The following is a 42,720-nucleotide window of genomic DNA, read 5'->3' as shown; positions in this document are numbered from 1 at the left end:
CGCCGGGGTCGGGGCCGCCGAGGCAGCGGCCTGGCAGTGGCTTCCGCCGGCCGTCGCGGAGCCGTTCCGCTCCGTGCTCGCGGACGGCCGGCCCGCCTGGCTGGACGACGGTCTGCCCGGCGGCGAGCTGCTCCCCGGCCCCTCCCCGGAGGCGACCCGGGCGCTGGTGCCGTTGCGCCGGCACCGTACGACGGTCGGCCTGGCCCTGGTCGGCTGGCCGGACCGCACCGCGCTCGACGCCCCCGTGCGGCGCGCCGTCGGCGGCCTCCTGGAGGTCGCCGCCACGGTCCTGGACGGGGCGGACTCCCCGCAGCCCGCCGTCCCGGTCCTCGCGGACGTCCTCGACGCGCTCGTCCATCCCGCGATGCTGCTGCGCACGCCGGGCCGGTCGGGCGCGCCGACCGTGGAGCACCTCAACGAGGCGGCGGTCGCGGCCCTCGACGGGGCCGAACTGCCCGACGCCCGTTCCCTCCCGCTCGTGTTCCCGCTGGTGCACAAGGACCTCACCCGGCTCGCCCGGCGGGCCGGGCGGAGCGCGCGCACGCAGCGGGCCGCCCGGCTCCCCGCCGCCGCCCGCCCCGACGAGCCCGCTCCGCTGCTCGACGTCCGGGTGCTGCCGGGCGGCGAGGACCGGTCGGTCGTCCTGTGGCACACGGTCGGCGACCCCCGGCTCGCCACGGACCGCGCCGTGGCTCAACTGCAGGGCGTGGCCACCTTCCAGGACAGCCTGACGGGTGGGGCGACGGTCTGGTCGGAGCAGGCGTACGCGCTGATCGGCGTGGACCGCGACGAGCCGCCCGTCCCGCTGCTCGGGATGCGCGGACGGCTCCACCAGGGCGACGGGGAGGCGCTGACCGAGCTGTTGCGGACTCTGACCGAGCGGAAGACGGGCGGGCACGCGGTGCTGAGGATCGTGCTGCCTGGCGGGGCCGTGCGGCATGTGCGGGTGGCGGCGCAGCCGCTGCTCGACGGGGCCGCCGTCACCGGGTTCGCCGGGGCCTACCAGGACGTCTCGGACACCCTGCGCACCGAGGCCGCGCTGACGGCGACCTTCGACCACCTCACCCTCGTGCGCAACCAGGCGGAGATGCGCCGGCAGCTGGCCCTCCAGCTCCAGCAGGCGATCGTGCCCGAGGTGCCGAGCGTCCAGGAGCTCCCGGGCGACCTGGAGGTCGCCGCCCGCTACCGGCCGGCCGCGGAGGAGTACCAGGTGGGCGGCGACTGGTACGACGTGCTGCCGCTGCCGAGCGGCAAGATCCTGGTCGCGGTCGGGGACATCGCGGGGCACGGCATCGACTCGGTCACCGGCATGGTGGCGCTGCGCAACGCCGGGCGGGCGCTCGCGTTCACCGGCCACTCGCCACGGCGGCTGATGGGCTGGCTCAACGAGGTGACGCTGCGCACCGGCGCCGGCACCACGGCGACGGCGGTGTGCGCGCTGTACGACCCCGCCGACCGGACGCTGGTCTGGTCGAGCGCCGGCCATCTGCCGCTGCTGCTGATCCGGGACGGCCGGGCCCGGCTGCTCGACCCGCCGCGGGACGTCCTGCTGGGCGCGGTGCCCTCGTTCGCGTACCAGGAGCGCCAGACCGTGCTGCGGCCGGGCGACACGCTGCTGCTGTACACCGACGGGCTGGTCGAGCGCCGCCACGACGGCCTGAGCGCGGGCCTGGTCCAGCTCACCGCGGCGGCGGAGCGCCTGACGGACCTCCCACCGGACCGGCTGGTCGACAAGCTGCTCGGCCTGGCGACGGGGGACACGGACGACGACACCAGCATCGTCGCGGTACGGGTGTGCGCCGAGGAGACGGCGGACGACGAGGCGCTCGCCTGACTGGACATCAGCTGGAGTCCCCGCCTGAGTGGACATCAGCTGATGGTTCATCAATCCGGCATCCAGGTACGGACCTTGTCCATCAGCTCGGCCTCGTCGACCGGTTTGGCGAGGTAGTCGTCGGCCCCCGCATCCAGCGCTCGGGCGCGGTCGCCCGGCATGACCTTCGCGGTGACCGCGATGACGGGCACGTCGGCGCGCCCGGGCAGCCGCCGGATGGCCTCGATGGCGGTGTAGCCGTCCATCCCGGACATCATCACGTCCATCAGGACCAGCCGGATCTCCGTGTGCTCGGCGAGCAGGTCGAGGCCGGCCCGGCCGCCGCCGGCGGTGAGGACGCGCAGGCCGTGCCCTTCCAGGACCTGGGTGAGAGCGAAGACGTTGCGCGGGTCGTCGTCGACGACCAGCACCGTCCCGCCGGTGTCGGGCTCGGCCGCGGGGGCCCTCTCCGAGACGTCGGGCGCATGGGCGGCGCCGACCGCCTCGGGGCCGCCCGCCGCGTACCCGGCCATGGTGCTCGGCCCGCCGGGGTCGGGGAGGTAGAAGGTGAACCGGCTGCCGCGCCCCGGCGTGCTCTCGGCCCTGATGGTGCCGCCGAGCAGCCCTGCCACCTCCCGGCTGATGGACAGGCCGAGGCCCGTTCCGCCGTAGCGGCGCGCGGTGGTGCCGTCGCCCTGCTGGAACGCCTCGAAGATGTGCGCCAGTCGCTCGGCGGGGATGCCGACCCCGGTGTCGGTGACGCGGAACGCGAGGACGGGCCGGTCGCCGCGCAGGTCGACCGGCGGTTCGTCGGGGGCGGCGTACTCCACGGTCAGCGCGACCCGGCCCTCGTCGGTGAACTTCAGGGCGTTGGACAGCAGATTGCGCAGGATCTGACGCACCCGCGCCTCGTCGGTGGTGAGTTCCTCCGGCAGGTCCGGCGCGACGCTGAGGGCGAACTCCAGCGCACGTTCGTCGGCGACCGGGCCGAAGGTCGCCTCCAGGTACTCCAGGAGCAGGCGCAGCGAGAACGGCTCGTGCCGGATGTCCATCTTGCCGGCCTCGACCTTGGACAGGTCGAGGATGTCGTTGATGAGCTGGAGCAGGTCGGAGCCGGCGGAGTGGATGACCTCGGCGTAGTCGACCTGTTTCTCCGTCAGATTTCCCTCGGGGTTCTGCCCGAGCAGCCGGGCGAGGATCAGCAGGCTGTTGAGCGGGGTCCGCAGTTCGTGGCTCATGTTGGCGAGGAACTCGGACTTGTACATCGAGGTGCGGGACAGCTCCTGGGCGCGCGCCTCCAGTTCCTGGCGGGCCTGCTCGATGACCCGGTTCTTCGACTCGATGTCCTTGTTGCGCTGGGCGAGCAGCGCGGCCTTCTCCTTCAGCTCCGCATTGGAGCGCTGGAGTTCCTGCTGACGCGCCTGCAACTCCTGTGAGCGGGAACGCAGTTCGTCGGCGAGCCGGCGGGACTGGCCGAGCAGTTCGTCGGTGCGGAGATTGGCGACCAGGGAGCTGAGGACGGCGCCCGCGCTGTCCACGAACCGGTCGAGGAAGTCGCGGTGCAGGACGGTGAACGGGTGCAGGGAGGCGAGTTCGACCGCGCCGAGGACCTGGTCCTCGACCACGATCGGCAGCACGATCAGCGTGTTCGGCTCGCCCGAGCCGATGCCGGAGACGACGGTCGCATACCCGGCGGGCACCTGGCGGACGAGGAGGGCCCGGCGGTCGCGGGCGGCCTGCCCCACGAGGGACTGACCGAGGCGGAAGCGGCGGGGCTCGGCGTCGGGGGGATCGGGCGACCCGTACGCGGCGGTCATGACCAGCTCGGCGCCCCGCTCGCCCTCCTCGGCCAGGAAGAACGCCCCGTACTGTGCGGAGACCAGCGGCGGCACCTCGGCCATGATGAGCTCGGCGATGTCGGGCAGGCTCCGGGTGCCCTGCAGCAGTCCGGTGATGCGGGCGAGGTTGGTCTGCAGCCAGTCCTGCTCCTGGTTGGCGCGGGTCGTGGCGCGCAGCGACTCGACCATGGAGTTGATGTTGTCCCTGAGGTCCCCCACCTCGCCGGGCGCGTCGACGGTGATCGACCGGGTGAGGTCGCCCTCGGCGACGGCGCTGGTGACCTCGGCGATGGCGCGGACCTGCCGGGTCAGGTTGCCGGCCAGCTCGTTGACGTTCTCCGTGAGCCGCTTCCAGGTGCCGGAGACGCCCTCCACCTCGGCCTGGCCGCCCAGCTTGCCCTCGGTGCCGACCTCGCGGGCCACCCGGGTCACCTCGGCGGCGAACGAGGACAGTTGGTCGACCATCGTGTTGATGGTGGTCTTGAGCTCCAGGATCTCGCCGCGGGCCGAGACGTCGATGCGGCTGGTCAGATCGCCCTGAGCGACGGCGGTGGTGACCTGGGCGATGTTGCGGACCTGGTTGGTCAGGTTGTCGGCCATCGAGTTGACGTTGTCGGTCAGGTCCTTCCAGGTGCCGGAGACGCCGTGCACGGTCGCCTGGCCGCCCAGATTGCCCTCGGTGCCCACCTCGCGGGCCACCCGGGTGACCTCCTCGGCGAACGAGGAGAGCCGGTCGACCATCGTGTTGATGGTCTCCTTCAGCTCCAGGATCTCGCCGCGGGCGTCCACCCGGATCTTCTGCGTGAGGTCGCCGCGGGCGACCGCGGTGGCCACCTGGGCGATGGAGCGGACCTGGGAGGTGAGGTTGTCCGCCATCGCGTTGACGCCGGAGGTGAGCTCCTGCCACGCGCCGCGCGCCCGGGGCTCGCGGACCCGGCCGCCGAGCAGCCCCTGCCCGCCGACCTCGCCGGCGACCCGGGTGACCTCGGAGGTGAGCAGGGAGAGCCGGTCGACCATCTCGTTGTAGACCCCGACGATCTCGCCGGAGACGGCATCGGAGGGATCTGCCGGGTCGGGGAGCCGGACGGACAGATCCCCGTCCCGTACGGCGGTGAGCCCGGCGAGCAGTTGCCGGAGCCCGTCCTGTCCGGGCTCCGGACGCGCCGGGCGGGCGTCGTCGGGGCGTGGTCCGTGCTCTGCCATGAGTGCCTCGCGCCGGGCGAAGCGCGGTACGGGCCCCGGGTTCGCGGGGAGTCCGCGGCGGTCCGCCCTGCCTCCACTCTAGGACCGGCGCGGCGATCGGGCTCGGGACGCAGGGGCGGGCCCTCCGGCCCGCTCGTCGTCCGGCTCGGGGCTCAGCGCGGCGGCCACGTCCTCGTACACCCGGAAGACCGATCGCGCGCCGGTGATCTCGAACATGCGGTCCACCGGCGGGCGCAGGCCCGCGAGGTCGAGACGGCCGCCCCGCTCACGCATCCGCATCCGGGTGCGCAGCAGCACGTTCAGGCCGCTGGAGTCGCAGAACCGGAGGCCGGAGCAGTCGACGACGATCCGCCGGGCGTCGGGGCGGGCGGACAGCGCGTCCCGCAGCGCGTCCACGGTGTCCTGGTCGAGCTCTCCGTGCAGCGTGAGCACGACGTCGTGGGGTCCCTCCCGGGTCTCGATCTCCACCGCGAATCGCGCGTCCGTGTCCCCCACGCGCGCCGCCGCACGCGCTCCCGTCCGGCCTGCGGCCTCCATGGGCTCGTACGCCTCCTCGCACCTGCCGCCGGGTCCCTCCCCTTGGCCCCTGCCCACGTTCGCCCGCGGAACTCACCCGGACGGCCCGGCCGGGGACGCCCTTTCGCGGCGGGAGTGCGCAGGCTGAGGCGACGGCGGTCCGGAGGCATGACCCGCGCGGGCCCGGGGAGGCGGTGGGGAGGCAAGGTGGAGAGAGCGACGACATGGGGAGGGCGAGGAGAATGACGGATTCGGGCGGAGGTGCGGGCGCGCGGATGATGGCGCGCTGCGCCCTGCTCGCGGCGCTGGGCGCGGTGGTCGTGCTGGTGCTCGCGCAGGGGCGGGGCGGGCTGCTGGTCGTCCTCTACGGGGTCCTCGGGCTGATCGCCTGCGGCGCGGGCGTCTGGTGGTTCGTGGCGCGCCGTGGTTCCGTCCGGCTCTTCGGGGCGCTGGTGGCCGTGGGCGCGCCCGTCCTCGTCCTCGTGCTGTTCGTGCGCGAGGGGCTGTGGGACACGGCGCTCGGCGCGATCGCGCTCTGGGCGGTCGCCCTGGCCTGCGCGCGGGCCGCGCTGCGCGCGACGCGGCCGACGACCCGGGGACGGGCCGCGCCGCGGCCCCGACGGCCGGTCCTCCTGATGAACCCGAAGTCCGGGGGCGGGAAGGTCGGCCGGTTCGAGCTCGTCGAGCGGGCGCAGGAGCTCGGCGCGCGGGTGATCGTGCTCGACACCTCCACCCAGCAGGACGTCGGCGCGCTGGCCCGGCGGGCCGTGGCCGAGGGCGCCGACCTGCTGGGGGTCGCGGGCGGCGACGGCACCCAGGCGCTGGTCGCCGGGGTCGCCGCCGAGCACCGGCTGCCCTTCCTCGTGATCCCCGCCGGGACCCGCAACCACTTCGCCCTGGACCTCGGCCTCGACCGGTCCGACCCGTCCCGCTCCCTCGACGCGCTGACCGGCGGCGAGGAGCTCCGGATCGACCTGGGCGACGTCGCCGGCCGGGCATTCGTGAACACGGTCTCCTTCGGCGTGTACGCGGACATCGTCCAGCGCCCCGAGTACCGCGACGCCAAGGCGGGCACGGCCCTGAACGCCATGCCCGACCTGCTGGTCGGCGACGCCGGCCGGCGGCTCGACGCGGTCGCCGACGGCGCCGTGCTCGTCGCCCAGCAGGCGGTGCTGGTCAGCAACAATCCGTACGTCTCCCCGGACGCGCTCGGCGAAGCCCGCAGGCCGCGGCTCGACAGCGGCGAGCTGGGCGTGCTGGGGATCCGGGTGGAGAGCGCGGGGCAGGCGGCGGACCTGGCGCTGCGGGGCGAGCTGTCCCCCGGGCTGACCGTCATGACCGCGCGGCGGATCGAGGTCACCGCCGACGCGGGCGAGATTCCCGTGGCGGTGGACGGCGAGGCCCTGATGCTGCCCACCCCGGTGACCTGCACACTGCGCCCGGGCGCGCTGCGCGTCCTGGTGCCCCGGAACCGTCCGGGGGTCCCCGCCCTCGCACCGCGGCTGAGATGGCGGCGGATCATCGTCCTCGCCTTCGGGCGCACCGCGCGAACCTCCGGAGGAGAGACCCGTGCCTGAACCGACACCCGGGCCGACGCCCCTTCCCGACGGAAACGCCGAACGGAACACCGACCCGCCCGCCGCGGCGGCCCAGCGCACCCGGCTCGCCGCCGCGTCCGACGTCGCGTCCACCGTGGCCGCCGTGCTGTCCGACATGCGGGCGATCGACGGCGCCCTGTACGCGGCCGTGGCCGCCACCCCCACGCCGACGCTGGACCGCGCGCTGCGGCGGCTGTCGCACGCGGCCGACCACTCCAAGATCTCGATGACCGTGGCCGCCGCCCTCGCCCTCGTGCCCGGCCGTCCCCGTCGGGCGGCGCTGGCCGGCGTCGGGGCGGTGGCGCTGGCCTCCACGGCGGCGAACGTGTTCGGCAAGCGGATGGTCCGCCGCCGGCGGCCCGACCGGGAGGAGGCCCGGGTGATCGTGGACAGGCACGTACCCATGCCGAAGTCGGCGTCCTTCCCGTCCGGCCACACGGCCTCGGCGGTCGCCTTCGCCACCTCCGTGGGCGTCGTGCTGCCCCCGGCGGCGGTCCCGCTCGGGGCGCTGGCCGTCGCCGTCGGCTACTCCCGCGTCCACACGGGCGTGCACTACCCCGGCGACGTCGCGGCCGGCGCGGTACTCGGCCTGGCGGCCGCGGTGACGTCCCTGGCGATCGTGCACGCACCACTGGCCCCGCTGCACCGCGCCGAGATGTGAGCAAGGCGCGCGCGGCGCACGCTGAGTACCTGAAGCGGGACGAACGACATGACGGACGCGGTGGACGGATGACGGACGCGTTGATCGACTACGCGGGGGTGTTCAAGGCGCTGCCCGGGATGGTCGCACTGCTCACACCCGAGCTGGTGTACGTGGACGCCAACGAGGAGTTCCAGCGCGTGTCGGGCCGGACCCGGGAGCAGCTGGTCGGCCGGTACCTGTTCGACGTGTTCCCGGACAACCCGAACGACCCTGCGGCCACCGGCGCCCGGAACCTGGCCGCTTCGCTGCGGCGGGTGGTGGAGACCGGTGAGCGGGACGCGATGGCGCTGCAGCGCTACGACGTCCAGTCGAAGCAGCGGCCCGGGGAGTGGGAGGAGCGGTACTGGAGCCCGGTCAACGCGCCGGTGCTCGGGCCGGACGGGCGCGTGGTGCTGCTGGTGCACCGGGTGGAGGAGGTCACCGAGCTGATCCGGGCCCGGGGCGGGCCCACCGGCGATCGCGCCCGGGTCCTGGAGGCGGAGCTGTACACCCGCGCCCGCGAGCTCCAGGAGCTGAACGAACGGCTGCGCGAGGCGCATGCACGGGAACGCGAGGTGGCGCTGGCGCTCCAGGAGGCGATGCTGCCCGCGCCCGGCCCGATCGGGCCGCACCGGGCCGCGGTGCGCTACCGGCCGGCCGTCGGCGCGCTGAACGTGTGCGGGGACTGGTACGACCTGGTCGCGCTGCCCGGCGGCGACCGGATCGGCGTGGCGGTCGGCGACGTGGTCGGGCACGGGCTTGTCGCGGCCGGGGTGATGGGCCAGCTGCGCAGCGCCCTCAGCGCCGCGTCCCGGGTCGCGGCGGGGCCCGCGCAGGCCCTTGACGTGCTGGACCTGTACGCGCGGTCCGTCGAGGGCGCGGAGAACTGCACCGCCGTCGAGACCTGGATCGACTGGGACCGCAGCGTCATCGCGTACAGCAGCGCCGGTCACCCGCCGCCCGCCCTCCTGCGGACGAACGGGACGGTGCACTTCCTGGACCGCGCCACCGATCCGCCGCTTGGGGCGCACCTCGCGCACGCCGCACGGCCGCAGGCCGAGGCGCCCTTCGCCGCCGGCGACACGCTGGTGCTGTACACCGACGGACTGATCGAGCGCCGCAGCGAGGACATCGACGCCGGGCTCGCCCGCCTCGCCGAGGCGCTGGAGCGGCATCGCGCGGCGGCGCCCGAGGCGCTGGCGGACGCGCTGCTCCTTGAGATGCTCCCGGTGGGCGGGGCGACGGACGACACGGCGCTGATCGTGGTCGGTCTGTGAGTGTGAGGGGCCTGCCCCACATGGGGCCGCCTGGCACGTTTTGCGGAGTGTTCGGATGATTTACCCCGCTCATCCGGCCATAGTGCGGGCATGACACGCACCCCGTTCCTCACACGTCCGCGCAAGCGGGCGCGTTCCCGCCGGGCCCTGCTCTGCGCCGCCCTCCTCACCGTCACGGTCCAGACCGCCACCGCCGCCGCACCCGCGCTCGCGGACGGGCCCGGCGGCCCGGGCGGCCACGGCGGGCGCGACTGCGTGAAGACCGAGGGCCGGCTCGGCGATCGGGGCCGCCAGGTCCAGGAGATCACGCGCCGGGCCAAGGACGAGCTCAAACTGAACGCCGTGCAGGTGAAGGTCATGCTCGACGGCCGCGAGGTCCTCACCGATGCGCTCGGCGAGTCCATGACCGGCGTCCCGGCCGAGCCGAACATGCACTTCCGGGCCGGCTCGGTGGCCTTCGCCCATATCGGCATGACCCTCCTCAAGCTGGTGGAGGAGGGGACGGTCGGGCTCGACGACACCGTGGAGCGCTGGCTGCCCGACCTGCCGAACAACGACAAGATCACCCTGCGGATGCTGGCCACCAACACCACCGGCCTCCACGACTACGTGACCGACCCGGAGTTCCTGAAGGTCCTTGAGCAGTACCCGTTCCGTCAGTGGACCCCGAAGGAGCTCGTCGGGTACCCCCTCGGCCACTCGTTCTGGTACGAGCCGGGCACCAGCTGGAGCTACTCGCACGCCAACTACGTGCTCCTGGAAGCCGCGCTGGAGAAGATCACCGGCACCCGGATCGACGAGCTCGTGAGGGAGAAGGTCACGGGTCCGCTGGGGCTGCGCAACACCAGGAACAGCTTCACCCCCGAGATCCCGCAGCCCGTTCTGCACGCCTTCACCTCCGAGCGCGGCCTCTACGAGGAGTCCACGTTCTGGAACCCGTCGTGGACCACCGGGCCGGGCGCGGTCGTCACCACCCACATCTGCGACCTGGCCCGCTCGGCGCAGGCCGTCGGCAGCGGCGAGCTCCTTTCGCCGAGCTCGTACCGCACCCTGCTCGACCCCGGCACGGTCGGCCTCGGCGGCGGCACCGCGACGTGCCCCGCCGAGATCTGCCTGAAGCAGACCGAGGCCGCGCACTTCGGTCTCGGCGTGATCGTGGTCAACGGCTGGGTGGTCCAGAACCCGTCGTTCTCCGGCTACGCCGCGATCCAGGCGTACCTCCCGTCCAAGCGCCTGGCCATCGCCGTCTCCGCGACGAAGACCGCCGAGACGGCCGAGGGCAACATGGCCGAGGTGGTCGCCGAGCGCATCGCGACCGCGCTCGCCCCGGACACCCCGCTGGCGCTCGGCGGCTGAGGTCGTCAGCGGGACTTGAGGTCGTCGGCCGCGCGGCCGGCGGACCGGGCCTCGCGTCGGTGGCCGTGCTTCTTGAGGTACCAGGAGAGCCAGGTCAGGGACTCGATCAGGGCGGGGACGTCGTCGCGCGGGTGGAGCTCCGTGAGCTCGCGCAGCAGGTCCGCGGCCTCGACGGTCGGGGCGGCGACCTCGTCGTGCCGTTCGACGCGGGCAAGGCGCAGGGCGAGGTTGGCCAGGACGTGCACGAGGCCGGCCCGGTGTTCGTCGGGGTCGGCGCGGTAGAGCACGCGGTGCAGATCGAGCGCCTCGCGGGTCGCGTGGAGCGCGTCCTGGTGCCGGTCGGCGTCGCAGAGCCGGATGCTCAGGTTGTTGAGCACGCGGGCGAGTTCGCCCCGGTACGCGGTCGGGTCGGCGGCGGCCAGTTGCCGGTGCAGGGCGACCGACTCGGTGGCCGGGGCGATCGCGTCGGCATGCCGGCCGAGGGCGGCGAGCCGGTTGCCGAGGCTGTCGAGCGACGCCGCGAGCAACGGGCGAAGGGCGTCGGGCTGTTCGCGCAGGTGGCGTCGGCAGAGGTGCACGGCCTCGTCGACCGCCTCCAGGGCCTCCGCCCGCCGCCCGGCCCACGCGGTCGCCAGGGACAGGTTGTTGAGGCTGTTCGCCAGGACGCTCACCAGCCCCGGGTCCGCGGCGAGCCCCGCGCGGCAGCCCCGCACGGCGTCGCCCAGCATCTCGACCCCGAGCCCGGCGCTGCCGGACCTGGCCAGGGCGAGACCGTTGTCATTGAGCCGCTTGACGCGCTCGAACACATCAGCGTCGGGCGCGGGCCGCGGCGGCTGTGGGGCGGTGCGCGGCTCGGCGCGGCCGGTGTCGTTGCGCCGCTCGGCGTTGCCCGTGGCGGTGAGGGTGTAGCCGTACCGGTCAAGGACGTTGTCCAGGAACGCGATGCGGGCGGGGCTGACCCTGGCCAGCTCGCGGTGCAGGGCGAGCGCCTCCGTGAGGTACGGGGCGGCCTCCCGGGTCCGGCCCGCTCGCGTCAGGGCGTCCGCGGCGGCGACGGCTGTCGCCCAGTGCTCGCCCGTCTCGCGGACGGTTCGGGCGGCGGACAGCCCGCGGTAGACGTCCAGTGCCTCGTCGAGTACGTCGACGGCCTCGTCCGCCCGGGCCATCTCGCCCAGCTTGATGCCCAAGTCACTCAGAGCGGATGCCAGTTCGGCACGGCCGGTACCCGTATGAGGGTCGACGAGGGCGCGGCGGATCGCGACGGCCTCCCGGATGCGCTCCAGGGCTTCGTGGTGCTGGCCGGTCTCGGCGAGCCGGCCGCCGAGGCAGCCCAGGGCGGCGGCCAGTTCGGGGAGGCGGTCGGGCTCCTGCTCGGCGAGCCCGCGGTACAGATCGACCGCTTCCCGGGCGAGCTCGCGGGCCTCCTCGCGGCGGCCCAGGAGGCCCGTGCTCACGGCCTGGCCGTGCAGCGCGTTCGCGACGCCGGGCACGTACAGCCGCGGCTCGCTCGCGGCGAGCCGCCGGTACACGGAGACCGCCTCCGCGTACACCCCGATCGACTCCTCGTGCCGGTCCGGATGACCGGACAACAGCCGACCGAGCCCGGCCAAGGAGTGGCCCAGACTGGGGAGATAGCGGAAGGGATCGGCGTCGGCCAACCCCCGGTACTCGGCGACCGCCCGTTCCGTCTCCCCCAACTCCCGCTCGTACTCCGGCTCCGACATGTCCCCGTGCGACACAGCCAGCCCCTCCCCGGTTCGCAACGCCCCGCATTTCTCACGCGCGAGGCGCCGCGGTGGTTCCCGGTTCCGGTCCGCACGCCGGCGGGACGCCGTTACTCTGGCGTCCCGCCAGTTACGCGGTCAGGCGGTCAGGCGGTCAGGCCAGCCTCTTCAGTAGCTCCGCGGCGAGCGGGACGGAGGAGGACGGGTTCTGGCCGGTGATCAGGTTGCGGTCGGCGATCACGTGCGGCGCCCACGGCGCGGCCGCCTGGACGTCGACGCCCGCCTCGACGAGCCGGGTCTCCAGGAGCCACTTCGCCCGGTCGGCGAGTCCGGCCAGGGTCTCCTCCTGGTTGGTGAACGCAGCGACCTTGTACCCGGCGAAGGCGTTGGAGCCGTCCGCCTGCTCGGCGGCGAGCAGCGACGCCGGGCCGTGGCAGACCACGCCGAGCGGCTTGCCCGAGTGCAGGGCGTCGGTCAGGAGCCGGCCGGAGACCGGGTCGACGGCGAGGTCCTCCATGGGGCCGTGGCCGCCGGGGACGTAGACGGCGTCGTACTCGTCGAGGCGGACGTCGTCCAGCGCGATCGGGTGCTGGAGCTCCGTGAACGCGGCGAGGGTCGCGGCGATCCGGTCCGCGGCCTCCTGGCCGCCGTTGGCCTCGGGGGCGAGGCTGCCCCGGTCCACTGGCGGGACGACGCCGCCGGGCGAGGCGACGACGATCTCGTGGCCGGCGGCCTTGAACGCCGCGTACGGGGCGGCCGCCTCCTCCGCCCAGAAGCCGGTCGGGTGCTTGGTGCCGTCGGCCAGGGTCCACTGGTCGGCGCCGGTCATCACGAAAAGGATCTTCGACATGGGGTGCTGCTCTCCCGATGGGTCACGTGGTGGCACGAGCTGTCCGCCCGGCGATGCATCCGACCGTAGGCCGAGACACCCATCGGAATCCAATAGGCTCACGCATATGAGGAATAAGGATTCCAATGGAAGCGAGGGGCGACCGCAGGGTTCCGGCGCTTCCGGTCCGCTGGACCTGAACCTGCTGCGCACCTTCCTGGCCGTGTACCGCACGGGGTCCTTCACCGCCGCCGCCCGCCTGCTCGGCCTCTCCCAGCCGACGGTGACCACGCAGGTCAGGGCCCTGGAGCGGCAGCTGGACCGGGAGCTGTTCCAGCGGCTCGCGCGCGGCGTGGCCCCGGGGCCGTTCGCGGACGAGCTCGCCGCGCGGGTCGTCGACCCGCTGGACGCACTCGCCGCGGTCGCGGGGCCGGGCGGCTCCGCCGAGGACGCCTCGCCGGAGCCGGTGCAGCTCGCCGGTCCGGTCGAGCTGCTGACCCACAGCGTGCTGCCCGGGCTCGCGCCGCTGGTGGACAAGGGGGTACGGCTGCGCATCACGCCCGGACTCACCGAGCCGCTCCTCGAGGAGCTGCGGGCGGGCCGGTACGACCTCGTGATCGCGACCTTCCGGCCGCGCGGCCGGGCGCTGGCCGCGGTCCCGCTGTCGGACGAGGAGTTCGTGCTGGTCGCGGCGCCGGTGTGGGCGGAGCGGATCGGCGGGCCGGCGCGGATCGCGACGGACGGGCCGGCGGCGCTCAACGGGGCGCCGCTGATCGCATACGCCGAGGACGTGCCGATCGTGCGCCGCTACTGGCGGCATGTCTTCGGCAAGCGGCTGGTGCGCCACCCGGCGGTGACGATGCCCGACCTGAACGCGGTGAAGGCCGCGGTGGCCGGTGGCGCGGGGTTCAGCGTGCTGCCCCGATACCTGTGCGCCGCGGAGCTGGCATCGGGCGCCCTGGTCGCCCTGCACGAGCCGGACGACCCGCCCATCAACACCGGCTTCCTGGTCCAGCGCCCCGGCTCCTCGGGCAACCCGCACGTGGCACTCGTCCGCGACCACCTACTGGAGGCGGCACGCGACTGGTGACCGCCCCGCAACGGCCTACCCGACGTCCGGCCGAAGCGCGTGCGTGCGGAGCCGACCTGACACGCCGCGGCCCCCGAGTGACGGCACGACACTCAGCAGCCGCTAAGGTAAGCCTTGCCTCAACTGCCTGTCTCAACTGCCCGTGCCCGGCGCTGCCGTGCCGCACCCCCTGGAGAGCCGATGTCGCTGGCCCTCGCCCCGGAGGCAGCCCCGCTCGCCGGGCTGTACCGCCGGCTCGTGGAGTGCTGCGAGGCGTTGGCCGTACGGGTCGTCCTGCCGGGCGGCGCGGGGGCCGCGTACCCCGACGGGGAGCAACTCGCCGCGGATCCAGCGGTCTTGGAGGCGTTCGTCGGGGCCGAGGCGGCGCGCATCCGGGCCGGGCACGGTCACGAGCCGCGTCCGGACGTGGCGGCCTCCCGCGCGCTGCACGACTACCTCTGGTCCGTCGGCCTGCTGATGAGCGGCCCCTGGTACCTGGAGCGGCGCGTGCCGCGCATCGTCCCGCGCGCCATCCGGGCCGACCTGGCCGGCGGCGCGTTCGAGCTCGTCGCCGGCGCGGAGTTCGCCTGCCTGCCCGGCGATCCGGCGGCCGGGACGCCCGGCGCGCGCGTGGTGGCCGACGAGGAGGCGCTGCGCGCCGAGCTGCGCGCCGCGTTCGTCGCGCACATGACGCCGCTCCTCGCGGCGTTCGGTCCGCTCACCCGCCGTCGGGCGCGGGCGCTTTGGGGCATGGCGGGAGACGACCTCGTCTCCGGGATCTGGTACCTGGGGCGGATGCGCGACGAGGAGGACCGGTCGATCCATGCCGCGACCGAGCTGCTGCCGACCGCCCTGGCGCCCTTCCCCGGCGGCGCGGACTTCCGCCGTCTCGCGAGCCGCGACGGCCGGCGGCACCCGACCCGTACCCGGCTCGGCTGCTGCATGTACTACACGCTCGACTCCGCCCGCGCCTGCCTGACGTGCCCGCGCACCTGCGACGCGGAGCGGCTGCGCCGCCTGGAGGACGAAGGCTGAGGCCGACAAAGCCGCGAAGGGCCGGTGTACGGGGCGCGCCCCCCGCACACCGGCCCTTCTGCCGCTCTGCGTCGCTTACTTGGCGGGGTCGACCTTGAAGATCTTCGCCATGTCGTCGAGAACCAGGTCGGCGCCCTGGAGCGAGACGGAGGTCATCCAGATCGCGTCCTCGACCTCGTGGACCTGACCCTTCTGCACCGCGTTCAGGCGCTTCCACAGCGGGTTGGCGAGGAACTTCTTCTTGCGCTCCTCACCGCCGGAGAAGGTCGTCATGAAGATGTGGTCGGCGTCCGCCTGGCCGATCTGCTCCTCGCTGATCTCGATGTTGAACTCCTTCTGGTCCTGCTGCTTGGCAGGCCGCGCGAGTCCCATGTCGGTCAGGATGATGCCGCTGAAGGTCTTCGGCAGGTAGATGCGCGTCGGGCCGTCGAGGAAGCGGACCAGCGAGTACGTCTGCTTCGGGTTCTTGGCGTTGATCGCGTCGCCGATCTTCTTGGCGCGCGTCTGGTACGCCGTCAGCTTCGCCTTCGCCTTCTCCTCCTCGCCGAGGACCTGACCGAGGAGCGTGACGTTCTCCTTCCAGATCGGGCCGGTGGTGGCGACGAAGACGGTCGGGGCGATCTTGTTCAGCTGGTCGTACAGGTCCTCGTGACGGACCGTCGCCGAGACGATCAGGTCCGGCTTCAGCGCCGCGATGGCCTCCAGGTTGGGGCTGTCGAGCGGGCCGACGTCCTTCGTGTTCTTCACCGCGTCGCCGAGGTAGGGCGGGAAGCCCTTCTGGTCGCGGTACGAGCCGACGCCGCCGACCAGCGGGGCGTCGAGCGCGACGACTGCCTCGACGAGGCTGTTGTCCAGCGCGACCACGCGCTTCGGCTTGGCCTTGAGCTCGGTCTTGCCCTTGTCGTGGGTGACGGTGCGCGGGAAGCCGGCCTCGGCCGCCGCGGGCTTCTTCGCGTCGGACTTGTCGTCGGCGGCGCCGCCGCACGCGGCCAGGGCGAAGGTCATGGCGGCCGTGAGGACGGCCGCGGCGAACCGGGCCGGCCGACGGCGGGTGAGCGTGTTCATCGAGCTTCTCTCCACGGGGACGGGAAAAACGCACAGCAAGAAGACCGTTGACCACTAAGGCAAGGCTTACCTTTGTGGCAACTGGGCGAGGATAACGCCTTTCCGTGGCCAGTTCTATACGGGGGGTGGCTGACGGGTAAGGCAAGGAATGCCTTACCTTGAGCCGTGTGCCTCTGAAGTCCGCCACCGGCGGGGCGACCGCCCCCGCAGCCCCCGCCCCACCGCCCCCTCCCCCACGGCGCGTTCTCACCCGTGGCCTGGTCGCCCTGGTGCTGCTCGCCGCGGTCGCCGCCATGGTCTGCGCGTCGCTCGCCATCGGCACCAAGTCCGTCCCGCTGTCGGACGTGTGGGCGGCGATCGGCGGCGGCACCGACGGCGACGCGGTCGTCGTCCGCGAACTGCGCATGCCGCGCACCCTGCTGGGCCTCCTGGTCGGCGTCTCGCTCGGGGCCGCGGGCGCGATCGCCCAGGACATCACCCGCAATCCGCTCGGCGACCCCGGACTCATCGGCATCAGCGCCGGCGGCTCGTTCGCCGTCGCCGCCGGCATCGGCCTGCTGGGGCTGACCAGTTCGTACGAGTACATCTGGTTCGCGTTCCTCGGCGGGGCGCTCGCCGGACTCGTCGCCTACGCGGTCGGCGGCACCGGCTACGGCGGCGCCACCCCGGCCAAACTGGCCCTGGCAGGTGCGGCCGTGACCGTCTTCCTCGACGCGGGCACCAACACGCTCACCCTGCTCGACGTCCGCACCCTCGACCAGTACCGGTTCTGGGCAGTCGGCTCGCTGGCGGGCCGGGACGCCGGACTGGCCCTGGAACTGCTGCCGTTCGTCGCCGTCGGCCTGCTGCTCGCCCTCGGGCTCAGCGGCCGGCTCAACGCGCTCGCGCTCGGCGACGACCTCGCCAGCTCGCTCGGCACCAAGGTCAGGACCACCCGGGCGCTCGGCGCGGTCGCGGTCGTCCTGCTGACCGGCGCGGCCGTCGCCGCCGCCGGTCCGGTCACCTTCGTCGGGCTCGTCGTGCCGCACGTGATCCGGGCGTTCACCGGGCCCGACGCCCGCTGGCTGGTGCCGTGCTCCGCCCTCGGCGGCGCGGCGCTGGTGCTGGCCGCCGACGTCGTCGGCCGGATGGTCGCCCGCCCCGGCGAGTTGGAGGCGGGCGTCGTCACCGCCCTGCTCGGCGCCCCGTTCCTGGCCTTCCTGGTCAAGCGCGGCAAGCTCAAGGAGCACACCTGATGCGGCCGTTGAAGTTCGAGGCCGGGCCCGTCGGCGTGGCCGTACGGCCCCGGGTCGCGCTCGTCGTGCTGGCCCTGGCGGCGACCGGATTCGCCGGCCTTGTGGCCTCCGTGTCGCTGGGCACGTACGCCATCCCGGTCGGCGAGGTGCTCGGCGCGGTGCTCGGCGCCGGTGAGGGCTCGGCCGACCTGATCGTCCATCAACTGCGGCTGCCGCGCGCGCTGACCGCGCTGCTCGTGGGCGCCTCGTTCGGCCTGGCCGGCGCGGTCTTCCAGGCCGTCACCCGCAACCCGCTGGCCAGCCCCGACCTCATCGGCATCGCCGCGGGCTCCGGGGCCGGCGCGGTCGGCGCGATCCTGATCGGCGGGGTCGCCTCGGCCGGCGCGGGCACGTTCGGGGCGGTGCCGCTCGGCGCGCTCGCCGGCGCGCTGCTCACCGCGACCGCGATCTACCTGCTGGCCTTCCGCGACGGCACCATCACCGGCTACCGCTTCGTGCTCGTCGGCCTCGCCGCCAACGGCGCGCTGATCGCCCTCTCCCGCTGGATGCTGGCCCGGGCCGACATCGACCAGGCCTCCCGCGCGATGGTCTGGCTCACCGGCAGCCTCAACGGACGCGGCTACGAGCACGTCCAGTGGGCCGGCCTGTCGCTTCTGGTGCTGATGCCGCTGACCCTGGCGCTGGCCCGCTCGTACCAGCTGCTCCAGTACGACGACGACACCGCGCGCAGCCTCGGCATCCCGCTGCGGCACTCGCGGATCGCGCTGCTGGTCCTCGCCACCTGTCTCACCGCCCTGGCCACCTCGGCCGCCGGGCCGATCGCCTTCGTCGCCCTGGGCGCGCCGCAGATCGCGCGGCGGCTCACCGGCGCGGCCGGCATCCCGCTGATCACCAGCGCACTGACCGGCGCGGCACTGCTGATCCTCGCCGACCTGGCCGCCCGGATCGTGCTGGCCCCGACCGAACTGCCCGTGGGCGTCCTGACCGGCGCCGTGGGCGCCCCGTACCTGCTGCTGCTCCTCGCCCGCACCAACCGGGCCGGAAAGGGAGGCTGACATGGCCGACGTGACCGCCCCCAAGCTCTCGGCTTCGCTCGAGCAGGGGGGACCCCCACCCAAGCTCTCGGCTTCGCTCGAGCAGGGGGGACCCCCAGAGACCGCGCTGCACGGCGCCGGCCTGCGCCTGGGCTACGGCGACCGCATCGTCGCCGACGACCTCGACCTGGAGATCCCGGCCGGAAAGATCACCGCCCTGGTCGGCCCCAACGCCTGCGGCAAGTCCACCGCCCTGCGCGCGCTGGCCCGGCTGCTCAAGCCGGCCGCCGGAACCGTCCGCCTGGACGGGGAGGACGTCGCCACGATGTCCGCCCGCGACTTCGCACTGCGCCTCGCGCTGCTGCCGCAGTCGCCCAGCGCGCCGGAGGGCATCACCGTACGGGACCTGGTCTCCCGCGGCCGGACCCCGCACCAGCGCTGGTGGCGGCAGTGGTCCTCGTCCGACGAGGAGGCGGTGGACGCGGCCCTGGCGGCGACCGGCTGCGCGGAGCTGGCGCAGCGCTCCATCGACGAGCTGTCCGGCGGCCAGCGCCAGCGGGTCTGGATCGCGATGGCACTGGCCCAGGACACCCCGGTCCTGCTGCTCGACGAGCCCACCACGTACCTGGACCTCGCCCACCAGGTCGACGTCCTCGAACTGGTCGCGGAGCTCAACCGCGCGGACGGCCGGACCGTGGTGATGGTGCTGCACGAGCTGAACCTGGCCTGCCGGTACGCCGACCATCTCGTCGCCATGCGCGACGGCCGGGTCGTCGCGGCCGGCCCGCCCACCGACATCGTCGTGCCCGACCTGGTCCAGGAGGTGTTCGGGCTCCGCGCCCAGGTGATCAGCTGCCCGGTCGCGGGCACGCCGGTGGTCATCCCGGAGGGCGGCCGGCGCACGGAGCGGGTCTGACGGGAGACGCGTTTGCCGGGCGGGGCGGCGGGCAGCCGCGCAGGCAAGGGGGACGTCCGCCGCGCGAGGGATGTCCGCCGCAACGGGGATGTTCGCCGCATGGAGGTTGTCCGCCGCGCGGAGGTGTCCGTCGCGCGGAGGGTGTCCGCCGCATGGAGGTTGTCCGCCGCGCGGAGGTGTCCGCCGCGCGCGGGATGTCCGCCGCACCGCACCCATCGGCCTCTGGGGGCTGTCATGGAACTCGGCTTCCTCGCACCGCTCTTCCTCCGGCTGGGGCCCTGGGCCTCGGTCTACATCGACACCACGCGCGCGACCGAGGACGCGCGGAAGATCCAGGAACTCCGGGAGCGCTCGGTCGCGGCCCAGCTCATCGACGCGGGCGCCGACGGCTACACCACCCGGGCCGTGATCGGCCGGCTCTCCCACGAGCCGGCCGCCGGAGCCCCGCCCGGGCGGGCGGTCTTCGCCGCGGGCGCCGAGGTGGTGCTCGACGTGCCCCTCGCGGTCAGCCCGCCCGGGGCGGTGGCGACCTGGTCGGTACTGCCGCACGTCGCGCCGCTCGCGCTGTACCTCGGCGAGGAGCCGGCCTGCCTGGTGGCGTACATCGACCGCACCGGCGCGGACCTGGAGCTGTACGACAGCGCGCGTCGTGAGCTGCTGGGCCAGGCGCAGGGCCGGGAGTGGCAGGGCCGCGGGCACCGCAGCATCCCCGAGGACCGGTACGAGTGGCACTACCGGCACCGGGTGGAGAACGCCTGGGACGCGACCGCGGACGTGATCGCGGCCGAGATCGACCGGGCCTGGCCGGAGAGCGGCGCGGATCTGCTGATCCTGACCGGCGACTCGCGCGAGCGCCGGGCCGTCCTGGAGCGGCTGCCCGAGCGACTGCGGGATGCGGCCGTCGAGATCGCGGGCAGCAGGGCGCCGGGCGGTTCCCGGGATGCTCTGGACCAGCAGATCGCCGAGGCGCGCCAGAGGTTCGCGCGCAACCGGCTGGACCAGGCCCTGGAGCGCTTCCACCGGGGCCGCGGCAGGCCGGGCGAGCACCGGGTCTCCACCGTGGACACCGGTCCGGGCGAGGCCGCCGAGGGCATGCCGGCCGTCGTGGACGCGGCGCGCAACCACCAGGTGGCCACCCTGCTCCTCGCCCCGGACGCCGCCGACGCGGGACGCGAGCTGTGGATCGGGCCCGGCCCGGACGACGTGGCGGTCCGCCGCGACGAGGCCCGCGCCCTGGGCGTCGACCGCCCCGAACGGGCCCGGGCCGACGACGCACTGCTCCGCTCGGCCGCAGCGGCCGGCGGCGAGGTCCTCCTAGTCCCGGAGGGCGTCCAGGGCCCGGCGGGCGGCCTCGGGGCGGTCCTGCGCTGGGCGATCTGAGGGTGCCGGCGGGGGTGGAGCATGGCGGTGCCGCGACCGACCGAGGTCAGGCCGTCGGCACCGCGGCGGCGCGGGTGAGTTCGCGTCGGGCGCGCAGGAAGGGGCGGGGGCGGTCGACGGCTAGGACGGCGGTGGTCGTGCCGGCGCGCTCGTAGCGGCACAGGAAGCTGCCCTCCTCCGGTGAGCCCTCGACGATCCGGACGGTGTCCCCGTCCCGGCGGCGGCCGGCGAACTGGATGCGCGCGCCGTACTGGTCGGACCAGAAGTACGGTGCGGGGCGGACGTGTTCGACGGTGCGACCGGCCAGCAGGTTGCGCACGGCGACGGCGGGCTGCTCGGTCGCGCTGGTCCAGTGCTCCGCGCGCACCCCGCAGACCCGCGCGACGTCGCCGACGGCGACGACCTGCGGGAGCGCCGTGGCGCAGCCGTCGTCGCAGAGCACGCCGTCGGCGACGAGCAGGGTGGAGCCGGCCAGCCAGCCGGTGTTCGGGACGGCCCCGATGCCGACGACGACCACGTCGGCGGGGAGCAGCCGGCCGTCGGCCAGTTCGACGGCGGTGACGGCGGCCCGGCCGTGCAGCCCGGCCACGCAGGCGCCGGTGATCAGCTCGACGCCGCCGCGCCGGTGCAGGGCGGCGCAGAACACGGCCATCTCGGGGCCGAGTTGGGGTACGAGCGGCAGCGGCGCGGCCTCGACGACGGTGACCTGGTGGCCGAGTGCGGCGCAGGAGGACGCGGTCTCGGCGCCGATGAACCCGCCGCCGATGACGACGACCCGGCGAGCCTGCCCGCCGAGCGCGTCGCGCAGGGCGCGGGCGTCGTCCAGGGTGCGCAGGGTGTGCACGCCGGCCAGGCCGTCGCTGCCGGGCAGCGGGCGGGCCCGTGCGCCGGTCGCGACGACCAGGCCGTCGGTGGCGACGGTGCGGCCGTCGTTTAGGAGGAGCGTGCGGCCGCGCGCGTCGAGGCCGCGGGCGCGGGTGCCGAGCAGCCACTCCGCGGCGAGCTCGGTCTCCTCCTCGGCGTCGGCGAGGGCGAGGTCCGCCTCGGGCGTCGCGCCGGTGAGGAAGCCCTTGGACAACGGGGGCCGGTCGTACGGGCGGTGGGGCTCGTCGCCCACGATCACCAGCCGCCCGTCGAAGCCCTGGGCGCGCAGCGCGCGGGCCGCGTAAAGCCCGGCGAGGGACGCGCCGACGATGGTCACGGTCCTCATGCGGCGCTGCCCTCCTGCGCGGTGGGGCGGACGTGGACGACGCCGTCGACCACGACCACGTCGTGGGTGCGCACGGGGCGCCGGGCGGGCAGGCAGGTGGGCTGCCCGGTACGAATGTCGAATGCGGCGGCGTGCAGCGGGCATTCGACCAGACAGCCTTCGAGCCAGCCCTCCGAGAGCGAGGCGTCCTGATGGCTGCACGTGTCGTCGATGGCGTACAGGGCGCCGTCGGCGTTGAACACCGCGATCGGCGGGCTGGTGTCGATGCGGACGGATTCGCCCACGGGGAGGTCTTCAAGGCGGCAGACGGGAATCACGGGCCCCCCTCGGTCCAGGACTCTTGGGTAACATGGCGTTGCGTATCGCGCATGAGGGAGCGCTATGCGCAACAGAATCCGGGCGGGCGCTCATCGCGTCAAGGGCTTCCAGAACATCCCCGCCCGACGAACCGCACGATGGCGAGAGTTGAGCTATGACCCGCGACCAGTCAGTGGCCGACAGCACGACGGCCGCGAAGTCCCCCCGCACGAGAGAAACCACCAGGAAGAGCGCGAAGGCCGAACCGGCCGAAGAGACGCACGAGCGGGCCTCCAAGGGAGGCGCGGGCGCGATCCAGTCGGTGGACCGCGCGGTGAGCGTCCTGGAGATCCTCGCGCGGCTCGGCGAGGCCGGAGTGACCGAGATCGCCGACGAGTTGGAGGTGCACAAGTCCACCGCCTTCCGGCTGCTCGGCGTCCTGGAGAACCGCGGCCTGGTCTCCCAGGCGCAGGACCGCGGCAAGTACTTCCTGGGCGCCGGCGTGCTGCGCCTGGCCGGGGCGGCGGCGGTGCGCCTGGACATCTCCCAGGAGGCCGTGCCGGTCTGCCGCGAACTCGCCGACGAGCTGGGCGAGACGGTCAACATCGCAGTCCTGGACGACAACGCCGCGGTCAACATCATGCAGGCCCGCGGCTCCGCCTCGGTCACCGCGCAGAACTGGCTGGGCCGGCGCACCCCGCTGCACGCCACCTCCAGCGGCAAGGTGCTGCTCGCGCATCTGCCGATGACGCTGCGCGAGGGGCTGCTCGCCCGCGCGCTGCCCCGGTTCACCGAGCACACCGTGACCAGCGCGGGGATGCTGCGCGCCGAGCTGGACGCGACGTGCGCGCAGGGCTTCGCGATCGCGGCGGAGGAACTGGAGCTGGGACTGCACGCGGTGGCCGCACCGGTCCGTGCGCACGACGGCCGGGTGATCGGGGCGCTCAGCGTCTCCGGTCCTGCGTACCGCCTTGAGCGGGACCGGCTGCCGGAGCTGGCCGCGCGCACGGTGCTCGCGGCCGCGGAGCTGTCCCGCCGCATGGGGTACGGCTTCTAGCGACGCCGCCGAGCAGCACTGCCCCTGACGACGCGGGGCCGGGGACACCCGGCCCCGCGTCGTCGTACGTCCGGGGGCGTCGCGCGTCCGGGGCGTCGTACGTCCGGGACGTCGCGCGCCCGGGGGCGTCCTACGTCCGCGGCTTCGCACGTCTGGGACGCATGTGTCCGGGGCGTTTCCCCGCCCCGACGGGTTTTGCGACGCGTTAACTCCGCCCTCTTGACGGTCCGTTGTCGGCGTTCCCACTATGTTCCCCATCGCGCAACCCATCGTGCAATGCGCAACAACCGGAGGAGCCATCGTGCCGCATGAGGTCCGTGCCGTCGTTGCCGCTGAGAAGGGCGCCCCTGTGGAGGTGGTGACGATCGTCGTGCCCGATCCCGGACCCGGCGAGGTGCTCGTCTCCGTACAGGCCTGCGGTGTCTGCCACACCGATCTGCACTACCGGGAAGGGGCGATCAACGACGAGTTCCCGTTCCTCCTCGGCCACGAGGCCGCCGGCACCGTCGAGTCCGTGGGCGACGGCGTCACCGACCTGTCCCCGGGCGACTACGTCGTCCTCGCCTGGCGCGCCCCCTGCGGGACCTGCCGGTCGTGCCGGCGCGGCCGCCCCTGGTACTGCTTCGACTCCCGCAACGCCGTCCAGCCGATGACCCTGCTCGACGGCACCCCGCTGACGCCCGCGCTCGGCATCGGCGCGTTCGCCGAGAAGACCCTGGTCGCCGCCGGGCAGGCGGTGAAGGTGGACCCGGCCGCGCGGCCCGAGGCGGCCGGCCTCATCGGCTGCGGCGTGATGGCCGGTACGGCGCCGCCGTGAACACGGGCCGGGTCGGCAACGGCGACACGGTCGCCGTCATCGGCTGCGGCGGCGTCGGCAACGCGGCCATCGCCGGGGCCTGTCTGAACGGGGCCCGCAAGGTCATCGCCGTCGACATCGACGACCAGAAGCTCGACCTGGCCGAGAAGTTCGGTGCCACGCACACGGTCAACTCCCGCGGCACGGACCCCGTCGAGGCCGTGCGCGCGCTCACCGACGGATTCGGCGTGGACCTCGCCATCGACGCGGTCGGCCGCCCGGAGACGTACAAGCAGGCGTTCTACATGCGCGACCACGCGGGCACGTTGGTCCAAGTGGGCGTCCCCGACCCGGAGATGAGAATCGACCTGCCGCTGATCGACCTGTTCTCGCGGGGCGGGGCGCTCAAGTCCTCCTGGTACGGGGACTGTCTGCCGAGCCGCGACTTCCCGATCCTCATCGACCAGTACCTGTACGGCCTGCTCGACCTCAACTCCTTCGTCAGCGAGACGATCTCCCTGGACCAGGTCGAGGCCGCCTTCGCCAAGATGCACCGAGGAGAGGTCCTGCGCTCGGTGGTGGTCCTGTGACGACCGCTCCCGCGTCCCCGCCCCGCGTCGTGGTCATCGGCGCCGGGATCGTCGGCTGCTCGCTCGCCGACGAGCTGACCGCACGGGGCTGGACCGACGTCACCGTCCTCGACCAGGGCCCACTGCCCGCCCCGGGCGGCTCCACCTCACACGCGCCCGGCCTGGTCTTCCGCACCAGCCCGTCGAAGACGCTCAGCGCGTTCGCCGGGTACACCATCGAGAAGTTCGGCGCCCTGGAGGTCGACGGGCTGCCCTGCTTCAACCCCGTCGGCGGCCTGGAACTCGCCACCACCGAGGAGCGCTGGGCCGAGCTGCACCGCAGGGCCGGGTACGCCGCGTCCTGGGGCATCCGCGGCGAGCTGGTCTCCCCCGAGCGCTGCAAGGAGCTCTGGCCGCTGCTCGACACCCGCAAGGTCCTCGGCGGCTTCCACACCCCGGACGACGGCCTGGCCCGCGCCGTCCTCGCCTGCCGCGCCCAGATGGCGCGCGCAGAGGCGCGCGGCGCCCGCTTCCTGGGGCGGCACACCGTCACCGGCATCGAGCGGGACGGCGGCCGCGTCACCGGCGTCATCACCGACCAGGGGACGTTCCCCGCCGACCACGTCGTGTCGGCGGCCGGCTTCTGGGGCCCGGTGATCGGCCGCATGGCGGGCGTCGACGTCCCGCTGCTGCCACTGGCGCACCAGTACGCGAAGACCAATCCACTGCCCGAGCTCGCCGGGGTCGACGACCCGCGGACGGAGGCGTCCCGGCCGATCCTGCGGTTCCAGGACCGCGACCTGTACTTCCGCGAGCACATCGACCGGATCGGCATCGGCAGCTACGCCCACCGGCCGCTGCCCGTCGACCCGTTCACCGTCCCGGCGTACGACGAGGCTCCGGTCATGCCGTCCTCGTACCCCTTCACCCCCGAGGACTTCGCGCCGAGTTGGGAGGACTGCCGGTGGCTGCTCCCCGCGCTCGCGGGCGACGCGGTGGAGATCGAGGAGGGCTTCAACGGGGTCTTCTCCTTCACCCCCGACGGCATGCCCCTGCTCGGCGAGTCCCGTGAGCTGCGCGGCTTCTGGCTGGCCGAGGCGGTGTGGGTGACGCACTCCGCGGGCGTCGCGAAGGCGGTCGCCGAGTGGATGGTCGACGGCCGGCCGACGACCGATGTGCACGAGTGCGACCTGACCCGGTTCGAGGACGCGCAGCGTTCCCCCGCGTACGTCGCCGAGCGCGGCGCCCAGCAGTTCGTCGAGGTGTACGACGTGCTGCACCCGCTGCAGCCCATGGAGACGCCCAGGCCCCTGCGGGTCGGCCCGTTCCACGCGCGCCAGCAGGAACTGGGGGCGGTCTTCCTGGAGGGCGGCGGCTGGGAGCGCCCGCACTGGTACGAGGCGAACGCGCCGCTCGCACAGGAGACCGAACTGCCGGAGCGGGACGCCTGGTCGGCCCGCTTCTGGTCGCCGATCGCCGCCGCCGAGGCGCGGGCGACCCGGGAGAAGGTCGCCCTGTACGACATGACGCCGCTGCGCCGCCTTGAGGTCACCGGGCCCGGGGCGCTCGCCTTCCTGCAGCGGATGACCACCAACAACCTCGCGAAGAAGCCGGGCGCGGTCACGTACACCCTGCTCCTCGACGAGTCCGGCGGCATCCGCTCCGATCTGACCGTGGCGCGACTGGCCGCGGACCGGTTCCAGATCGGCGCCAACTCGCTGGCCGACGAGGACTGGCTGCTGCGGCACGCCCCGGACGGGGGAGTGACGATCCGCGACATCACCGCCGGGACCTGCTGCATCGGCGTGTGGGGGCCGCTCGCCCGGGACCTGGTGCAGCCGCTCACCCGGGACGACTTCTCGCACCAGGGCTTCGGCTACTTCCGGGCCAGGCAGACGTACCTCGGCCATGTGCCGGTCACGGCGATGCGGCTGAGCTATGTCGGCGAGCTGGGCTGGGAGTTGTACACGAGCGCCGACCTGGGGCTGCGGCTCTGGGACACGCTCTGGGAGGCCGGGCGGGAGCTCGGCGTGATCGCCGCCGGCCGATCGGCGTTCAACAGCCTGCGCCTGGAGAAGGGGTACCGCTCCTGGGGCCACGACATGACCGCCGAGCACACCCCGTACGAGGCCGGCCTCGGCTTCGCCGTCCGGATGGACAAGGGCGACTTCGTGGGGCGCGCGGCGCTGGAGCGGGCCGGGGAGCCGCGCCGCAAGCTGACCGCACTGCTGCTCGACGACCCGGCGGCCGTGGTGCTCGGCAAGGAGCCGGTGTTCGTCGACGGCCTGCCCGCCGGGTACGTGACCAGCGCGTCGTACGGCTACACGCTGGGGCGCTGCGTGGCGTACGCGTGGCTGCCGCCGCTGCCCTCGGGCACGCCGGTCCATGTCGAGTACATCGGCGAGAAGGTTCCGGCGACGGTCGCCGACGAGCCCCTGTTCGATCCGGAGATGCACCGAATCCGCCGCTGAACGCCAGCCAGGGAGGACCTTTCCGTGTCACCCACCTATGACGTCATCGTGGTCGGCCTGGGCGGGATGGGCAGCGCCGCCGCCTGTCATCTGTCCGCGCGCGGGGCGCGCGTGCTGGGCCTGGAGAAGTTCGGTCCGGTGCACAGCCGCGGCTCCAGTCACGGCGGTTCGCGGATCACCCGGCAGTCCTACTTCGAGGACCCGGCGTACGTGCCGCTGCTGCTGCGCGCGTACGAGCTGTACGAAACGCTGGAGCGGGACACCGGCCGGGACGTCGCGACGCTGTGCGGCGGCGTGATGGTCGGCCGCCCGGAGTCCCGGACGGTCGCGGGCTCGCTGCGCTCGGCGCAGCAGTGGGACCTGCCGCACGAGATGCTGGACGCCAAGGAGCTCCGCCGCCGCTTCCCGACGCTCACTCCCGCCGACGACGAGGTGGCGCTGTACGAGGCCCGGGCCGGCCTGCTCCGCCCGGAGAACACGGTCGCCGCCCATCTCCAGCTCGCCACGCAGTCGGGCGCGGAGCTGCACTTCGAGGAACCCATGCTGCGCTGGGAGCCGTACCGCGACGGAGTCCGGGTGCACACCGCGGAGAACACGTACACGGCCGGTCAGCTGGTGATCTGCCCCGGCGCGTGGGCGCCGCAGCTGCTCACGGATCTCGGAGTGCCGTTCACGATCGAGCGGCAGGTCATGTACTGGTTCCAGCCGGACGGCGGCACCGAGCCGTTCCGGCCCGAGAACCATCCGATCTACATCTGGGAGGACGCGGACGACGTCCAGATCTACGGGTTCCCGGCGATCGACGGGCCCGAGCTGGGGGCGAAGGTCGCGTTCTTCCGCAGGGGCGTGCCGTGCACCCCGGAGACCATCGACCGGACCGTGCGGGAGGAGGAGGTCGCGGCGATGTCGGGCCAGATGTCGCGCTTCATCCCGTCGCTGCCGGGGCGCTTCCTGAAGGCCGCCACCTGTATGTACTCCAACACGCCCGACGAGCACTTCGTGATCGCGCGCCATCCCGAGCACCCGGAGTCGGTGACCGTGGCCTGCGGGTTCTCCGGGCACGGCTTCAAGTTCGTGCCCGTCGTCGGCGAGATCGTCGCCGATCTGGCGCTGACCGGATCCACCGCGCACCCCATCGAGCTGTTCGACCCGCGGCGGCTGTCCGCCGCGTCCGCCTGAGGAGCCCGCCGTGACGACGACCCCCGTCTCCCCGAGTCTGATCAGCACGCTGCCCGGCCACTACTACACCGACCCGGAGATCTTCCGTCTGGAGCAGGAGCGGCTCTTCGAGTCGATGTGGTTCTGCGCCGTGCGCAGCGCCGACCTCGACAAGCCGGGCGCGTTCCGCACCGTGCAGGTGGGCCGGGAGAGCGTGCTGGTCACCCGCAACCGGGCGGGCGAGCTACGCGCCTTCCTCAACATCTGCCGGCACCGCGGCGCGCGGCTGTGCACCGAGGAGTCCGGTGAGGCGCGGCGCTCCCTGCAGTGCCCGTACCACGCCTGGACGTACGACTTCGACGGCCGGCTGATCGCCGCGCCGAATCTCGTGAAGATGCCGGACGTCGACCGCACGGCATACGGCCTGGTCACGGTGGCGCTGCGGGAGTGGCTGGGCTACGCCTGGGTGTGCCTGGCCGACGAGCCGCCGTCGTTCGAGGAGACGGTGATCGGCGCGGCTGTGGAGCGGCTCGGCGACGCCGCGTCCATCGAGCGGTACCGCACCGAGGACCTGGCGCTCGGCCGGCGGATCACCTACGACGTGAAGGCCAACTGGAAGCTGATCGTCGAGAACTTCATGGAGTGCTACCACTGCGCGACGATCCACCCCGAACTCACCGAGGTGCTCCCGGAGTTCGCGGACGGGTACGCGGCGCAGTACTACGTGGGGCACGGCGCGGAGTTCGGCGAGGCGATCAAGGGCTTCACGGTCGACGGCAGCGAGGGCTTCGACCGGCTGCCGGAGGTCGCGGACGAGCAGGACCGCCGCTACTACGCGATCACCGTCAAGCCGACGGTCTTCATCAACCTGGTGCCCGACCACGTGATCCTGCACCGGATGTTCCCGCTGGCCGAGGATCGCACGGTGGTGGAGTGCGACTGGCTGTACGCGCCCGGGGTGGTCGAGTCGGGCGCGGACGTGTCGAAGTCGGTGGAGCTGTTCCACCGGGTGAACGTGCAGGACTTCGACGCCTGCGAGCGCACCCAGCCCGCGATGGCGTCCCGGGCGTACCGATCGGGCGGGGTCCTGGTGCCCACCGAGCACCACATCGAGATCTTCCACGCATGGCTGCTCGACCGGCTGGGCGGCGAACGGGCCGATCACCCCTCCGACCAGGCGTGATGACTGTCACATTCGGCATGGAACGCCGCCATCCGGTGAGGCAACCAGCCGCGAGGGCGCCTGCTGAACGGCGCTGACCAGGAGGAACGAGACATATGCCCGAACTCTTCATCGGTGGAGCGTGGCGGTCCGCGCTCGACGGGCGGACCCGTGAGATCCGCTGTCCCGCCGACAGCAGCCTGGTCGCCGTCGTGGACGAGGCCGGCGGCAAGGACACCGCCGAGGCGATCGCTGCCGCGCGCCGTGCCTTCGACGAGGGCCCGTGGCCCACGACCCCGGCCGCGGACCGCGGCGACCTGCTGCTCCGGGTCGCCGACCTGCTCGTCCGCGACAAGGACGCACTGGCCCGCGCCGAGTCGCTGGACACCGGCAAGCGGCTGGTGGAGAGCGCGTACGACATCGACGACGTCACCGCCTGCTTCCGCTACTTCGGGCGGCTGGCGGCGACCGAGGACGGCCGGGTGATCGACACGGGCTCGGCGACCGCGGACAGCCGGGTGGTGTACGAGCCGGTCGGCGTCTGCGCGCTGATCACGCCCTGGAACTATCCGCTGCTCCAGACGGCCTGGAAGGTCGCCCCGGCGCTCGCCGCGGGCAACTCCTTCGTCCTGAAGCCGAGCGAGCTGACCCCGCACACCGCGATCCATCTGATGCGCCTCCTGGAGGAGGCCGGGCTGCCGCCGGGCGTGGCGAACCTCGTGCTCGGCGCGGGACCCGAGGCGGGCGGCCCGCTCGCCGACCACCCGGACGTGGACCTGCTCTCCTTCACCGGCGGGCTCCAGACGGGCCGGCGGCTGATGGCGGCCGCGGCCGGGACGGTGAAGAAGGTCGCGCTCGAACTGGGCGGCAAGAACCCCAACATCGTCTTCGCCGACGCCGACTTCGAGACCGCCGTCGACATGGCGCTCACCGCGATCTTCCTGCACTCCGGGCAGGTCTGCTCGGCCGGGGCGCGGCTGCTCGTCGAGGACTCCCTGCACGACCGGTTCGTCGACGAGCTGGTGCGCCGGGCGGAACTGATCCCGCTGGGCGGGCCGTTCGACGAGCAGGCCCGGACCGGACCGCTGATCTCGGCGGCCCATCGCGCGAAGGTCGAGGCGTACGTCGCGGCCGGCGTGGCGGAGGGCGCGGTGCTGCGCTGCGGCGGAGTACGGCCCGAGGGGCCGGAGTACGACGACGGCTTCTACTTCCGGCCGACGGTCCTCGACGACTGCCACGCCGGGATGTCGGTGGTGCGGGAGGAGTCCTTCGGCCCGGTGCTGACCGTCGAGCGGTTCCGCGACGGCGACGAGGACCAGGCCGTACGGCTGGCGAACGACACGATCTACGGCCTGGCCGGCGCGGTGTGGACCTCCGACGAGGCCCGGGCGCGCCGGATCGCCGCCCGGCTGCGGCTCGGCACGGTGTGGATCAACGACTACCACCCGTATCTGCCGCAGGCCGAGTGGGGCGGGTTCAAGCAGTCCGGCACCGGACGCGAACTCGGTCCGGCCGGTCTCGCCGAGTACCGCGAGGCCAAGCACATCTGGCGCAACACCGCTCCCGAGCCGCAGGGCTGGTTCGCCTGACGGCCCTGTCCGCCTTCCCGTCCCCCTCGTCCAGGAGACTCCCATGACCACTGCCCCGCCCGGCCCCAGAACGGCCGAAGACGACGCCGAGCTGGCCGAGTTCGGCTACCGCCCGGAGCTCAAGCGCACCCTCGGCAACTTCCACACCTTCGCCGCGGGAATCTCGTACATCTCGATCCTCACCGGCACCTTCCAGCTGTTCTACTTCGGCTACGCCAGCGGCGGGCCGGCGTACTGGTGGTCCTGGCCGCTGGTGTTCGGCGGCCAGTTCATGGTGGCGCTCTGCTTCGCGGAGCTGGCGGCCCGCTATCCGGTGGCCGGCTCGATCTACAACTGGTCGAAGAAGGTGGGCAATCCGCACGTCGGCTGGCTCGCCGGCTGGATGATGCTGCTCGCCTCGGTCGTCTCGATCGCGGCCGTCGCCCTCGCGTACCAGTTGACGCTGCCTCAGATCTCGTCCTTCTTCCAGTTCGTCGGCGACGGCACGGGGAAGTACGACGTGGCGACGAACGCGGTGCTGCTCGCCGCGGTGCTGATCCTGTTCACGACGGTGGTCAACGCCTTCGGCGTGAAGCTGATGGCGCGGATCAACACGGCCGGCGTGTTCCTCGAACTCATCGCCACGGTCGTGCTGATCGTGCTGTTCGCGGTGAACGTGGTGCGCGGCCCGGAGGTCGTCACCGAGACCGCGGGCACCGGCACCGGCCAGCCCTACGGCTACCTCGGCGCCTTCCTGGTGGCCTCGCTGGCCTCCGCGTACGTCATGTACGGCTTCGACACGGCCGCCTCGCTCGGCGAGGAGTCCCTCGACCCGTCGCGCAATGCGCCGCGCGCCATCATCCGGGCCATCGTCGCCTCGTTCGTGCTCGGCGGCCTGGTGCTGCTGCTCGCGCTGATGAGCGTGTCGAGCCTGCGCGGCGACAAGCTGTCCACGGACGGCCTGCAGTACATCGTGCTCGACGTGCTGGGGCCGACGGCCGGCAAGGCGATGCTGTGGTGCGTCCTGATCGCGGTCACCGTGTGCGCGCTGGCCGTGCACACCGCGGCGGTCCGGCTCGCGTTCGCCATGGCGCGGGACAACAACCTGCCGGGCTCGGCGCGGCTTGCGAAGGTCAGCCCCAAGTTCGGCACGCCGATTCTGCCGACCGTGATCATCGGCGTCCTCGCGCTGGGGATCCTGCTGGTGAACATCCGACAGCCGCAGATCTTCACGGTGGTCACCAGCATCGGCATCATCATGATCTACATCGCGTATCTGCTGGTCACCGCCCCGATGCTGGTGGCGCGGCTGCGCGGCAAGTGGCAGCCGGCCGAGGGGAAGTTCTCGCTGGGCCGCTGGGGTCTGCCGGTCAACATCGTGGCCGTGCTGTGGGGCGGCTTCATGACCCTCAACCTCATCTGGCCGCGCGCCGCGGTCTACAACGCGGCCGCCCCCTACCACTGGTACCTGCGCTGGGGCGCGGTGCTGTTCGTCGGCGTGATCGCTGTGGGCGGCTTCGCCTACTACTGGTTCGTCCAGCGCCACCGTACGGGCGTGCTGGCCGAGCACGCGGCCGTCGCGCCGCCGGAGTCCGCAGAACCGAAGGAGGTCACCCACTGATGAGCGAAACGAACGAGCGGAACATGAGCAACGAGCAGAACATGAGCAGCGAACAGAGCGAAGGGTTCGACACCTTCGACTACGTCGTCGTCGGCGGCGGCACGGCAGGCAACGTCGTCGCCGCGCGGCTGAGCGAGGACCCGAGCGTCACCGTGTGCGTCCTGGAGGCCGGGCCGAGCGACGTCGGGAACGACGACGTCATGAAGCTGGAGCGCTGGATGGGCCTCCTGGAGTCCGGCTACGACTGGGACTACCCGGTCGAGCCGCAGGAGAGCGGCAACAGCTTCATGAGGCACGCGCGCGCGAAGGTGCTCGGCGGCTGCTCCTCGCACAACTCGTGCATCGCCTTCTGGGCGCCGGCCGAGGACCTCGACGACTGGGCGGCGGACGGCTGCACCGGCTGGAGCGCGGCGGACCTCTTCCCGCTGTACAAGCGCCTCGAGAACAACGACGCGCCGGGCGAGCACCACGGCCGCACCGGTCCGGTGAAGCTGCGCACGCTCAAGGGCGGCGACCCGTGCGGCACGGCTCTGCTGGAGGCGTGCGCGCAGGCGAACATCCCGACGACGCCCTTCAACACCGGTCGGACCGTGGTGCGCGGGGCCAACTGGTTCCAGATCAACTCGGACGAGAACAACATCCGGCAGTCGTCCTCGGTGGCGTATCTGCACCCGATCATGGGCAAGCGGCCGAACCTGGAGATACGCACCGGGGTGCGCGCGAAGAAGCTGGTGATCGAGGGCGGGCGCTGCGTGGGCGCCCAGTACCTGGACCCGGATCTGGTGCACACCCGGACGGTGCGGGCCCGGCGCGAGGTCGTCGTGTCGTGCGGCTCCATCGACACTCCGAAGCTGTTGATGCTCTCCGGGATCGGCCCGGCGGCGCATCTGCGGGACGTCGGCGTGGACGTGGTCGTCGACGCGGCCGGGGTGGGCGAGAACCTCCAGGACCACCCCGAGGGCGTGATCATGTGGGAGGCGAAGCAGCCCATGACCACCACGTCGAGCCAGTGGTGGGAGGCGGGGATCTTCTACGACACCGAACCGGGCCTGGACCGGCCTGACTTGATGTTCCACTACGGCTCGGTGCCGTTCGACATGAACACGGCCCGGTACGGCTATCCGACCTCGGAGAACGCCTTCTGTCTCACGCCGAACGTGACCCGGGCCCGCTCCCGCGGCACGGTCCGGCTGCGGACCCGCGACTACCGGGACAAGCCGATGGTCGACCCGCGGTACTTCACGCACGAGCACGACGCGCGCGTCATGACCTTCGGGCTCAAGCTGGCCCGCCGCATCGCGGCGCAGCCGGCGCTGTCGGGCTGGACGGGCGCGGAGCTCGCTCCGGGACCGGACGTGCGCACCGACGACGAGCTCCTCGACTACATCCGGCGGACCCACAACACCGTCTACCACCCGGCCTGCACGGTGAAGATGGGCGCGGACGACGACCCGATGGCACCGCTGGACGCCCGGCTGCGGGTCAAGGGCGTGGCGGGGCTGCGGGTCGCGGACGGGTCGGTGATGCCGGATCTGGTCACCGTGAATCCGTGCATCACCACGATGATGATCGGCGAGAAGTGCGCGGACATGCTCCGCGAGGACGCGCGGAAGCTGCACGCAGCCTGACTTCCGCGCTGGCGACGCGCCGACGGCCTCCCGCCGTCGGCGCGTTGCGGCAGCCGGGCGTCAGGCGCCGACGTACTGCGCGAGGTGCTCGCCCGTGAGGGTCGAGCGGGCCGCGACGAGCTCGGCGGGGGTGCCCTCGAAGACGACCTTGCCACCGTCGTGTCCGGCGCCGGGGCCGAGGTCGATGATCCAGTCGGCGTGCGCCATGACCGCCTGGTGGTGCTCGACGACGATGACGGACTTGCCGGAGTCGACCAGCCGGTCCAGCAGGCCGAGCAGCTGCTCGACGTCGGCGAGATGCAGCCCGGCGGTCGGCTCGTCGAGGACGTAGACGCCGCCCTTGTCGGCCATGTGCGTGGCCAGCTTGAGCCGCTGGCGCTCGCCGCCGGACAGGGTGGTGAGCGGCTGGCCGAGGCTGACGTAGCCGAGCCCGACGTCGGCGAGGCGGCCGAGGATGCGCTGCGCCGCCGGGGTGTGCGCCTCGCCGGAGCCGAAGTACTCCTCCGCCTCGGTCACCGGCATCGCGAGCACCTCGCTGATGTCCCGGCCGCCGAGCCGGTACTCGAGCACGGACGCCTGGAAGCGCCGGCCCTCGCAGTCCTCGCAGGTGCTGGAGACGCCGGCCATCATCGCCAGGTCGGTGTAGATGACGCCGGCGCCGTTGCACGTCGGGCAGGCGCCTTCGGAGTTGGCGCTGAACAGCGCCGGCTTGACGCCGTTGGCCTTGGCGAACGCCTTGCGGATCGGCTCCAGCAGCCCGGTGTACGTGGCGGGGTTGCTCCGCCGCGAGCCGCGGATCGGGGTCTGGTCGACCGAGACCACGCCCGCCGAGGCGGGGACCGATCCGTGCACGAGGGAGCTCTTGCCGGAGCCGGCGACGCCGGTGACGACGGTCAGCACGCCGAGCGGGATGTCGACGTCGACCTTGCGCAGGTTGTGCGTCGCCGCGCCGCGGATCTCCAGCGCCCCGGTGGGCGTGCGCACCGTCTCCTTGACGGAGGCCCGGTCGTCGAGATGACGGCCGGTGAGGGTGTCGCCGGCCCGCAGCCCCTCGACGGTGCCCTCGAAGCAGACGGTGCCGCCGCCGGTGCCCGCGCCGGGGCCGAGGTCGACGACGTGGTCGGCGATCGCGATCGTCTCGGGCTTGTGCTCGACGACCAGGACGGTGTTGCCCTTGTCCCGGAGCCGCAGCAGCAGGCCGTTCATCCGCTGGATGTCGTGCGGGTGCAGCCCGATGGTGGGCTCGTCGAAGACGTACGTGACGTCGGTCAGCGAGGAGCCGAGGTGGCGGATCATCTTGACGCGCTGCGCCTCGCCGCCGGAGAGCGTGCCCGACGCCCGGTCCAGGCTCAGGTAGCCGAGGCCGATCTCCACGAACGAGTCGAGGGTCTGCTGGAGGGCGCTGAGCAGCGGCGCGACCGACGGCTCCGTGAGGCCGCGTACCCACTCGGCCAGGTCCCGGATCTCCATCGCACAGGCGTCGGCGATGCTGATCCGCTTGATCTTCGACGCGCGGGCGCCCTCGCTGAGCCGGGTGCCGTCGCACTCGGGGCAGGTGGTGAAGGTGACCGCGCGGTCCACGAACTCCCGGATGTGGGGCTGCATCCCCTCCCGGTCCTTGGCGAGCATCGACTTCTGGATCCGCGGGATCAGACCCTCGTACGTCATGTTGATGCCGGCGATCTTCATGCGGACCGGCTCGTGGTGGAGGAAGTCGTGCAGTTCCCGCTTGGTGTACTTGCGGATCGGCTTGGCGGGGTCGAAGAAGCCCGACTCGCTGTAGAGCCGGTAGTTCCAGCCGCCCGGCTTGTAGCCGGGGATGGTGAGCGCGCCGTCGTCGAGCGACAGGGAGTCGTCGTAGAGCTGGGCGGGGTCGAGGTCGGTGACGGCGCCGCGGCCCTCGCAGCCGTTGCACATGCCGCCGGTGCGGGTGAAGGTCGCCTTCACGGTCTTCTTGTCGCCGCGCTCGACGGTGATCGCGCCGCTGGCCCGGACGGAGGGGACGTTGAAGGCGTACGCGCTGGGCGGGCCGATGTGCGGCTTGCCGAGCCGGCTGAAGAGGATGCGCAGCATGGCGTTGGCGTCGGTGGCCGTGCCGACGGTGGAGCGGGGGTCGCCGCCCATCCGCTGCTGGTCGACGGCGATCGCGGTGGTCAGCCCTTCGAGCACGTCGACCTCGGGCCGGGCGAGGGTCGGCATGAAGCCCTGTACGAAGGCGCTGTAGGTCTCGTTGATCAGCCGCTGTGACTCGGCGGCGATCGTGTCGAAGACGAGCGAGCTCTTGCCCGAGCCGGAGACGCCGGTGAACACCGTCAGGCGGCGCTTCGGGATCTCGATGCTGACGTCCTTGAGGTTGTTCTCGCGCGCGCCGACCACGCGGATCAGATCGTGGCTGTCGGCGTCGTGCGGCGCAGAGGACTGCGTGTCCGCCTTCTTGGGCCTGCTCATCGTGTCTCCATCCCTCGGGCGCGCGACCTGGCCGCCTCCGCGGGCGCCGTCCCCTCCGACGTCGCCTGTGACGGTCACGCTATCCGGGGCCCGAGGGCCGCGCTTCTCGATTCGTGATCTGCCCGGTGACGGTACGGGCGCAATCCCCCGCAAGGGGGACCCCACCCCCTACGAGTGAATCGAACACGGCATCACGGCCGGGGCCGCCGGTGCCGCACCGGCTCCGCCGCTCCATCCGAACTCGCGGTCGATCGTTCGCCCCCGACCGGCCGTGACGGGCTCTTGATCAGCTGCGTTGTCCGGGCGCTCACGCGTTTCCGGACGATCGAGGAGGACCCGTGCGTTCCTTTGCCCTGCCCACTGCGCTTCACCCTGCGTTCGATCCACCTCCTGGTCGCGCCGTGCCGCCCGCGCGTCTCGGGCGCCCGGTTGACGGGGTCGCGGGCGGCTCGCGGGGGAGGTGGGGCGCGTGACGGAGGAGACGAGCGGGGCGGCTGTCCCCGCCCCACGGGGGACCTCCGCGCCGCGGCCCGCGTCGCCGCCGGAGCTGGAGTACAACGGCCGCCGGCATCGCCACGCGATGGAAGGCGCCACGCTGCGGGACATGGCCCGACGCATTCCGACGGCGCTCGCCCAGACCGCCCGGCTTGCCTGGTCGGTCGACCGGGGCATGGTGATCACCGTCCTGGTGTGCCAGCTGCTGTCCGGCGTCGGCACCGCCGTGATGCTCACCGCCGTCGCCCGCGCCATGGGGCCGCTGCTGGCCGCCCCCGACCCGCGCGCCGGCCTCGCGGCGGCCTGGCCGGCGCTCGCTGTGGCGGCTGTCGCCATGGCGACGGGCTCGGGGATGTGGATCCTGGCCGACTGGGCGACCCGTCGGCTGAACCCCCAGGTCGCCTCCGCCGCCGACCTGACCCTGGTCGATCTGCACATGCGGGTCGAGCTCACCGCGTACGACGAGAAGGGCTTCACGGACCGCAGTCGGGCCGCCGAGCACGGGGCGCTGCGCGCCGTCGACCTCGCCGAGGACGCGAAGACGCTCACGAACGGCCTGGTGCAGCTGGTGTCCGCGGCGGCCGTGCTCACGACGCTGCACCCGCTTCTGCTCGGCGTCCTCGTGCTGTCGGTGGTGCCGCGCGGCCTCGGCGGCGTCATCGCCGCGCGGATCGACTACCGGGTCCACGACCGCACCCTCTCCGCGCGCAACGTCCGCGGCATGATGCGCTGGTGGCTGACCACGGCGGAGCTCGCCGACGAGCTGCGCGCCAACACCATGCGGGAGTACCTGCATTCCTGGTACCGCGCGATGTGCGACCGGGTGGAGGGCCGCGAGCTCGAGGGCGCCCGCCCGTACGCGACGGTGACCCTGCTCGCGGCCTCGCTCTCCGGGCTGTTCACCCTGGGGATGTGGGCGTCGCTGGCGGGCCTGGCGCTGGCCGGGGTGCTGAGCACGGCGCTCGCGGGCACGGCGGTCGTGGCCTCGCAGACGGCCGGCCGCGCGCTCAACTCGATCGTCCGGTACGGCGCGGTGATGTTCCACCACGGTCTCTACCTCAGCGACTACTACGCGTTCGTCGACGAGGTCCGCTCCACGGTAGCCGCACGCGGCACGGCGCGGGCGGCGGCGCCGAGCCGAATCCGCCTGGACGCGGCGGGCTTCACGTACCCCGGGAAGGACACCCCGGCACTGCACCCCGTCTCCCTCACCTTCGAGCGCGGCGAGATCGTCGCCCTGGTCGGCGAGAACGGGGCCGGGAAGTCCACCCTGATCCGCATGCTCACCGGACTGACCCTGCCGACCGACGGGACCGTGTACTGGGACGACACCGACCTGGCCGAGGCCGACGCGGAGTCGGTCTGGCGGCAGGTAGGGCTCGTCCCCCAGAAGAACGGCCACTGGCCGCTCGCCGCGAGGGAGAACATCACCCTGGGCCAGCCGAGAGAGCACGCCGACGACAGTGTCTGGGAGGCGGCCGAGCGCGTGGGCATGGCGGAGGCGGTACGCGACCTCCCGCACGGCCTGAACACTCTTCTGGCCCGTTCCGTCTGGGGCGGCCACGAACTGTCGGGCGGCCAGTGGCAGCGCCTCGCCTGCGCCCGCGCGCTGTACCGCGACCCGGCGGTCCTCGTCCTGGACGAACCCACCAGCGAAATGGACGCCCGCGGCGAGCACACCGTCTTCCGCGAGCTGCGTGAGTCCGCGGCGAACCGCATCACGGTGGTCGTCACCCACCGCCTCGACAACGTGAAGATGGCCGACCGCATCGTGGTCCTGGACCAGGGCCGCATCCGCGAACAGGGCACCTTCGAGGCCCTCCTGGCGACAGAGGGCTCCCTCCTGTCCGAGCTGTACGCCCTCTCCCAGGACCGCTGACCCCCGACGAGGGCGCCCCTGCCCGTCGAGTCGACGGGCAGGGGCGCCCCGCGGTGTGGGGCTAGCCCCCGGGTGAACACACCGGGCCGCAGGCGGGACCCGGGGCCGCGTCGCCGAAAGGATTCGGGGTGTCGACACGCGCCCCGGCCTCTCCACGAAAGCGATGGCCCCCATGTCCACCACGCCCAGCCTGCACACCCTGCCGACCCATCGCCCCGCCCGGACAGCCCCGGCGGAGGTCCGCGCCGCCTACAGGCTCTGGATCACCGCCGTCGCGGCCGGCGCCTTCGAGACCGTGCTGGCCATCGGCGGCATGGTCGCCGACGGTACGGCCTCCGCGGGTGAGATCGGCATCGGCCTGGCCGTCCGCCTCACCGTCTTCACCGCTGCCGTCCTCATCGCCATGCGGATGCGGGGCGGCGCCCGCTGGGCCCGGATCGCCCTCGCCATCGGTCTCGGCGTCCTCGGCACCGCCTCCATGGTCGCCGAGCCCCTCGGCAACCTCCTCGACGGCGGGTCGATATCGGCGGCCCTCGACCAATTTGGCGCCCTCGACTGGCTCTTCGGCATCAGCCGGACCGTCCACGTGGCGGCCGTTCTCACCGCTGTAGCCCTGATGTTCCGCCCGGCGGCCAACGTCTACTTCCGCAAGCGCGGCTGAGACGTGCGTCGTCGAGGTCGGACGGTGTCGCGTGCGCCCTACCCCAAGGTGTCCTGGAGGGAGCGGACACGGGGTTTCCAGAGCCAGGCTCCGGTACCGTCCGGGAGACCGGACGCCAGCGTCAGGACGCGCCCGGCGTCCTCGCGGCGGCCCGCGCCGATCAGCGCCGTGGCGTAGTCGTACAGGTCGCGGCACATCTCCTCACGGTGGTCCGGGTCACCGTCGAGGTCCTCGCCGAGCCGCCGCTCGAACAGCAAAATCGCCTCGGTCCACCGCTGCCCGGCCAGCTCGGCTCGGGCTCGGGCGATGGTGATCAGGTCGTCATGGGCGCGGTCGTCGGTGCGGCCGTAGGCGCGCAGCCAGGAGTTCTCCTCGAGCGCGGCCAGTTGGTCGTCCGCCAGCGGCGAGTCATGGGTCGCGACAGCGAGTTCCAGGCGGTGGAAGGTCAGGGTCATGATCCAGCGCTCGCCCTGGGCGTCGGGTCCGAGGCCGCTGAAGTAGGCCTCGGCCTCGTCCAGGAACGCCCGGTACGCCTCGAGCGTCAGCTCGCCGAGGTGGAACTCCAGGCGCCGCAGCGCGGACGTCGTGATGCAGACGCCTTTGGCGTTGCCCCGGCGCTCGTCCACCGCGATGGAGCGGTGGAACCACGAACGCGCCGCCTCGGCATTGCCGAGCAGGAACTCGAGATACCCGAAGTCGTAGAAGATCACCGAGAGGTTGGCGGGCTCCTCGGCGCCGGGGACCTCGGCCGGGACGAGGCGGCGCAGGATCTCGCCCGCCCGTTCCAGGTTGGCCGCGCCGCCCAGGCGGCGGATCCGGGCCGACTCGGCGTGCGCCGCGACCAGGGCGAGCGCCTGCTGACGGTCCGGGGCCGCGTGTTCCCGCAACAGGTCCTCGTCGCCCAGCAGGCTCAGGACGCGTGCGTGCAGCTCCCTGCCGTCGGCGCGGTAACCGAGTGTGTCGCGGAGCTGGTCGTGCGCCTCGAGCGTGATGACGACCCGGGCCAGCCCGCGGGCCAACTCGTCCCGCCGGTCCGGCGCGAGTGCCCAGGCGGCGATGTGGTCGGTGACCAGACTCCCGAGGCCGACCTCGGCGTGCCGTGCCTTCGCCGTCGCGAAGGGCGCCTCCGCCAGCAGGCTCACCAGCGGGTCGAGGGCCTCCGGGACGTCCTCCTCAAGGGCGGCCACCAGGTGTCTGGCCGTGTAGGTCAGCGCGTAGACGTCCTCGCAGGACGCCCAGTCGTGGCCGTACAGGCCGATGAGGCTACGGGCCAGTTCGAGGTGGTTCGCCGAGGGCTGCACACTCCAATACTCCCGTCTGGACGGGGTGGTGAGAAAGTCCGCGAGGCTCCCGTGGCAGAACCGGACGCGGTCGTGGTCGACGCGCAGGATCGGCCCGAGGTCCTCCAGGACGGCCGCGAGGAAGTCCGGGGAGCCGGCGGGAAATCCGAGGTAGCGCGCCAGGATCGGCGGCGACAGCGGGGTGAACGCGACCGCCAGGGTGGCCAGCAGGGGGTGGTAGTAGGCCTGCCAGCGGGCGGCTCCCGCTCTGGTACCGGGGACGCGGCGGCCGGAGGCCCGGCGAGCCTGGCCGACCAGATACTCGTAGAGGTCGTCGAGGCCGTCGGGGAGGCCCTGCGGGTCGAGCAGGTCGGGGACGGTTCTGGCCCAGAGAGCGGCGTACAGGAAGACACTGTCGGCCCTGCGGGCCACCTCGCGGTCGAGTCCGGGGCGTCCGGTGATTCCGGCCCGGGCGAGGACGGACGCGGCGTACTCGGCGATCTCGTCCTCGACCTGCCGACGGTGGTCGTCCAGGCTGATCCGCGCGTAGCGGCCCTGCTGGCGCAGACGGAACTGCTTCAGCGGCGTCGGGCGGGACGTCACCACCACGCGTAAGTTCTTCGGTAACTCCGCGCAGTCGGTCAGCCAGTCGGTGATCGAGTCCTCACCGGCTGTCCAGCCGGTGGCCGCACCGATCTCGTCCAGTCCGTCGATCAGCAGCACGATCACGGCGGACCGGTCGGCCTCGGCCAGCCTCACCGCCGGTTCGATCAGCGCCTGTCTGGTCAAGTCGGCCAGACTGGTCCGTGACAGGTCGTCGATCAGCTCTCCGATCCTGACCGCGATCACCTGCCCGGCCTTCGCCGCCGCCTGCCTCGTCTCGAAGGCCGTCCTGCGGAAGGACGAGACGACGAGCTTCCCGATGTCGACGCCTATCAGGTCATCGGCCTGCTCGACCTCCATGGTCGCGCTCACGGCCAGGTCCAGGTCCATCAGCTCGGGGCTCAGCACCGCGATCTGGTGCCCCACGCGGACCAGGAACGCCCGTGCGTCGCCCGACGACAGCGGCGTGATGCTGTCGCGCCGGATGAAATAGCGGGGGTTGATCCCCGGTTCCCGTGCCAGGGACGCGAGAAAGGTGCTCTTCCCCGTCCCCGCGCCCCCTTCGAGCAGGACGAACCGGATACGCGGATCGTCCAGGAGTCCCTCGACCCGCTCCAGGAGCCAGTCCCGTCGGACGAGGTCCGCGGTCAGGTGTTCGTCCAGAAGATCCTCGAAGAGCAGCTCGCCTCGGCGCATCAGTCGAGCAAGTCGATCTCGACGCCGACCACCTGCCCGTCCACCGACTTCGCCCTGACCTGCGCGTCGATGGTCGCCGATGCCCGCACCTGGTGCAGCCGGACGCCGACTGCCCCGTTCCTGAGGTCCTCGGCATCGACGACGGCCCGGATCCGGTACTTCGACGGCGCCCGCCGCTCGCCCTCGAAGTCGATCTGCCTGTCATGCAGGTGCTCGAGCAGGGTCCGTGCCCGGTCCATCGCCGCCAGCGCGTCCGCGTCCTCCCGCACCTCGGCGGCGGGCCGCGCGACCACGCCGGTCAGCGTCCCGCGCAGTTCCTCGAGTTCGCCCCGCTGCTCCGGCGTCGGCTCGCGGACCACCGGGAATTCGCCGCCGTCCTCGCGTCGCCGGTCCAGCATTCCTCCGACGCGGTCGAGCAGAAACGCGGCAACACTCGGTATCGCCGCCAGGGAGAGGGCGGCCAGTGTGATGGGCTCAGGCATGCCTCACTGATATCGGAGATTCCCTTGGCCTGTAAGGGTTTTCCCGACATCGAGCGTCCGGCCCCGCCT

30 protein-coding genes and 1 pseudogene are annotated in these 42,720 nt (G+C 72.9%); 21 read left to right on the top strand and 10 right to left on the bottom strand.

Features of this window, described 5'->3' with window-relative positions:
- Positions 1-1,834: PP2C family protein-serine/threonine phosphatase (locus VIU94_RS26910; protein ID WP_331914952.1), on the top strand; the 1,834-nt coding region annotated here is incomplete at its 5' end.
- A gap of 50 nt (positions 1,835-1,884) precedes the next feature.
- Here the strand turns inward: VIU94_RS26910 and VIU94_RS26905 are convergent.
- Positions 1,885-4,854, bottom strand: coding sequence for a hybrid sensor histidine kinase/response regulator (locus tag VIU94_RS26905; protein WP_331914950.1), 2,970 nt, complete (start codon positions 4,852-4,854; stop codon positions 1,885-1,887).
- Between the two features lie 78 nt (positions 4,855-4,932).
- Entirely contained in the window at positions 4,933-5,391 is a 459-nt protein-coding gene (locus VIU94_RS26900) for an STAS domain-containing protein (protein WP_331914948.1), read from the bottom strand.
- A 221-nt stretch (positions 5,392-5,612) separates the two neighbouring features.
- Here VIU94_RS26900 and VIU94_RS26895 point away from each other — a divergent pair, with 221 nt between their 5' ends.
- From VIU94_RS26895 to VIU94_RS26880, 4 genes are all read left to right on the top strand, one after another.
- On the top strand, positions 5,613-6,947 hold the full coding sequence (locus tag VIU94_RS26895) for a diacylglycerol/lipid kinase family protein (protein WP_331914946.1): 1,335 nt from the start codon (positions 5,613-5,615) through the stop codon (positions 6,945-6,947).
- A 136-nt stretch (positions 6,948-7,083) separates the two neighbouring features.
- Positions 7,084-7,629, top strand: coding sequence for a phosphatase PAP2 family protein (locus tag VIU94_RS26890; protein ID WP_331914962.1), 546 nt, complete (start codon positions 7,084-7,086; stop codon positions 7,627-7,629).
- A 68-nt stretch (positions 7,630-7,697) separates the two neighbouring features.
- Positions 7,698-8,927, top strand: a complete 1,230-nt coding sequence (locus VIU94_RS26885) for a PP2C family protein-serine/threonine phosphatase (RefSeq protein ID WP_331914944.1) — start codon at positions 7,698-7,700, stop codon at positions 8,925-8,927.
- Positions 8,928-9,017: 90 nt separating this feature from the next.
- Entirely contained in the window at positions 9,018-10,283 is a 1,266-nt protein-coding gene (locus tag VIU94_RS26880) for a serine hydrolase domain-containing protein (RefSeq protein WP_331914942.1), read from the top strand.
- Positions 10,284-10,288: 5 nt separating this feature from the next.
- On the opposite strand, the gene VIU94_RS26875 is transcribed toward VIU94_RS26880, so the two are convergent.
- Together VIU94_RS26875 and VIU94_RS26870 are read right to left on the bottom strand one after the other, a co-directional pair.
- The gene (locus VIU94_RS26875) at positions 10,289-12,022 is read right to left on the bottom strand and encodes a tetratricopeptide repeat protein (protein WP_331914940.1); all 1,734 of its coding nucleotides are present in this window, start codon (positions 12,020-12,022) and stop codon (positions 10,289-10,291) included.
- Positions 12,023-12,161: 139 nt separating this feature from the next.
- Positions 12,162-12,857, bottom strand: a complete 696-nt coding sequence (locus VIU94_RS26870; RefSeq protein WP_331914938.1) for a type 1 glutamine amidotransferase domain-containing protein — start codon at positions 12,855-12,857, stop codon at positions 12,162-12,164.
- A gap of 106 nt (positions 12,858-12,963) precedes the next feature.
- Between VIU94_RS26870 and VIU94_RS26865 the strand changes: the two genes are divergently transcribed.
- Together VIU94_RS26865 and VIU94_RS26860 are read left to right on the top strand one after the other, a co-directional pair.
- The gene (locus VIU94_RS26865) at positions 12,964-13,926 is read left to right on the top strand and encodes a LysR family transcriptional regulator (protein WP_331914936.1); all 963 of its coding nucleotides are present in this window, start codon (positions 12,964-12,966) and stop codon (positions 13,924-13,926) included.
- 180 nt (positions 13,927-14,106) lie between these two features.
- Entirely contained in the window at positions 14,107-14,940 is an 834-nt protein-coding gene (locus VIU94_RS26860) for a (2Fe-2S)-binding protein (RefSeq protein ID WP_331914934.1), read from the top strand.
- A gap of 75 nt (positions 14,941-15,015) precedes the next feature.
- On the opposite strand, the gene VIU94_RS26855 is transcribed toward VIU94_RS26860, so the two are convergent.
- Entirely contained in the window at positions 15,016-16,005 is a 990-nt protein-coding gene (locus VIU94_RS26855) for an ABC transporter substrate-binding protein (RefSeq protein ID WP_331914932.1), read from the bottom strand.
- A gap of 158 nt (positions 16,006-16,163) precedes the next feature.
- Between VIU94_RS26855 and VIU94_RS26850 the strand changes: the two genes are divergently transcribed.
- From VIU94_RS26850 to VIU94_RS26835, 4 genes are all read left to right on the top strand, one after another.
- Positions 16,164-17,240 (top strand): FecCD family ABC transporter permease, encoded by a 1,077-nt coding sequence (locus VIU94_RS26850; protein WP_414721020.1) that lies wholly within the window; start codon positions 16,164-16,166, stop codon positions 17,238-17,240.
- Positions 17,240-18,295, top strand: a complete 1,056-nt coding sequence (locus VIU94_RS26845) for a FecCD family ABC transporter permease (RefSeq protein WP_331914930.1) — start codon at positions 17,240-17,242, stop codon at positions 18,293-18,295. The genes VIU94_RS26850 and VIU94_RS26845 overlap by 1 nt, the downstream gene beginning before the upstream one ends.
- A gap of 1 nt (position 18,296) precedes the next feature.
- Complete coding sequence (locus tag VIU94_RS26840) at positions 18,297-19,190, top strand: ABC transporter ATP-binding protein (protein ID WP_331914928.1); 894 nt, start codon at positions 18,297-18,299, stop codon at positions 19,188-19,190.
- Positions 19,191-19,424: 234 nt separating this feature from the next.
- The gene (locus tag VIU94_RS26835) at positions 19,425-20,570 is read left to right on the top strand and encodes a baeRF2 domain-containing protein (protein ID WP_331914926.1); all 1,146 of its coding nucleotides are present in this window, start codon (positions 19,425-19,427) and stop codon (positions 20,568-20,570) included.
- A gap of 46 nt (positions 20,571-20,616) precedes the next feature.
- On the opposite strand, the gene VIU94_RS26830 is transcribed toward VIU94_RS26835, so the two are convergent.
- Both VIU94_RS26830 and VIU94_RS26825 read right to left on the bottom strand, forming a co-directional pair.
- Positions 20,617-21,780 (bottom strand): NAD(P)/FAD-dependent oxidoreductase, encoded by a 1,164-nt coding sequence (locus tag VIU94_RS26830; RefSeq protein ID WP_331914924.1) that lies wholly within the window; start codon positions 21,778-21,780, stop codon positions 20,617-20,619.
- Complete coding sequence (locus VIU94_RS26825; protein WP_331914922.1) at positions 21,777-22,097, bottom strand: bifunctional 3-phenylpropionate/cinnamic acid dioxygenase ferredoxin subunit; 321 nt, start codon at positions 22,095-22,097, stop codon at positions 21,777-21,779. The genes VIU94_RS26830 and VIU94_RS26825 overlap by 4 nt, the downstream gene beginning before the upstream one ends.
- A gap of 293 nt (positions 22,098-22,390) precedes the next feature.
- Here VIU94_RS26825 and VIU94_RS26820 point away from each other — a divergent pair, with 293 nt between their 5' ends.
- From VIU94_RS26820 to VIU94_RS26785, 8 genes and pseudogenes are all read left to right on the top strand, one after another.
- Positions 22,391-23,134, top strand: a complete 744-nt coding sequence (locus VIU94_RS26820; RefSeq protein ID WP_331914958.1) for an IclR family transcriptional regulator — start codon at positions 22,391-22,393, stop codon at positions 23,132-23,134.
- Between the two features lie 301 nt (positions 23,135-23,435).
- Positions 23,436-24,520 (top strand): annotated as a pseudogene (locus VIU94_RS26815) (S-(hydroxymethyl)mycothiol dehydrogenase).
- Complete coding sequence (locus VIU94_RS26810; RefSeq protein ID WP_331914920.1) at positions 24,517-26,970, top strand: GcvT family protein; 2,454 nt, start codon at positions 24,517-24,519, stop codon at positions 26,968-26,970. Before VIU94_RS26815 ends, VIU94_RS26810 begins: the two are co-directional and overlap by 4 nt.
- Before the next feature lie 24 nt (positions 26,971-26,994).
- Positions 26,995-28,149 (top strand): N-methyl-L-tryptophan oxidase, encoded by a 1,155-nt coding sequence (gene solA / locus VIU94_RS26805; RefSeq protein WP_331914918.1) that lies wholly within the window; start codon positions 26,995-26,997, stop codon positions 28,147-28,149.
- 10 nt (positions 28,150-28,159) lie between these two features.
- Positions 28,160-29,311: an aromatic ring-hydroxylating oxygenase subunit alpha gene (locus VIU94_RS26800; protein WP_331914916.1), complete on the top strand. Its 1,152-nt coding sequence runs from the start codon at positions 28,160-28,162 to the stop codon at positions 29,309-29,311.
- A 95-nt stretch (positions 29,312-29,406) separates the two neighbouring features.
- Positions 29,407-30,879 (top strand): aldehyde dehydrogenase family protein, encoded by a 1,473-nt coding sequence (locus VIU94_RS26795; protein ID WP_331914914.1) that lies wholly within the window; start codon positions 29,407-29,409, stop codon positions 30,877-30,879.
- Positions 30,880-30,922: 43 nt separating this feature from the next.
- Positions 30,923-32,479, top strand: a complete 1,557-nt coding sequence (locus VIU94_RS26790) for an APC family permease (RefSeq protein WP_331914912.1) — start codon at positions 30,923-30,925, stop codon at positions 32,477-32,479.
- Positions 32,480-32,520: 41 nt separating this feature from the next.
- Entirely contained in the window at positions 32,521-34,107 is a 1,587-nt protein-coding gene (locus tag VIU94_RS26785; protein WP_331914956.1) for a GMC family oxidoreductase, read from the top strand.
- 60 nt (positions 34,108-34,167) lie between these two features.
- Here the strand turns inward: VIU94_RS26785 and VIU94_RS26780 are convergent, their stop codons facing one another.
- A complete protein-coding gene (locus tag VIU94_RS26780) occupies positions 34,168-36,555 on the bottom strand; it encodes an ATP-binding cassette domain-containing protein (RefSeq protein WP_331914910.1) in 2,388 nt (795 codons plus the stop codon).
- Between the two features lie 604 nt (positions 36,556-37,159).
- Between VIU94_RS26780 and VIU94_RS26775 the strand changes: the two genes are divergently transcribed.
- On the top strand, positions 37,160-38,929 hold the full coding sequence (locus tag VIU94_RS26775) for an ATP-binding cassette domain-containing protein (RefSeq protein ID WP_331914954.1): 1,770 nt from the start codon (positions 37,160-37,162) through the stop codon (positions 38,927-38,929).
- 172 nt (positions 38,930-39,101) lie between these two features.
- Positions 39,102-39,590, top strand: coding sequence for a hypothetical protein (locus VIU94_RS26770; protein ID WP_331914908.1), 489 nt, complete (start codon positions 39,102-39,104; stop codon positions 39,588-39,590).
- A 38-nt stretch (positions 39,591-39,628) separates the two neighbouring features.
- On the opposite strand, the gene VIU94_RS26765 is transcribed toward VIU94_RS26770, so the two are convergent.
- Together VIU94_RS26765 and VIU94_RS26760 are read right to left on the bottom strand one after the other, a co-directional pair.
- Entirely contained in the window at positions 39,629-42,169 is a 2,541-nt protein-coding gene (locus VIU94_RS26765) for an NACHT domain-containing protein (protein WP_331914906.1), read from the bottom strand.
- Positions 42,169-42,651 (bottom strand): hypothetical protein, encoded by a 483-nt coding sequence (locus VIU94_RS26760; RefSeq protein WP_331914904.1) that lies wholly within the window; start codon positions 42,649-42,651, stop codon positions 42,169-42,171. Before VIU94_RS26760 ends, VIU94_RS26765 begins: the two co-directional genes overlap by 1 nt.
- Positions 42,652-42,720: the final 69 nt, after the last annotated feature.

It is taken from the genome of Streptomyces sp. (assembly GCF_036566765.1).
Lineage (GTDB): Bacteria > Actinomycetota > Actinomycetes > Streptomycetales > Streptomycetaceae > Streptomyces.
Note: the sequence above shows the minus strand (reverse complement) of the source record. Positions and strands in the feature narration are given on the sequence as shown.

Excerpts from the sequence above, each read along its gene's own strand:
- VIU94_RS26865 (WP_331914936.1), top strand. The coding sequence starts at position 12,964 with ATGAGGAATAAGGATTCCAATGGAAGCGAGGGGCGACCGCAGGGTTCC.
- VIU94_RS26830 (WP_331914924.1), bottom strand. The coding sequence starts at position 21,780 with ATGAGGACCGTGACCATCGTCGGCGCGTCCCTCGCCGGGCTTTACGCG.
- VIU94_RS26760 (WP_331914904.1), bottom strand. The coding sequence starts at position 42,651 with ATGCCTGAGCCCATCACACTGGCCGCCCTCTCCCTGGCGGCGATACCG.
- VIU94_RS26870 (WP_331914938.1), bottom strand. The coding sequence starts at position 12,857 with ATGTCGAAGATCCTTTTCGTGATGACCGGCGCCGACCAGTGGACCCTG.
- VIU94_RS26790 (WP_331914912.1), top strand. The coding sequence starts at position 30,923 with ATGACCACTGCCCCGCCCGGCCCCAGAACGGCCGAAGACGACGCCGAG.
- VIU94_RS26840 (WP_331914928.1), top strand. The coding sequence starts at position 18,297 with ATGGCCGACGTGACCGCCCCCAAGCTCTCGGCTTCGCTCGAGCAGGGG.
- VIU94_RS26845 (WP_331914930.1), top strand. The coding sequence starts at position 17,240 with ATGCGGCCGTTGAAGTTCGAGGCCGGGCCCGTCGGCGTGGCCGTACGG.
- VIU94_RS26835 (WP_331914926.1), top strand. The coding sequence starts at position 19,425 with ATGGAACTCGGCTTCCTCGCACCGCTCTTCCTCCGGCTGGGGCCCTGG.
- VIU94_RS26880 (WP_331914942.1), top strand. The coding sequence starts at position 9,018 with ATGACACGCACCCCGTTCCTCACACGTCCGCGCAAGCGGGCGCGTTCC.
- VIU94_RS26895 (WP_331914946.1), top strand. The coding sequence starts at position 5,613 with ATGACGGATTCGGGCGGAGGTGCGGGCGCGCGGATGATGGCGCGCTGC.
- VIU94_RS26855 (WP_331914932.1), bottom strand. The coding sequence starts at position 16,005 with ATGAACACGCTCACCCGCCGTCGGCCGGCCCGGTTCGCCGCGGCCGTC.
- VIU94_RS26885 (WP_331914944.1), top strand. The coding sequence starts at position 7,698 with ATGACGGACGCGTTGATCGACTACGCGGGGGTGTTCAAGGCGCTGCCC.
- VIU94_RS26775 (WP_331914954.1), top strand. The coding sequence starts at position 37,160 with ATGGCCCGACGCATTCCGACGGCGCTCGCCCAGACCGCCCGGCTTGCC.
- VIU94_RS26765 (WP_331914906.1), bottom strand. The coding sequence starts at position 42,169 with ATGCGCCGAGGCGAGCTGCTCTTCGAGGATCTTCTGGACGAACACCTG.
- VIU94_RS26890 (WP_331914962.1), top strand. The coding sequence starts at position 7,084 with ATGCGGGCGATCGACGGCGCCCTGTACGCGGCCGTGGCCGCCACCCCC.
- VIU94_RS26900 (WP_331914948.1), bottom strand. The coding sequence starts at position 5,391 with ATGGAGGCCGCAGGCCGGACGGGAGCGCGTGCGGCGGCGCGCGTGGGG.
- VIU94_RS26770 (WP_331914908.1), top strand. The coding sequence starts at position 39,102 with ATGTCCACCACGCCCAGCCTGCACACCCTGCCGACCCATCGCCCCGCC.
- VIU94_RS26860 (WP_331914934.1), top strand. The coding sequence starts at position 14,107 with ATGTCGCTGGCCCTCGCCCCGGAGGCAGCCCCGCTCGCCGGGCTGTAC.
- VIU94_RS26780 (WP_331914910.1), bottom strand. The coding sequence starts at position 36,555 with ATGAGCAGGCCCAAGAAGGCGGACACGCAGTCCTCTGCGCCGCACGAC.
- VIU94_RS26785 (WP_331914956.1), top strand. The coding sequence starts at position 32,521 with ATGAGCAGCGAACAGAGCGAAGGGTTCGACACCTTCGACTACGTCGTC.
- VIU94_RS26795 (WP_331914914.1), top strand. The coding sequence starts at position 29,407 with ATGCCCGAACTCTTCATCGGTGGAGCGTGGCGGTCCGCGCTCGACGGG.
- VIU94_RS26905 (WP_331914950.1), bottom strand. The coding sequence starts at position 4,854 with ATGGCAGAGCACGGACCACGCCCCGACGACGCCCGCCCGGCGCGTCCG.